At 61.7% G+C, this 53,145-nt stretch carries 59 protein-coding genes and 1 pseudogene (2 of these 60 cut by a window edge); 25 read left to right on the forward strand and 35 right to left on the reverse strand.

Annotated elements, in window-relative coordinates; all coding sequences use genetic code 11:
• On the reverse strand, window positions 1–405 hold the 5' portion of the coding sequence (locus tag ACJ8IN_RS07330; protein WP_033647075.1) for a DedA family protein. Its footprint begins 159 nt before the window's first position; only the first 405 of its 564 coding nucleotides appear in the window; it begins with the start codon at window positions 403–405; its stop codon lies off the left edge, out of view.
• A 50-nt stretch (window positions 406–455) separates the two neighbouring features.
• The gene (locus ACJ8IN_RS07335; protein ID WP_047568783.1) at window positions 456–1,133 is read right to left on the reverse strand and encodes a DJ-1/PfpI family protein; all 678 of its coding nucleotides are present in this window, start codon (window positions 1,131–1,133) and stop codon (window positions 456–458) included.
• A 91-nt stretch (window positions 1,134–1,224) separates the two neighbouring features.
• Here ACJ8IN_RS07335 and ACJ8IN_RS07340 point away from each other — a divergent pair, with 91 nt between their 5' ends.
• The 3 genes from ACJ8IN_RS07340 to pbpG all read left to right on the forward strand — a co-directional run bounded on the left by ACJ8IN_RS07340 (window position 1,225) and on the right by pbpG (window position 4,399).
• Window positions 1,225–2,169, forward strand: coding sequence for a GlxA family transcriptional regulator (locus tag ACJ8IN_RS07340; protein WP_060428943.1), 945 nt, complete (start codon window positions 1,225–1,227; stop codon window positions 2,167–2,169).
• A 45-nt stretch (window positions 2,170–2,214) separates the two neighbouring features.
• Window positions 2,215–3,318 carry an adenosylhomocysteinase gene (locus ACJ8IN_RS07345; RefSeq protein ID WP_103773770.1) on the forward strand — a complete coding sequence of 368 codons (1,104 nt, stop codon included), beginning with the start codon at window positions 2,215–2,217 and terminating at the stop codon, window positions 3,316–3,318.
• A 151-nt stretch (window positions 3,319–3,469) separates the two neighbouring features.
• Window positions 3,470–4,399, forward strand: coding sequence for a D-alanyl-D-alanine endopeptidase (pbpG, locus tag ACJ8IN_RS07350; RefSeq protein WP_041033978.1), 930 nt, complete (start codon window positions 3,470–3,472; stop codon window positions 4,397–4,399).
• Between the two features lie 34 nt (window positions 4,400–4,433).
• Here pbpG and ACJ8IN_RS07355 read toward each other — a convergent pair whose 3' ends face one another.
• Window positions 4,434–4,889, reverse strand: coding sequence for a GNAT family N-acetyltransferase (locus ACJ8IN_RS07355; protein ID WP_060438034.1), 456 nt, complete (start codon window positions 4,887–4,889; stop codon window positions 4,434–4,436).
• 75 nt (window positions 4,890–4,964) lie between these two features.
• On the opposite strand from ACJ8IN_RS07355, the gene ACJ8IN_RS07360 reads away from it, so the two are divergent.
• Both ACJ8IN_RS07360 and ACJ8IN_RS07365 read left to right on the forward strand, forming a co-directional pair.
• Window positions 4,965–5,369 carry a VOC family protein gene (locus ACJ8IN_RS07360; protein ID WP_103772549.1) on the forward strand — a complete coding sequence of 135 codons (405 nt, stop codon included), beginning with the start codon at window positions 4,965–4,967 and terminating at the stop codon, window positions 5,367–5,369.
• 99 nt (window positions 5,370–5,468) lie between these two features.
• Complete coding sequence (locus ACJ8IN_RS07365; RefSeq protein ID WP_103772548.1) at window positions 5,469–6,389, forward strand: DUF808 domain-containing protein; 921 nt, start codon at window positions 5,469–5,471, stop codon at window positions 6,387–6,389.
• Between the two features lie 42 nt (window positions 6,390–6,431).
• Here the strand turns inward: ACJ8IN_RS07365 and ACJ8IN_RS07370 are convergent, their stop codons facing one another.
• The 8 genes and pseudogenes from ACJ8IN_RS07370 to ACJ8IN_RS07405 form a co-directional block, all read right to left on the reverse strand.
• The gene (locus ACJ8IN_RS07370; RefSeq protein WP_016928643.1) at window positions 6,432–6,515 is read right to left on the reverse strand and encodes a membrane protein; all 84 of its coding nucleotides are present in this window, start codon (window positions 6,513–6,515) and stop codon (window positions 6,432–6,434) included.
• 103 nt (window positions 6,516–6,618) lie between these two features.
• A complete protein-coding gene (locus tag ACJ8IN_RS07375) occupies window positions 6,619–7,158 on the reverse strand; it encodes a GNAT family N-acetyltransferase (protein ID WP_103772547.1) in 540 nt (179 codons plus the stop codon).
• A 112-nt stretch (window positions 7,159–7,270) separates the two neighbouring features.
• The gene (locus tag ACJ8IN_RS07380) at window positions 7,271–8,296 is read right to left on the reverse strand and encodes a MerR family transcriptional regulator (protein WP_049195886.1); all 1,026 of its coding nucleotides are present in this window, start codon (window positions 8,294–8,296) and stop codon (window positions 7,271–7,273) included.
• Window positions 8,297–8,511: 215 nt separating this feature from the next.
• Window positions 8,512–8,625: pseudogene (locus ACJ8IN_RS07385) on the reverse strand (hypothetical protein); the annotation flags it as partial.
• Between the two features lie 120 nt (window positions 8,626–8,745).
• Window positions 8,746–9,558: a MetQ/NlpA family lipoprotein gene (locus tag ACJ8IN_RS07390; protein ID WP_033653481.1), complete on the reverse strand. Its 813-nt coding sequence runs from the start codon at window positions 9,556–9,558 to the stop codon at window positions 8,746–8,748.
• Between the two features lie 130 nt (window positions 9,559–9,688).
• Window positions 9,689–10,540: a DUF1460 domain-containing protein gene (locus tag ACJ8IN_RS07395; protein WP_033647064.1), complete on the reverse strand. Its 852-nt coding sequence runs from the start codon at window positions 10,538–10,540 to the stop codon at window positions 9,689–9,691.
• 104 nt (window positions 10,541–10,644) lie between these two features.
• Window positions 10,645–11,187 carry a GNAT family N-acetyltransferase gene (locus tag ACJ8IN_RS07400; RefSeq protein ID WP_041033982.1) on the reverse strand — a complete coding sequence of 181 codons (543 nt, stop codon included), beginning with the start codon at window positions 11,185–11,187 and terminating at the stop codon, window positions 10,645–10,647.
• The gene (locus tag ACJ8IN_RS07405) at window positions 11,187–11,654 is read right to left on the reverse strand and encodes an acyltransferase (RefSeq protein ID WP_103772546.1); all 468 of its coding nucleotides are present in this window, start codon (window positions 11,652–11,654) and stop codon (window positions 11,187–11,189) included. The genes ACJ8IN_RS07400 and ACJ8IN_RS07405 overlap by 1 nt, the downstream gene beginning before the upstream one ends.
• Before the next feature lie 205 nt (window positions 11,655–11,859).
• Here ACJ8IN_RS07405 and ACJ8IN_RS07410 point away from each other — a divergent pair, with 205 nt between their 5' ends.
• Window positions 11,860–12,450: a Yip1 family protein gene (locus ACJ8IN_RS07410; RefSeq protein WP_033637547.1), complete on the forward strand. Its 591-nt coding sequence runs from the start codon at window positions 11,860–11,862 to the stop codon at window positions 12,448–12,450.
• Window positions 12,451–12,507: 57 nt separating this feature from the next.
• On the opposite strand, the gene ACJ8IN_RS07415 is transcribed toward ACJ8IN_RS07410, so the two are convergent.
• Window positions 12,508–13,359 (reverse strand): DMT family transporter, encoded by an 852-nt coding sequence (locus ACJ8IN_RS07415; RefSeq protein WP_103772545.1) that lies wholly within the window; start codon window positions 13,357–13,359, stop codon window positions 12,508–12,510.
• 598 nt (window positions 13,360–13,957) lie between these two features.
• On the opposite strand from ACJ8IN_RS07415, the gene ACJ8IN_RS07420 reads away from it, so the two are divergent.
• Genes ACJ8IN_RS07420 through ACJ8IN_RS07430 form a run of 3 tightly spaced genes read left to right on the forward strand, consistent with a single transcriptional unit; the run spans window position 13,958 to window position 16,651 of the window.
• Window positions 13,958–14,674, forward strand: coding sequence for an ABC transporter ATP-binding protein (locus ACJ8IN_RS07420; protein ID WP_060420052.1), 717 nt, complete (start codon window positions 13,958–13,960; stop codon window positions 14,672–14,674).
• Between the two features lie 16 nt (window positions 14,675–14,690).
• A complete protein-coding gene (locus ACJ8IN_RS07425) occupies window positions 14,691–15,647 on the forward strand; it encodes an ABC transporter substrate-binding protein (RefSeq protein ID WP_060428950.1) in 957 nt (318 codons plus the stop codon).
• Window positions 15,644–16,651 (forward strand): FecCD family ABC transporter permease, encoded by a 1,008-nt coding sequence (locus ACJ8IN_RS07430; RefSeq protein WP_049195876.1) that lies wholly within the window; start codon window positions 15,644–15,646, stop codon window positions 16,649–16,651. The genes ACJ8IN_RS07425 and ACJ8IN_RS07430 overlap by 4 nt, the downstream gene beginning before the upstream one ends.
• A gap of 13 nt (window positions 16,652–16,664) precedes the next feature.
• Here the strand turns inward: ACJ8IN_RS07430 and ACJ8IN_RS07435 are convergent, their stop codons facing one another.
• The 5 genes from ACJ8IN_RS07435 to ACJ8IN_RS07455 all read right to left on the reverse strand — a co-directional run bounded on the left by ACJ8IN_RS07435 (window position 16,665) and on the right by ACJ8IN_RS07455 (window position 21,668).
• Entirely contained in the window at window positions 16,665–18,188 is a 1,524-nt protein-coding gene (locus ACJ8IN_RS07435) for a flavodoxin domain-containing protein (RefSeq protein ID WP_060428952.1), read from the reverse strand.
• 5 nt (window positions 18,189–18,193) lie between these two features.
• Window positions 18,194–18,619, reverse strand: coding sequence for a PAS domain-containing protein (locus tag ACJ8IN_RS07440; RefSeq protein WP_033647052.1), 426 nt, complete (start codon window positions 18,617–18,619; stop codon window positions 18,194–18,196).
• A gap of 222 nt (window positions 18,620–18,841) precedes the next feature.
• Window positions 18,842–20,548 carry a D-lactate dehydrogenase gene (dld, locus tag ACJ8IN_RS07445; protein ID WP_060421295.1) on the reverse strand — a complete coding sequence of 569 codons (1,707 nt, stop codon included), beginning with the start codon at window positions 20,546–20,548 and terminating at the stop codon, window positions 18,842–18,844.
• 125 nt (window positions 20,549–20,673) lie between these two features.
• The gene (gene map, locus ACJ8IN_RS07450) at window positions 20,674–21,468 is read right to left on the reverse strand and encodes a type I methionyl aminopeptidase (RefSeq protein WP_047568762.1); all 795 of its coding nucleotides are present in this window, start codon (window positions 21,466–21,468) and stop codon (window positions 20,674–20,676) included.
• Entirely contained in the window at window positions 21,465–21,668 is a 204-nt protein-coding gene (locus ACJ8IN_RS07455) for a ParD-like family protein (RefSeq protein ID WP_006324220.1), read from the reverse strand. Before ACJ8IN_RS07455 ends, map begins: the two co-directional genes overlap by 4 nt.
• 168 nt (window positions 21,669–21,836) lie before the next feature.
• Between ACJ8IN_RS07455 and ddlA the strand changes: the two genes are divergently transcribed.
• Window positions 21,837–22,940 carry a D-alanine--D-alanine ligase gene (gene ddlA / locus ACJ8IN_RS07460; protein ID WP_308325529.1) on the forward strand — a complete coding sequence of 368 codons (1,104 nt, stop codon included), beginning with the start codon at window positions 21,837–21,839 and terminating at the stop codon, window positions 22,938–22,940.
• 34 nt (window positions 22,941–22,974) lie between these two features.
• Here the strand turns inward: ddlA and ACJ8IN_RS07465 are convergent, their stop codons facing one another.
• Both ACJ8IN_RS07465 and ACJ8IN_RS07470 read right to left on the reverse strand, forming a co-directional pair.
• Complete coding sequence (locus tag ACJ8IN_RS07465; protein ID WP_033647048.1) at window positions 22,975–23,754, reverse strand: ABC transporter substrate-binding protein; 780 nt, start codon at window positions 23,752–23,754, stop codon at window positions 22,975–22,977.
• A 34-nt stretch (window positions 23,755–23,788) separates the two neighbouring features.
• Window positions 23,789–24,943 carry a methionine aminotransferase gene (locus tag ACJ8IN_RS07470; RefSeq protein ID WP_060429712.1) on the reverse strand — a complete coding sequence of 385 codons (1,155 nt, stop codon included), beginning with the start codon at window positions 24,941–24,943 and terminating at the stop codon, window positions 23,789–23,791.
• Window positions 24,944–25,061: 118 nt separating this feature from the next.
• On the opposite strand from ACJ8IN_RS07470, the gene ACJ8IN_RS07475 reads away from it, so the two are divergent.
• From ACJ8IN_RS07475 to ACJ8IN_RS07485, 3 genes are all read left to right on the forward strand, one after another.
• Entirely contained in the window at window positions 25,062–25,982 is a 921-nt protein-coding gene (locus ACJ8IN_RS07475) for a LysR substrate-binding domain-containing protein (RefSeq protein WP_033653469.1), read from the forward strand.
• Window positions 25,983–26,094: 112 nt separating this feature from the next.
• Window positions 26,095–28,392 (forward strand): beta-glucosidase BglX, encoded by a 2,298-nt coding sequence (gene bglX / locus ACJ8IN_RS07480; RefSeq protein WP_308325531.1) that lies wholly within the window; start codon window positions 26,095–26,097, stop codon window positions 28,390–28,392.
• A gap of 75 nt (window positions 28,393–28,467) precedes the next feature.
• On the forward strand, window positions 28,468–29,391 hold the full coding sequence (locus ACJ8IN_RS07485; protein ID WP_041033990.1) for a DUF7916 family protein: 924 nt from the start codon (window positions 28,468–28,470) through the stop codon (window positions 29,389–29,391).
• On the opposite strand, the gene ACJ8IN_RS07490 is transcribed toward ACJ8IN_RS07485, so the two are convergent.
• Window positions 29,388–29,852, reverse strand: a complete 465-nt coding sequence (locus ACJ8IN_RS07490; protein WP_308325532.1) for a hypothetical protein — start codon at window positions 29,850–29,852, stop codon at window positions 29,388–29,390. The genes ACJ8IN_RS07485 and ACJ8IN_RS07490 overlap by 4 nt on opposite strands.
• Before the next feature lie 380 nt (window positions 29,853–30,232).
• On the opposite strand from ACJ8IN_RS07490, the gene ACJ8IN_RS07495 reads away from it, so the two are divergent.
• The 5 genes from ACJ8IN_RS07495 (at window position 30,233) to ACJ8IN_RS07515 (ending at window position 34,349) form a co-directional block, all read left to right on the forward strand.
• Window positions 30,233–30,625: a hypothetical protein gene (locus ACJ8IN_RS07495; RefSeq protein ID WP_038879962.1), complete on the forward strand. Its 393-nt coding sequence runs from the start codon at window positions 30,233–30,235 to the stop codon at window positions 30,623–30,625.
• A gap of 186 nt (window positions 30,626–30,811) precedes the next feature.
• The gene (locus tag ACJ8IN_RS07500; RefSeq protein WP_041033993.1) at window positions 30,812–31,861 is read left to right on the forward strand and encodes an ABC transporter substrate-binding protein; all 1,050 of its coding nucleotides are present in this window, start codon (window positions 30,812–30,814) and stop codon (window positions 31,859–31,861) included.
• Entirely contained in the window at window positions 31,858–32,859 is a 1,002-nt protein-coding gene (locus ACJ8IN_RS07505) for a FecCD family ABC transporter permease (RefSeq protein WP_047568744.1), read from the forward strand. The genes ACJ8IN_RS07500 and ACJ8IN_RS07505 overlap by 4 nt, the downstream gene beginning before the upstream one ends.
• Complete coding sequence (locus ACJ8IN_RS07510; protein WP_308325533.1) at window positions 32,852–33,631, forward strand: ABC transporter ATP-binding protein; 780 nt, start codon at window positions 32,852–32,854, stop codon at window positions 33,629–33,631. Before ACJ8IN_RS07505 ends, ACJ8IN_RS07510 begins: the two co-directional genes overlap by 8 nt.
• The gene (locus ACJ8IN_RS07515) at window positions 33,624–34,349 is read left to right on the forward strand and encodes a substrate-binding domain-containing protein (protein WP_308326138.1); all 726 of its coding nucleotides are present in this window, start codon (window positions 33,624–33,626) and stop codon (window positions 34,347–34,349) included. Before ACJ8IN_RS07510 ends, ACJ8IN_RS07515 begins: the two co-directional genes overlap by 8 nt.
• Window positions 34,350–34,377: 28 nt before the next feature.
• Here ACJ8IN_RS07515 and ACJ8IN_RS07520 read toward each other — a convergent pair whose 3' ends face one another.
• Window positions 34,378–35,178: an alpha/beta fold hydrolase gene (locus ACJ8IN_RS07520; protein WP_077791438.1), complete on the reverse strand. Its 801-nt coding sequence runs from the start codon at window positions 35,176–35,178 to the stop codon at window positions 34,378–34,380.
• 237 nt (window positions 35,179–35,415) lie between these two features.
• Between ACJ8IN_RS07520 and ACJ8IN_RS07525 the strand changes: the two genes are divergently transcribed.
• Window positions 35,416–36,171, forward strand: a complete 756-nt coding sequence (locus ACJ8IN_RS07525) for a CDP-diacylglycerol diphosphatase (protein ID WP_308325534.1) — start codon at window positions 35,416–35,418, stop codon at window positions 36,169–36,171.
• A 47-nt stretch (window positions 36,172–36,218) separates the two neighbouring features.
• Here ACJ8IN_RS07525 and ACJ8IN_RS07530 read toward each other — a convergent pair whose 3' ends face one another.
• From ACJ8IN_RS07530 to lsrK, 6 genes are all read right to left on the reverse strand, one after another.
• Window positions 36,219–36,521 carry a hypothetical protein gene (locus tag ACJ8IN_RS07530; RefSeq protein WP_033637563.1) on the reverse strand — a complete coding sequence of 101 codons (303 nt, stop codon included), beginning with the start codon at window positions 36,519–36,521 and terminating at the stop codon, window positions 36,219–36,221.
• A complete protein-coding gene (locus ACJ8IN_RS07535) occupies window positions 36,518–37,153 on the reverse strand; it encodes an AAA family ATPase (RefSeq protein WP_033637564.1) in 636 nt (211 codons plus the stop codon). Before ACJ8IN_RS07535 ends, ACJ8IN_RS07530 begins: the two co-directional genes overlap by 4 nt.
• A gap of 271 nt (window positions 37,154–37,424) precedes the next feature.
• On the reverse strand, window positions 37,425–37,766 hold the full coding sequence (gene yajD, locus ACJ8IN_RS07540) for an HNH nuclease YajD (protein WP_016928619.1): 342 nt from the start codon (window positions 37,764–37,766) through the stop codon (window positions 37,425–37,427).
• Window positions 37,767–37,845: 79 nt separating this feature from the next.
• Entirely contained in the window at window positions 37,846–38,739 is an 894-nt protein-coding gene (locus tag ACJ8IN_RS07545) for a LysR family transcriptional regulator (RefSeq protein ID WP_033637565.1), read from the reverse strand.
• A gap of 59 nt (window positions 38,740–38,798) precedes the next feature.
• Complete coding sequence (locus tag ACJ8IN_RS07550) at window positions 38,799–39,983, reverse strand: MFS transporter (protein ID WP_308325535.1); 1,185 nt, start codon at window positions 39,981–39,983, stop codon at window positions 38,799–38,801.
• A 221-nt stretch (window positions 39,984–40,204) separates the two neighbouring features.
• Window positions 40,205–41,770, reverse strand: coding sequence for an autoinducer-2 kinase (gene lsrK / locus ACJ8IN_RS07555; protein WP_033637567.1), 1,566 nt, complete (start codon window positions 41,768–41,770; stop codon window positions 40,205–40,207).
• A gap of 193 nt (window positions 41,771–41,963) precedes the next feature.
• On the opposite strand from lsrK, the gene lsrG reads away from it, so the two are divergent.
• The 3 genes from lsrG to ACJ8IN_RS07570 all read left to right on the forward strand — a co-directional run bounded on the left by lsrG (window position 41,964) and on the right by ACJ8IN_RS07570 (window position 43,924).
• Window positions 41,964–42,257, forward strand: coding sequence for a (4S)-4-hydroxy-5-phosphonooxypentane-2,3-dione isomerase (lsrG, locus tag ACJ8IN_RS07560; protein WP_004939559.1), 294 nt, complete (start codon window positions 41,964–41,966; stop codon window positions 42,255–42,257).
• A gap of 87 nt (window positions 42,258–42,344) precedes the next feature.
• Window positions 42,345–43,250 carry an EamA family transporter gene (locus tag ACJ8IN_RS07565; RefSeq protein ID WP_033647025.1) on the forward strand — a complete coding sequence of 302 codons (906 nt, stop codon included), beginning with the start codon at window positions 42,345–42,347 and terminating at the stop codon, window positions 43,248–43,250.
• Window positions 43,251–43,333: 83 nt separating this feature from the next.
• Window positions 43,334–43,924 (forward strand): LysE family translocator, encoded by a 591-nt coding sequence (locus tag ACJ8IN_RS07570; protein WP_047568721.1) that lies wholly within the window; start codon window positions 43,334–43,336, stop codon window positions 43,922–43,924.
• Here ACJ8IN_RS07570 and ACJ8IN_RS07575 read toward each other — a convergent pair.
• Window positions 43,900–44,727, reverse strand: a complete 828-nt coding sequence (locus ACJ8IN_RS07575; RefSeq protein WP_047568720.1) for an AraC family transcriptional regulator — start codon at window positions 44,725–44,727, stop codon at window positions 43,900–43,902. The genes ACJ8IN_RS07570 and ACJ8IN_RS07575 overlap by 25 nt on opposite strands.
• Before the next feature lie 69 nt (window positions 44,728–44,796).
• On the opposite strand from ACJ8IN_RS07575, the gene ACJ8IN_RS07580 reads away from it, so the two are divergent.
• Window positions 44,797–45,015: a DUF7661 family protein gene (locus ACJ8IN_RS07580; protein ID WP_033647021.1), complete on the forward strand. Its 219-nt coding sequence runs from the start codon at window positions 44,797–44,799 to the stop codon at window positions 45,013–45,015.
• Between the two features lie 9 nt (window positions 45,016–45,024).
• Here the strand turns inward: ACJ8IN_RS07580 and ACJ8IN_RS07585 are convergent, their stop codons facing one another.
• From ACJ8IN_RS07585 to ACJ8IN_RS07605, 5 genes are all read right to left on the reverse strand, one after another.
• Window positions 45,025–45,873 carry a PA4780 family RIO1-like protein kinase gene (locus ACJ8IN_RS07585; protein WP_033637570.1) on the reverse strand — a complete coding sequence of 283 codons (849 nt, stop codon included), beginning with the start codon at window positions 45,871–45,873 and terminating at the stop codon, window positions 45,025–45,027.
• Window positions 45,874–45,993: 120 nt separating this feature from the next.
• Window positions 45,994–47,484 (reverse strand): alpha-amylase, encoded by a 1,491-nt coding sequence (gene amyA, locus ACJ8IN_RS07590; protein WP_033647018.1) that lies wholly within the window; start codon window positions 47,482–47,484, stop codon window positions 45,994–45,996.
• 118 nt (window positions 47,485–47,602) lie between these two features.
• A complete protein-coding gene (locus ACJ8IN_RS07595) occupies window positions 47,603–48,259 on the reverse strand; it encodes a DUF799 domain-containing protein (RefSeq protein WP_033647017.1) in 657 nt (218 codons plus the stop codon).
• Window positions 48,256–48,612, reverse strand: a complete 357-nt coding sequence (locus tag ACJ8IN_RS07600) for a DUF4810 domain-containing protein (protein WP_033637573.1) — start codon at window positions 48,610–48,612, stop codon at window positions 48,256–48,258. Before ACJ8IN_RS07600 ends, ACJ8IN_RS07595 begins: the two co-directional genes overlap by 4 nt.
• A gap of 18 nt (window positions 48,613–48,630) precedes the next feature.
• Window positions 48,631–49,302 carry a CsgG/HfaB family protein gene (locus ACJ8IN_RS07605; RefSeq protein WP_033647014.1) on the reverse strand — a complete coding sequence of 224 codons (672 nt, stop codon included), beginning with the start codon at window positions 49,300–49,302 and terminating at the stop codon, window positions 48,631–48,633.
• Window positions 49,303–49,783: 481 nt separating this feature from the next.
• Here ACJ8IN_RS07605 and ACJ8IN_RS07610 point away from each other — a divergent pair, with 481 nt between their 5' ends.
• Window positions 49,784–50,689, forward strand: coding sequence for a bifunctional helix-turn-helix transcriptional regulator/GNAT family N-acetyltransferase (locus tag ACJ8IN_RS07610; RefSeq protein WP_079656317.1), 906 nt, complete (start codon window positions 49,784–49,786; stop codon window positions 50,687–50,689).
• A gap of 84 nt (window positions 50,690–50,773) precedes the next feature.
• Window positions 50,774–52,072, forward strand: coding sequence for an SLC13 family permease (locus tag ACJ8IN_RS07615; protein ID WP_060428969.1), 1,299 nt, complete (start codon window positions 50,774–50,776; stop codon window positions 52,070–52,072).
• Here ACJ8IN_RS07615 and dapF read toward each other — a convergent pair.
• Together dapF and bhsA are read right to left on the reverse strand one after the other, a co-directional pair.
• Window positions 52,047–52,922 (reverse strand): diaminopimelate epimerase, encoded by an 876-nt coding sequence (dapF, locus tag ACJ8IN_RS07620; protein ID WP_047568715.1) that lies wholly within the window; start codon window positions 52,920–52,922, stop codon window positions 52,047–52,049. The genes ACJ8IN_RS07615 and dapF overlap by 26 nt on opposite strands.
• A 113-nt stretch (window positions 52,923–53,035) precedes the next feature.
• Window positions 53,036–53,145, reverse strand: partial view of a multiple stress resistance protein BhsA gene (bhsA, locus tag ACJ8IN_RS07625; RefSeq protein WP_004939517.1) — the 3' end only. The gene runs 148 nt beyond the window's last position; 110 of the gene's 258 nt are visible here — the last part of the coding sequence; the start codon falls outside the window, past its right edge — the gene reads right to left on this strand; the stop codon is at window positions 53,036–53,038.

Raw genomic sequence — 53,145 nt, forward strand, 5'->3', positions numbered from 1 at the left:
CCACAGAATGGCGCCGAGGATATTGAGCGGCACGAAGCGCGACGGCGGCAGGCGGCTGGCGCCGATCAGCACTGGGCCGATGATGCGGAAACCGTACATAAAGCGCACCCCGATAACGAACAGCATTGGGTGGCGGGCGATCAGCTTTCTGGCGCGCGCGATGCGCTTTTCCTGCCCCTTGAGCCGCGAGATGACCCGGCCTTCGAACCGGCGGCCGGCGAAGTACAGCAGCTGATCCCCCAGCGTACCTCCCAGCGCCACCACCGCGATCACCCACGGCCAGTGCAGCAAGCCTTCATGGGCGGCGATGCCGCCCAGCAGCGTGATGGTTTCTCCCTCAGCCAGGCAGCCGATAAACAACGCCCAGTAGCCGTAGTCCGTAATGTAGTGGGCCAAATCGGTCATTCCTTACTCCTTATGTGACTGACGCATAAGGGCAAGTATACGCCCGATCGCTAGCCTTGGGCGATCTGGGCCACCAATGCTCTGCGCCGCGCCAGGCTTTCCGCCATCTGCGCCTGTACCCTGGCGTAAATGTGCGGCGGGGCCAGTTCCGGCGTGCCGCCCGTGAACGGCGGGGCCGGGGCGTATTCCAGATAGAGTTGGATCGTTTGGGCAGTGTCTTCGCCGTGCAGTTCGGCGATCAGCGCCAGCGCGAAATCGATGCCGGCGGTGACGCCGCCGCCGCTGATCACGTTGCCGTCGCGCTCTACGCGTGCAGCGCTGGGGATGGCGCCGAACAGCTTCAGGCTGTCGCGCATCGACCAGTGGCAGGCGGCGCGTTTGCCCGCCAGCAGGCCGGCCGCGGCCAGGATCAGCGAACCGGTGCACACCGAGGTCAGGTAGCGGGCATCGGCGCCCAGCCGCCGGATTTGCTGCATGAACGCTTTATCCTGCAGCGCCTGGGTACAGCCGCTGCCGCCCGGCACGCACAGCACGTCGCAGCGCGCGATCTCCGGCAGCGGGCGCAGCTGGGTGAAGTGCAAGCCTTCCGATTCGACATCCGCGCCGTCTACCGAAGCGACGATGATTTCCGCGCCCGGCATGTGGCGCAGAAACTGCAGCGGGCCGGTGAAGTCGAGCTGGGTGACGCCTTGATAGATGGGAAATACAATCACGAGTGGTTCAGACATGACATTCGCCTCATTTTTATCGTTGGACCTGGGCCATAATAGCCGCCCTGTTTTTGGCTGGTATGACAGATAACCCTCAAAAAGCGCCATCATGAAAACGATCGGTTTTGTGGTTTTTCCCGGTTTCAACCTGCTGGACTTTGCCGGTCCGCTGGCGGCGTTCGATAACGTCAGCCAGTTTACCGATCCGCCGGCCTACCGCTGCGTGGCGATCTCGCCGCAGGGCGGGATGGTCGCCAGCTCGGCCGGGGTGGAGATCGCCACCCAGCCGTGTGGCGACGAGCGTTTCGATACGCTGGTGGTGGCCGGCGGCAGCGGCAACGTGATGGCGGCGCAGTCGCCGGCGCTGGTGGCGTTTCTGACCACCCACAGCCGGCGGGCGCGGCGCATCGCCAGCGTGTGCACCGGCGCGTTTATTCTGGCGGCCTGCGGTTTGCTGGACGGCAAGCGCGCCACCACCCACTGGTATCACGCGGCGCGGCTGCAGCAGAGTTATCCGCGCATCCGCGTCGACAGCAACCGCATTTTCATTCGCGACGGCGATATCTGGACTTCGGCCGGCATCAGCGCCGGTATCGATCTGGCGCTGGCGTTGATAGAAGACGACCTTGGCGCCACCCTGGCGGCGGCCGTGGCGCGGCAGCTGGTGGTCTATCATCGGCGCCCCGGCGGGCAGTCGCAGTATTCGCTGCTGCTGGCGTTGAACCCGTCGTCGGATCGCATGCGCGCCGCGCTGTCGTTCGCGCGAGAGCATTTGCATCTGCCGCTGTCGGTGGCGGATCTGGCCGACGCCGCCTGCCTGAGCGAGCGCCAGTTCGGCCGGCTGTTCCGCGCCGAAACCGGGCAGACGCCGGCCAAGGTGATCGAACAGCTGCGGGTGGAGGCGGCCAGGGTGCGCATCGAAGAGAGCGCCGAGCCGCTGGAGGCGATCGCTCGCTCGGTGGGATTCAGCGATCCGGAGCGCATGAGGCGGGCTTTTATCCGCATATTTGGCCTGTCGCCGCAGGCGATCCGCCGGCTCGGCCGCGCGGGATAACTTTTTTGCCACGCCTGGCGGCGGGGCACACCAGAGGAGCAACGGATGTATCAGGATTTCGAGAGCGAATTGAACTGGGCGATGCGCCATATGCCGCGCACCCGGGCGGCGGTGGCGGCGTTGCCGGACCTGCACGGGGTGCGGCTGGCGTGCAATATGCACCTGGATCTGAAAATGGCGCCGCTGGTGGCCGGCCTGCTGGACAAGGGCGCGGCGATCTTTCTGACCACCTGCAATCCCACCACGGTGCAGAACGACGTGGTGGCCTGGCTGGAACGGCGGGGCGCGCAGGCTTACGCCTGGCGTGACATGAACGCCGGCGAGTGGTCGGAATCTTTCGACCGCGCGTTGGCCTGGCAGCCGACTCACCTGTGCGAAATGGGGGCGGACTTGACCACCCGTTTGCACCAATCGCCGAACGGCCCGCAGATCGTCGCCGGGCTGGAAGCCACCGGATCGGGCATCAATCGTTTGAACGGCGTGGCGCCGCGCTATCCGATCTTCAACTGGGACGATCTGCCGGTGAAAGAGGGGCTGCACAATCGGCATATGGTTGGGCTGACCGCCTGGCACACCTTCTTCCAGACCACCCATTTGACGCTGCACGAAAAGCGCGTGCTGGTGATCGGCTACGGCCTGGTCGGGCAGGGGACGGCGGCGGCGGCCAGGGCTTACGGCGGCCAGGTGATGGTGGCGGAAATCGATCCGGCGCGCGCGCTGCAGGCGCGTTATGACGGCTGGCAGGTGGTGGATTTGGCGAGCGCCGTCGCGCAGGCGGACGTGATCGCTACCGCGACCGGCGCGAAAAACGTGCTCTCGGCGCAGCATTTGCAACAGGCGCAGGACGGCGTGTTTATCCTCAACGTCGGCCACGTGGCGGAAGAGATCGACGTCGGCTTCCTGCAAGGCCTGCCGCACCACGAGCCGATGCCTTATGTGAACGCTTACCAACTTAATGAGAAGACGGTGTATTTGCTGGCCAACGGCTCGATGTTCAACCTGACCGCCGGCTATGGCGACAGCCTTAACGCCTTCGATGTGACGCTGGCGGTGATGGCGGCCGGCATCGGCCATATCGTCGGCGCCGGGGCGCGGCAAACGCCGGGGCTGTACCTGTTGCCGCAGTCGGCCTGGCAGCCGGCGCTGTAACTTTTTCCACGCGGGCGTTCATCCCAGAGCGCCCGCGGGCTGCGTCGTTTTTCAGCGGACAGAATTTGTCACAAATCCGCCATACAATCCCAGTGCCAAGCGCTGAACCCTCACATATAATTCGCTGAGTTCAAGCCCCCATTTCAGAGTAATGCCTGTGAAAATACGTGTTTTGGTTCTGACCCTGCTCGCTTTGCAGGCGGGCGCAGGCTTTGCGCCGCGCGCGTTGGCCAGCGACAACGCCGCCGCCCTGCACGCCACCCAACCGGAGCTGGCCTCCGGCAGCGCGATGGTCGTCGATATGCAAACCCATAAGGTGATGTATGCGCGCAACCCGGATGAAGTGGTGCCGATCGCCTCGATCACCAAGCTGATGACCGCCATGGTCACGCTCGACGCGCACCTGCCGCTCGACGAGATGCTGGCGGTGGACATCCGCCAGACGCCGGAGATGAAAGGGGTGTATTCACGGGTGCGGCTGAACAGCGAAATCAGCCGTAAGGATATGCTGCTGCTGGCGCTGATGTCGTCGGAAAACCGCGCCGCCGCCAGCCTGGCGCACCACTATCCGGGCGGCTACAACGCCTTCATCAAAGCGATGAACGCCAAGGCCAGGGCGCTGGGCATGACCAATACCCATTATGTGGAACCGACCGGGCTGTCTATTCATAACGTGTCGACGGCGCGCGATCTGACCAAGCTGCTGATCGCCACCAAGCAATACCCGTTGATCGGCCAGCTCAGCACCACCACCGAACGCATGGCCAGCTTCAAGGATCCGAACTACACGCTGCCGTTCCGCAACACCAACCACCTGGTGTACAACCCGAAATGGAACATCCAACTGACCAAAACCGGCTTCACCAACCAGGCGGGCCACTGCCTGGCGATGCGCACGGTGATCGGTAACCGCTCGGTGTCGCTGGTGGTGCTGGACGCCTTCGGCAAATACACCCACTTCGCCGACGCCAACCGTCTGCGCAGCTGGATTGAAACCGGCAAGGTGACGCCGATCCCGGCCGCCGCCCGTGACTATCGCCGCCAAAAAGACGCCCGTCTGGCGAAGAACGACAGCGAATAACCTGCCTGGCGGCCTGCCCGTTTGCGGCAGGCCGCTATCGGCCCTCGGGCCGTCTGATGACAAATCCCCGCTCGCGATCGCCGTCGAAACCCGCCTTGAGATAAAGCTGGTGCGCGCCGGTGCGTTGCTGCCCCGACAGCAGCATCACCTTGTAACAGCCCTTGCGCCAGGCCAGCTGCAGCGCGTATTCGATCATCGCGAGCGCCACGCCGTGGCCGCGATAGGGCTCCGCCGTCACCACGTGTTCGATGACGCCGAACGGCTGCGCCTGATGCGCCAGCCCCGGGATCAGCGCCAGCATGCAGGTGGCTATCGGCTGTTCCTCTTGCGCCGCTACCACCAGACGGATCGCCGGATCGTCCAGCAGGCGCTGCAGGGTACGGCGCGCGTCGTCGCTGCGCAGCGGCGCATCCTGTGGGCGCAGCTCGCGATACAGAGCCAACAGGCCGTTGAGATCGTCCGGCTGCGCCAGGCGATGAATGATGCTCATGGTTGCTCCTTTCGCCGCTTCAAGGGTAATCCGCTATCCTCCATTAATACCACAACGATTACCGAAGGGGATGTTATGAGTCAGGTTTCGACCTTTGTCATGTTCCAGGGGGAGGCGCAGCAGGCGATCGACCTCTACAGCCAGGTGTTTGAGCGTTTTCGGCTCATGCAGGTGCAGCATTACGACCCGACGCCGGACGGCCAGCGGTTAATCAAGCATGCCACCATCGATTTCGATCGGCAGAACCTGGTGTTTATCGACAGCCCGATCAGCCATGATTTCAGCTTTACCCCGGCGGTGTCGCTGTTCATCAACCTGCCTAACGAAGAAGCGTTGGAGAGGGCGTTCCACCGCCTGGCGGAGGGCGGCAAGGTGCTGATGCCGCTCGACGACTACGGCTTCAGCGCGCGTTTCGGCTGGCTCAACGATCGCTTTGGGCTTTCCTGGCAGCTCAATGTGCCGGCGGGCGATCTGAGGTGATGGAGAAAGTGGCGTTTATCCCATATCCGCTCGCGGTGGTTTACCGCTATGCTAAACGTACAATAACCCGCGTATGCATATGTAAAAGGATGAATCATTTTGGCAGGAAGTAGCTTACTTACCCTTATCGACGACATCGCCTCGTTGCTGGACGATGTCTCTTTGATGACCAAGATGGCGGCAAAAAAAACCGCTGGGGTGCTGGGGGACGATCTGGCGCTCAACGCGCAGCAGGTCACCGGCGTTAAAGCCGACCGTGAACTGCCGGTGGTGTGGAGCGTCGCCAAAGGTTCGCTGATCAACAAGGCGATCCTGGTGCCGCTGGCGCTGCTGATCAGCGCTTTCGCGCCCTGGGCGATTACGCCGCTGCTGATGGTGGGCGGCGCCTACCTGTGCTACGAAGGGTTCGAAAAGGTGTATCACAGCCTGAGCCAAGACAAGCAGGCACATGAGGATAAGCAAGACGGACCGGGCGCCAATGAGGATGTGGCGGCCTATGAAAAGCGCAAGATAAAAGGGGCTGTGCGTACTGATTTCGTGTTATCCGCCGAGATTATCGCCATTACGTTGGGCACCGTCGCCGGCGCCACTTTCAGTCAGCAGGTGATCGTGCTGTGCGGCATCGCGCTGGCGATGACGCTGGGGGTTTACGGCATCGTCGCCGGTATCGTCAAGCTGGATGATTTGGGGCTGTACCTGAGCCGCAAGGGCAGCGCGTTGGCGCGCGCCGTCGGCGGCGGCATCGTGCGCGCCGCGCCTTATTTGATGAAAACGCTGTCGATCGTCGGCACAGTCGCCATGTTTATGGTCGGCGGCGGCATCCTGACCCACGGTCTGCCGCCGGTACATCATCTGTTTGAGGACTGGGCTTCCTACGCTACGGTGGTGCCGACGTTGGGGCATATTTTGCAGGGTGTCATTCCAGCCCTGCTGAACGTGGTGTTCGGCGCGATTGCCGGCGGCGTGGTGCTGGCGGTGGTGTCGGCGCTGGGCGCGGTGCGCGCGCGTTTCAAGGCATGATGAAAAGTCTCGCCCCGCAAGGGGCGGGACGGAGCTGACGCTTTAAAAAATCAGTTTGAGAACGCCGGTAATCGTCAACAAACCCACGATGAAGATGATGGCGACAATCCACAGAATAATTTTCATTTACTTCTCCCTTACCGGTTAAATGTGGCGCACGATTGGCGCTAACTCAATGAAATCACTCTTCACTATAGACGCTAACTCCCTATCGTGCGTTGCCGTGCATTCAAGGATGCCGATTGTCGCCCGCGCCCAGCGCGCGCTGCATGAGGTGGGTGTCGCGCCATTCCCCCAGTTTGAACCCCACGGCCTTTAACGTCCCGACGCTGGTAAAGCCGAGCGACTGGTGCAGCGCCAGCGAACCGCGGTTGGCGGCGGAATCGCCGACGATCGCCAGCATCTGGCGCCAGGGGCCTTGCTCGCAGCGGGCGATAAGCTTGCTCAGCAGCGCCTTGCCGACGCCTTTGCCCTGTTGCCCCTCGGCGATATACACCGAGTCTTCCACGGTAAAACGATAGGCCGGCCGGGGCCGATACGGCGTGGCGTAGCAGTAGCCCACAATATGGCCTTCGCTTTTCGCCACCAGCCAAGGCAGCCCGGCTTCTTGCACCTTGCTCAGCCGCAGCTGCATTTCCGCCAGGGGCGGCGGCAGTTCTTCAAACGAGGCGGCACCGTACAGCACGTGGTGGGTGTAAATGCGCAGCACGGCGGCCATATCGTCCGGCGTGGCGTCAAGGAGGCTGAGTACGGGAGCGGAGAGCGTCATGGTAATGCCTGTTTACCTTGGAAATCAGCGGATAAACGCCATTATGCGCGCCGCTCGCCGCCGGGGTAAATCGGGTTTTCTTATGGTGAGATAAGAAAACCCTATGGGGTCGTCAGCCGCGCATCAGTTGGGCCACGGCCTGGCGCAGATAGGCCAGCAGTGGCGGAGTCAGCCAGGTGCCCTCGGTCAGCGAGGGTTCCCGTTCCATCGCTTCACGGATCTTCATTTGCGTCGCCGGGTTGGTACCGGCATAGGATTCGAACAGCGCCAGCCAACCGGCCGCCAATCTGACCGCTTCCGGCGAATCGGGCGGTATGCCGTCGTTCATCGCTTGATGGAATTGAGCGATCAGAGCCGGCCACTCCTGCAGGCGGGTGAAATAGTGTTGACGCACATAGTCGTATTCTTCCGCCGACAGGTATTTTTGATAGACAGCCAGCTTGGTTTCGGCAAAGGCGCGGGTGATGTAGTCCGTCATCGCCGGCGTAATGCCGGTCTGTTCGCGCATCGACGGTTCATCGGCGTGCATGGCGTTCAGCCGGGTGAGAAAGGCCGGGTTGCCGGCGGTGTCGCGTTCCAGCATCAGCATCCACCGGCGCGCCAGCGCCTGAGCCTGTGGCGCCAGGGGTTCGACGCCTTCCGCCATAAGTTGCCCCACGCTGCTCACCAATGCAGCCCATTCCTGATTGCGGGTGGGATCGGCCTGGTAAAATGGCAGTTGCGCCAGCTCATCGGCGGTAAAGTATTTATCGTACATGGTCATTAACTCCAACGTAGTCAGCCAGTCGTTCAGTTCCGGTTCGTGCCCGGCGGAGAGTTGGGCATGCATGTGTTGCAGCCGGCCGCGCAATGCGGCGATCTGCGCCAACTGTTGGTCCAACATGGCGATCTGCTGCTCAATCACCGCCGGAAGCGCCTGCCCTGAACGCGCCAGAATTGCCCCGACTTCCGCCAGTGAAACCCCCATCCGGCGCAGCGCCTGGATGTGGTGCAAGCGGGTGATGTCAGCCCGGTTGTATAAACGATAACCGGCGTCGGAACGCGCAGAAGGGACCAGCAAACCAATGCTGTCGTAGTGATGCAGTGTGCGAACGGTAATGCCGGAACGGCGCGCCAGTTCGCCGACTTTCAATAACATATGTAGCTCCTCCCTTGTGCGTGCCGGGATACTAAAGCCTGACGCAACGTAAGGGTCAAGAGCGGGAAGAAAAGATGACGTTTTAAAAATCGGTGGGCGCCAGAGAGACAAAAGCCCGGCTGGATGGTTGGGCTTCGCAGGTCCCTGAAAGGGAGGGTATAGCATAAGGGCTTTTATCGGCTACGGCGACAATTCCATCTGATTTGTCTGTTTTTTCAACAGCAGCGTACTGGCCAGAACAGCACGTTTTTGGCATTGCTCCTCTTAATGACGGCGCGTTGTATGCCAGCAACAAGCTCGCGTGGCAGACACTGGGTAAGAAAGCCTCGTTATGCAGGAATGAGTATGCGGGCGTTTTGCTTTCAGAGAAGGTGTGGCGTAAGGAAACGGAGAGTGAAAATGAAAAATTGCGGATTCGTACGCAGAATCCGCCTTGATGGTGGCCGAATTTACCAGCCCTTCACCGCGCCGCCGTTGAAGATTTTCTCGGCGGCCTTGGCCACTTCGTCAGACTCATAGGCTTTGATGAAGTTCTGCACGTTCGGCGCGTCCTTGTTGTCTTCGCGGGTGACGATGATGTTGGTGTACGGCGAGTCTTTATCCTCGATGAAGATGCCGTCTTTGGTCGGCGACAGGCCGGTCTGGTTGATGTAGGTGGTGCTGATGACGGCGACGGTGACCTTTGGATCGTCCAGCACGTGCGGCAGCTGCGCGCCTTCCAGCTCCATGATTTGGTAACGGTGCGGGTTGGCGCTGATGTCCAGGGCGGTGGGCAACAACCCCTTGCCTTGTTTCAGCGTAATCAATCCGGTTTTTTCCAGCAGCAGCAGGGCGCGCCCCAGGTTGGTCGGATCGAGCGGGATGGCGATCACCGCGCCGTCCGGCAGCTCTTTGAGCGATTTTATCTTTTTGGAGTAGCCGGCCATCGGGAAGACAAAGGTATTCCCGACCGCCACCAGCTTATAGCCGTGATCTTTGTTTTGCTGTTCGAGGAACGGGCGGTGCTGGAACACGTTGGCGTCCAGTTCGCCCTTGTCGGTGGCGTCGTTCGGCAGCAGCGAACCGCTGAAGCCGACCAGCTCGACGTCCAGCCCGTATTTCTCTTTCGCCACTTGCCTGGCGACTTCCGCCACGTCCTGTTCCGCGCCGTTGATGACGCCGACCTTGATATGGTTCCGATCGGTTTTTTGATCGCAGCCCTGAAGTGCCAAAACGGCGGCAAAGGCCGCCGCCAGAGGGGTGATACGCCAGCGTAAGGTCATCGAGGTCTCCCTGAAAAGAACAATAAAATCAGTTGGTTTTTGTTCTTACAGCTAAGCTTGAACCGCCGATGAAGTCAAACGCTCGCTCAGCATAAACGGCTATAGCTTATAGCCGTTATGCGGCGGGGGATTATCGGCTGAGCGAACGCAGCACCACGATGCCCGGCGTGGCCATCACGTAATCCATAAAGGGCGAATCGACCACCCGCATGTTGGCCTTGCGCGATGAGGCGTTGCGCAGCACCGGGCCGTTGTCGGTCATCACGAAGATGCCGGTGTGGGTCACGTCCAGCCCGTCCAGGTTGGTGTAAATGCCGATGTAATCGCCGGTGCGCAGCTGGGCCAGCACCTTGTCGTCGATGCGGTCGCTGGGGATATAGGTCACGCTGCGTTGTACGTCGGGCAAGCCGGGCAGGTAGCTGCCGCCATCCGCTTTGCGGTTGAGGGTTTTCACGAGGGTGACGGCGTGCGGGCTGAGCCGCGCGGTGATGTCTTCAGCCACTTTTTTCGGCCGCTGCGCCCAATCGGTGAAGAAGTGTTTGCGCTGCGGGAAGGCGATTTTGCCGTCGACGTAGCGAATGTCTACCAGACGCTGTACGAACTCGCCCTCGCTGCGGGCGGTGCTGAGCGCTTCCACATAATCGATGTAGGTGAAGCAATCCAGCCCGCGGAAGTCGATCACCAGCTGCTCGGGCGTGCTCTGCGAACCGATCAGGCGGTTGGCGAGATAGGGCGTGCCGAGAAACTCGCGCGAAATCAAATCGACGGTGCGGCCATGCGGCTGCGTGGCGGGCCAACCGGCGCGCAGCGCGAGGATCTCATGCAGCTTGCTGCGGGTGCTGGCGTCCATCTGCGGTTGCACAGCCGGCGGCGAAACGGTGACGTCGGTCGGCGGCGTTGCGGGGGAGACGGCGGTGGGGCGCTCGGCGCATCCGCTCATGGCGATAGCTAACATCAGTAAAACAACCTTGTTCTGGTTCATACGGCCCTCCCTGGGTGTCGCTGGCTTATCAGAGTCAGTGATAACAGTTCTCATCCGATGGTAGGGGTTAAAAAGTAAACATAGCCTCAATGGCGGCCGATAAATCAGTAACCGATTTCGCTATTGAACGGCAAATACCAGAACAGCGCGATTTCGTGATCGGCGATCTCCGGCTCGGCGCGGTACAGCAAACGGTCGATGCCGCCGAGAATAAACCCGTAATGCTGGTAGCAGCGACAGGCGGCCAGATTGTTGTTCTGCGTTTCGAGCATCATACCTGAGGTTTCCTGCTGCCGCGCCCACTGTTTGGCGCAGTCCAGCAGCGCCCCGGCGATGCCCTGACGGCGCGCGTGAGCGCTGACCGCGATCTCGTCGATCAGGGTGTAACCGTTCCAGTTTTTGCTCAGCGTGATGTGGCCAACGGCTTGGTCCTGGCGATACGCCAGGAAAGTCGCGCTGTCTTCGTTGGCGAACGGCGCCAGGGGATACTGTTTGCGAAACGGCGCCACCGGGCGGGTTGGCCAGCTGTCGACCGGGGTGTCGAACTGCGGCAGGGCGTAACAGCGGATGGTAAAGCCGAAATCGCCGCGCGTCAGGTAATCATCGGGCAGCGCCTCAATGGCCGCAATGCGGATGGCCGCGGTCATTACGGCAGCTCTCGCAGCAGGCGCGCCGGGTTGCCGGCATAAATCCCCTTGCGGGTGATATCGCGGGTCACGACCGCCCCGGCGCCGATCACCGCGTCGCTGCAGATCTCCACCGCCAGGATGGTGGCGCCGGAGCCGATGGAGACCCGATCGCCGACGCGCGTGCGCCCCCAGCTGGCCGGATCGGCATTGGGCGCGCCGTCTTTGAACAGATCGTTGGCGAAGGTGACGCCGTGGCCGACAAAGCACGCTTCGCCGAGGGTAACGTATTCGCAGATAAAGCTGTGCGACTGAATTTTACTGCGCGCGCCGATGCTGACGTGGCGCTGGATCTCTACGAACGGGCCGACGAAGACATCGTCGCCGAGCCGGCAGCCGTACAGATTGCAGGGCTCGATAACGGTGACGTTGCGCCCGGCGTCGACGTCGACGATCCCCGCCTGGCGGGGGGTGATAACGGATGACATGGCTTTCCTCGCAGCCTGGTTTTTATGGTGGGAGTATAAGACAAAGCGCCGCGGCGTTGCGCTTTCCGCACGTTTTTTCGCCGAAAGACTATAATGAGTACAGGGGAGAGAGCCCCGTGGCCGCAATCCTCGCACGGGTAGCAGTCCGTCGGAGGTGTGAAATTCGTTCGCCGATCGCGGCCTACGGCGAGATAGGAGGTGTCTCATGGTCAGTCATGTTTGGGGACTTCTGGCGCATCCCAGCGCCGAGTTCGAACAGATCAAAAACGAGAATGAAAGCGTCTCGCACCTATACACCCATCACGTGTTGCTCTTGGCAGCAATCCCGGTGGTCTGCGCTTTTATCGGCACCACCCAGCTGGGCTGGCTCTCCGGCGAGGGACATGCCATCAGGCTCGACATGTTTACCGCGCTTTATACCGCCGTGGCGTTTTACCTGCTGATGCTGGCGGGCGTAGCGGCCATGGGGAAAGTCATTCACTGGATGGCGCGGCGCTATGAATCGCGCCCCAGCCTGCACCGCTGCATGGTGTTCGCCGGCTACGTGGCGACCCCGATGTTCCTCAGCGGGATTGTGGCGCTCTATCCGGTCGTCTGGCTGTGTCTGTTTGTCGGCATTATCGGCCTGTGCTATTCGGGCTATCTGCTGAATCTGGGGATCCCGCACTTCCTGAATATCGACAGTAAGGAAGGGTTCATCTTCTCCAGCTCGACCTTCGCCATCGGCATTCTGTTGCTCGAGCTGCTGCTTGGGGTGACGGTGCTGCTGTGGGGGTACGGTTCCTGGTTATTCTGAGTTAACGGTTGTTGTTGTCGCCCCCGCGCCGGTGGAACGGCGCGGGGGCTTTTGCTTTTATACGCGGCGGAAAACCAGCATCACGCCGAGCACGATGCCCGCCATGCCCAGCAGGCTCAGCGCCGCCAGCGCGTGGCCGAGCAGCTGGTAGTCCAGCAGGGCGGTCACCGCCGGGATCAGATAGAACAGGCTGGTGACCTGCACCAGGTTGCCGCGCTGGATCAGGCGATACAGCAAGAAGGTCGCAAGCACCGAGATCACCACCGCCATCCACAGCAGCGGCAGCACGAACTCTGGCCGCCACTCGACCCGCAGCGGCTCAAACGGCAGCGCCAGCGTACACATCAGCAACCCGACGGCATACTGCAGCGGCAAGACCGCCAGCGGCGGCTGCGTCATGCCCTTTTGCAGCAGGGTGCCGGCGGTCATGCAGCCCAGCGCGATAAAGGCGAACAGCATGCCGCTCAGCGAGAAGTGAGCCACCATCAGGCTTTGATACACCACCAGCGTCAGCCCGGCCATCGCCAGCGCCAGGCCGAGCGCCCGCAGCCCGGTGCAGCGCCGTTCGGTGATGAACTGGGTGAGGATCGGCTGTACGCCAAGCAACGTGGCCAGCACGCCGGGCGTAATACCCTGTTCCAACGCCAGCAGATAGCAGATTTGATAGCTGCCGATCATCAGCACGCCAATCAGCGCGACGCGCCGGCGGGTGCCGGGGGCGGGCAGGCACTGGCGCTGCCACAGGCCGATGGCCAACAGCACCGCCAGCGCGATGGCGCAGCGGAAGAACAGAAAAGCGAAGGCGGAGGCGTGCTCCAGCCCCCAACGGGAGAAAATCGCGCCGCTGCTCCAAAGCAGGACGAACAGCGTAGCCAGGCCGGCATTGGCCCAGAGAGAAGGTAATCGCATGTCAATTTCACCTGTCGTGAAAATTACAGGCTCCGGCGTGCGCGGCGGTCTACGCCTGAACGCAACAGATCAATAAGCCGGAGGTAAAAAGTCGGTTTGGCTTAGCGCACGACCACAATGCGTGGCGGGTAAGCGGCAACCGCTGAAACGACAGAGGAAACGGCGGGTGGAGCGGAAGAAGCACACAGCAAAACGGCGGCCGGAACGGTCGCGTTTGTCGGATCTGTGCTGTGCGCCAGGTAGGCCATGTGAGTTCCTGAAAACTGGGAATGAAACTAATCGCTCAAACATAACTAAGTTCAGCGGGACGTGCAATCGGAAATCGCAGTGGCTTAAGTGATAATGAAAATCATTATCATTTATTGGGAGGTATGCTATGTTGCTTTGGCCGCGCAGTTTTGACGCAGAGGGCGCGGCTTGCTCTTGCCTCGGTTCACGCAATGCGTGCGACAAAAGACATTGCGATTCGCTTTTGCAGAAGGCGCGTAATCGTGGTAAAAATATTGATATGTTATAATATAACAATTTACGCATAATGAATTCAGTTCACGACATCCTCCATGTTGATGGGATTAGCCTGACCGGCCACGGCGGGGCATTGATACTCGACAACATCCATTTCGCACTGCGCGCCGGTGAGAAGCTGGCGGTGATCGGCCCTAACGGCAGCGGCAAGTCCAGCCTGTTGCGTGCCCTGATCGGTGAAACGCGGCCGGACAGCGGCGGCATTTACTGGCGAGGGCGCGCCTTGTCCGCGTGGCCGGCGGCGGAGCGCGCCAGAAGCATCGCCTTTCTGGCGCAAAACGATTCGCCGGATTTGCGGCTGTCGGTTGAGGACTACGTGGCGTTGGGCCGTTTGCCGCATGGCGCATGTTCTGCGACGGGAAAGCGCATCGTTGACGAAGCCATCGGGGAAACCGGGTTGGTGCCGCTCAGGCACCACCCGTTGGGGCGGCTCTCGGGCGGCCAGCGCCAGCGTGCCGCGCTGGCTAGGGCGTTGGCGCAGTCTCCCGATCTGTTGTTGCTGGATGAACCGACCAATCACCTCGATCCGCCCGGGCGCTCGGCGCTGCTGTCGTTAGTGAAAAATAAAGACATCGCCGTGATTGCGGTCTTGCACGATCTGCCCGTGGCAGAGGCGTTTGCCGATCGGATCCTGGTGCTCAACGAAAGCCGTCAGGTGGCCTGTGGTACGCCCGAGGCGGTGTTGCAAACTCCGGTGATTTTGCCGGTGTTCGGCATGAACAGTTTCAAGGTGGCGCATCCCGTCAGCGGGAAAACGCTGCGCATTTTTGACGTTCCCCATTGCGCTTGATCAACCAGAGAGAAACATGAACGCACGCGTATTCATCCTGCTTCTGCTGCTGGCCGCCAGGTCGGCGGCGGCCGAACATTTTCCCGTCACCGTAGAAAGCTGCGGTGTGCCGGTCACCTTCAACCAGGCGCCGCAGCGCGCCGTCATCAACGACATCAACATGGCCGAGATGGCCTTTGCACTGCATCTGCAGGATCGCATTGTCGGGCTTACCGGCATCACCGGCTGGTACAAACTGACGCCCGACTTCAAGGCCGCGATGGGCGCCATTCCCGAGCTGGCGCCGAAATATCCCGCTTTGGAAACGCTGCTGGCGGCACAGCCGGATTTCTTTTTCGCCGGCTGGAATTACGGCATGAAGATCGGCGGCGACGTCACGCCGGAGAAGCTCGCCCCGTTCGGCATCAAAACGCTGGTGCTGAGCGAGAGCTGCGTACAGGCCGGCGGGCGGCCGCAGAAGGCCGATATGAACCTGCTGTATGACGATGAGCTGAAGCTCGGCAAGATTTTCGGCAAGCAGCAAGAGGCCACCGCGCTGGTTGAGGGCTGGCAGCGCCGGTTGGCTGCGCTTCCCGCCAGGCCGGCGGGCCAGGCGCCGCTCAAGGTGTTCGTCTATGACTCGGGGGAGGAGAAGCCTTTCACCAGCGGCAAATACGCTATGCCGACGGCGATCGTCGAAGCGGCGGGCGGCCGCAACGTGATGGACGGTTTGCCGGCGAGCTGGACGACGGCGTCCTGGGAGGCGGTAGCGGCGGCCGAGCCCGATTTCATTATTCTGCTGGATTACCAGACCGGATCGGGCGCCGATGCGCTGCGGCGCTTCCTCGAGTCTCACCCGTTGATGAAATTGACGCCTGCCGTACGGCACCACCGCTATCTGAAACTGCAGTATGCGGAGCTGACGCCGGGGCCGGCCAACATCGGCGCAGTGGAAAAGCTGGCGCGGGCGCTGTACGCGCCGGAGGCTGAATGAACTCGCCGACCCGGCGCTTTATGCTGCTCGCACCGCTGGCGCTGTCGGTATTGTGCGGGCTAATGATCTGGAGCCTGCAGCTGGGCAGCGTCGCGCTGTCATGGCGGCAGGCGTTTGCGGCGTTAGGGCTCGGTTCGGCGCCGCTTTCCGGCATGCTGGACACCATCGTCGTGCAGCTGCGGGTGCCCAGGGCTTTGTTGGCGGCGTTAACCGGCGCCGGACTGGCGATGACCGGCGCGCTACTGCAGACCACCACCCGTAATGAGCTGGCCGATCCTTTTTTGTTTGGGCTCTCTTCTGGTGCCTCCGCCGGCGCGGTGCTGGTCATCACGCGCTTCGGTGATGCGCTGGGCGTACTGACGTTGCCGCTGTCCGCTTTCGTCGGCGGCATTCTGTCCGCGATGGCGGTGATGATCCTGTTTCGCGTCAGCCGGGTCAGGCGCGCCGAGCAGCTGATCGTCTGTGGCCTGGCGGTCTCATTTTTGTTTAGCGCGCTCACCAGCTACCTGGTGTTTTCCGGCGATCAGCGGGCGGCCGGTTCGGTGTTGTTCTGGTCGCTCGGCGGGCTGGGGCTGGCGCGTTGGGATAATCTGTTCATTCCGCTGGCGAGTTTCGTGCTGCTGGCCGGGTTTACGGCGCTGCGTTGGCGGGCGCTGGACGCGCTGCTGGCGGGCGAGCAAACCGCCCATTCGATGGGGGTCAACGTGGCGCGGCTGCGCACCGAGACCTTTCTGTGCTGCGCACTGTCCACGGCGTTTCTCGTTTCGCTGACGGGCGTGATCGGCTTTGTCGGGCTGATGGTGCCTTATCTGGCCCGGCGCCTGGTGGGCGTGCGCCACCGATTGTCCGTGCCGATGTGCGGCATGCTGGGGGCGATGCTGCTGACCGGCGGTGACATGCTCAGCCGCAGCCTGATCCCCAATCAGGAGCTGCCCATCGGCATCATTACGGCGGGGCTGGGGGGCGCGTTCATCGTGTCCTTGCTGCTGCGCGCGGAGCGGTGAACGCCGCCCTGTCTCAATAGAGCTCCAGATGCAGGCGCTGCTGCTCAATCAGCGTCTGCCACAGGTTTTCCGCCCCGTGGGCTTGCTCCAGCGCCGTCGCCACGGCATGTTCCAGATACTGACGATTGCCGCACAGGTAGACATGCGCGCCCCGCCGCAGCAGGCCGCTGACGACATCGGCGTGATCGTCGATGGCGTGTTGCACGTAATACTTGTCGGTGGTGTCGCGCGAAAATGCCGTGATGAGCCGCGTGAGTACGCCCGCCGCGTTCAGCGTGACCAACTCCTCGCCATACAGGAAGTCTTCATCGCGCCTTTTCTCACCGAAGATCAGCACGGTTTCACGCCGTTCGCCCTGGGCGGCCATTTCGCGCAGTAAGCCAATCAACGGTGCGATGCCGGTACCGGTACCGATAAGCAGCACCGGTACGGTGGTATCGCGCGGCAGGTAAAAGCCGGGGTTGGCGCGGCAGAAGAGGCGGAAAGGGCCGGGTTGGCTGAGCAGCCAGCCGGTCGCCGTGCCGCGCCGGGTGCGGCCGCCGCGTTCATAATGCACGTCGCGCACGCACAGATCGAGGCTCTCTTCCCGCGTTGCCGAAGCGATGGAGTAGGCGCGCGGCAGGCAAACGGGCAGCAGCGTCAGCAGGTTCTCCAGCGTGACCGTCTGCGGCGGGCAAAAATCGTGCAGCACGTCCAGCAGATCGGCGCCGTACAGATAACTCTCCAGGGCTTTGCGCTGGCGGATCTTGAGCAAGCCTTTGAGTTCTTCGCTGTCGGCCAACTGCGCCAGTTCGCGCAGCGTCGTTTTGCTGAGCTGGCGCAGCTCCCGGCGGCGCAGCGCGTCGGCGGCCTCCGGCCTGCCGAGCCAGTCTGCCAGCCGGGTCAATAATCCTTCGTCGTTCTCCGGCAACAGATAGACGGTATCTCCCGCCCGGTAAACGATGCCGCTGCCGGCGATATTCAGCCGTAGGTGCCAGGCCTGCGGCGTGCGTGCGCTGAGCGGCCGCCGTTCGAGGAGGGCGGCGCTGAACGCATGGTCTTCACCGTAGGCGGTTACGCGCAGATGTAAATCGCGGCCGGCCTGGGCATCGCCGGCCAGCACCTTATCCAGCGTCGTCAGCCAGGTTGCGAAGAACGGTTCGAAGTTAACGTCGGCGTCGACGCGATTGACGATGGCGTGGGCGCCGTATTGCGTCAGGCGTGCATCCAGCGCCTGCGTGAAGCCGCAGAAATGCGGGTACGCGGTGTCGCCGAGGCCGAAGATGGCGTAGCGCAACCGGTGGCGGTCAGGCCATTGCGCCAGCGCGTCGGAAAAACGCTCGGCGTTGGCGGGCGGTTCGCCGTCGCCAAATGAGCTCGAGACGATCAGTAGGGCGTCACGCTCGCCCACATCGGCGGGCTGGATGGCGTTGAGTTCTTTCACGACGGGGCGGTAGGGTTGCAGGCTGCTTTGCTCGCCCAGGCGCATCGCCAGCGCCCGGGCGTTGCCCGACTCCGAACCGTAACCAATCAGGATGCGTTCGATAAGGTCGGCCATGGCGGTTACTTGTCGTAGTGGTTGTCGAACTGTTCTTTGGCGAATTCCACCGATTCGAAGTCGGTCATCAGATCGTTGATCACGCGGCGGATGCTGATATAGGCAGCGATATTGCCCTGGGCGTCATACAGCGGTTGCACCGTGGTGTCGACTACGTACAGCACGCCGCCTTTGCCGACGTTCGGAATGATGCCGGTCCAGATGCCGCCCGCCTTGATAGTGTCCCACATCGCTTTGTAAACCGCTTTCGGCACGGAAGGGTGGCGCACGATGCTGTGGGGCTGGCCCACCAGCTCTTCCCGGGAAAAGCCGGTCAGTTGGCAAAACAGATCGTTGACGTAGGTGATGGTGCCCTGCAGATCGGTGGTGGAGATCACCATCACTTTATCGAGCGCGGCTAACAGCTGGGCGGAATCGAGGGTCTGACTCATGGTAGGTTCCTTCTCATTAACAACTTCGCGGTGATTGCCACGGCGGATGCCATGTATCCGTTATGACAGTTTTGTAATTGATTCTCATTTGCGATGAATGGTAATCGGGAAATTTATAAGTTGCAATATAAATACATCTTTAAGGGCGCAGAAAGATCACGATGAGGCAGGCAGGGGAGAGTAGGCCCGCGCCGGGTGCGGCGGCGGGCCAATCGGGCGGTCTTAGCGGGGGCCTTCGGCCCAGCCTTTGCGTTTACTGGTTTTGCCGATGCCGGGGTTGAAGCTGTTGGTCGGATCGGCGGCGCGGTAGAACGCCTGCAGATCCGGTTTGGCGTGATACAGGTGGCCGACGTTATGCTCCGCCGGGTACTCGGCGCCGCGCCGGTTGAGGATCTCGAGCATCTTTTCTTTCAGCGCGTGGCTGTCGACGCCTTTTTTCACCACGTAGTCCTGATGGAAGACGTGGCACATAAAGTGGCCGTAATACAGCTTGTGCACCAGCTGGCTGTCGATCTCCGGCGGCAGGGTTTCGAACCAGTCGGTGTCGTTGCGGCGCAGGGCGATATCCAGCGCCAGAATATCCTCCACCTTGTCGGCGTGCACCGCATGGTAGCGCACGGCGGCGCCGGCGGCGGCGAAGCGGTGCAGGAAGGCCTTTTTGCCTTCGTCAGGCGTGCAGGCGAAGAAAGCACCTTCGGCCTGGGCGAAGTACTCGGTCAGGTAGCGCTGCGCTTCGTCTACGCCGGGGCCGGCCATCTTCAGCAGCAGGTGATGTTCGAAACGTTCGCGGTAGTCCTTCATGCGCTTCGGCAGGTGGTTCGGCGCCAGATGGCTCAGGCCCTGCATCAGCCGATCGGTCAGGTTGTGCGGCAGCAGCGGCAGCTTGTTGAGGCTGGCGTCCATGCGGCCTTTCAGGGTGAAGAAGCGCGGCATCTGATCGGTGCCGAGCTTGTCGATCATCATGAAGGTGTCTTTGCCGTAGACCTCGGCGATGTCGAAGATATCGCGGTGCATGTACTCACCGGCCACCGGCAGGTTGTCGAACTGGCTCAGCATGTGGCGGCGCAGTTCGGTCAGCACCGCGGTGTCGTTGGTGCCGATATAGAACACCTGCTCTTGGCCTTCTTTCTCGAAGGTGTCGAGCCGCACCGCGAACACCGCCAGCTTGCCGGCGCAGCCGGACGCCTCGAACAGGCGGCGTTTGTCGGCGTTGAAGCGGGAAGGAGTGTCGGCATCGACGTCGCGCACCCGGCTGGCGTACTCGTTATCCGAGGCGCGCAGCTCGCCGTATTCGACGTCGGTCGGGCGATAGTCGCCTTTTTCCAGCCGGGTGAGGATCTCCTCCGGCGTGTCGCCAAGGCGGATGCCCAGATGGTTCACCAGGCGCAGCTGGCCGTCTTCTCCTAGCTGGGCGTACAGCGCCATTTCGGTATAGGCCGGGCCGCGTTTCACCAGCGAGCCGCCGGAGTTGTTGCACACGCCGCCGATCACCGAGGCACCGATACAGGAGGAACCGATCACCGAATGTGGTTCGCGGCCGTAGGGTTTGAGCAATTTCTCGAGGTGGTGCAGGGTGCTGCCGGGGAAGCCGACCACCTGCTTGCCGTTGTCCAGCACCTGAATATGGTCGAGGCGCAGGGTGCTGACGATGACGATGTCGCGATCATAGTCGTTGCCGCTGGGGGTCGATCCTTCGGTCAGGCCGGTATTGGCGGCCTGCATGATGACGATTTTGTCGGCGGCCACGCAGGCCTGCAAAATGCGCCACAGCTGCAGCAGGCGGGTGGGAAACACCACCGCCAGCGCCTGGCCTTCGCCGGAGCGGAACCCCTTGCGATACCGCTCGGTGTTGCGATCGCCGGTCAACAACTGCGGGCCGCCGACGATGTCCTTGAGCTGATTGATAAACGCCTGATTGCCTGACTGCATGCTGCCTGTCTCCCTGTCATCCCCGTCGCTTTAACCGCGGCGCCGGAGTGCCGCATATAAGCTAAGAGGTTATCAATTAAATAACTTATTAAGCTATCAGCTTGCCGAGCTAATAGCTTGTGGGTTTAGTAGCGCTCGGCGTAGCCGGCCCGGCGCTCTTCGTCGCGCAGCGTCAGGATCTCCACGCCGTCGGCGGTGACCGCCACGGTGTGCTCCCACTGCGCCGACAGTTTTTTGTCGCGCGTCACCACCGTCCAGCCGTCTTTCTTCTGCTTGATGCGGCGGTCGCCCTGGTTGATCATCGGCTCGATGGTGAACACCATGCCTTCCTGCAGAACCAGACCGCTGCCGGGTTGACCGTAGTGCAGCACCGCCGGCTCTTCATGCATATCGCGGCCGATGCCGTGGCCGCAATATTCCCGCACGATGCTGTAGCCGGCCTGCTCGGCGTGCCGCTGGACGGCATGGCCGATATCGCCGAGGGTGGCGCCCGGTTTCACCGCGCGAATGCCCTGCCACATCGATTCATAGACGTTGTTCACCAGCCGTTTGGCCAGCGGCGTCACCTGGCCGATGCAGTACATTTTGCTGGAGTCGGCGATGTAGCCGCCGTTTTCCAGCGTGATGTCCACGTTGACGATCATGCCGGAACGCAGGATTTTGCTGGCCGACGGCACCCCGTGGCACACCACGTCGTCGATTGAGGTGTTGAGCACATAAGGGAAATCATACTGCCCCTTGCTGGCCGGGCGCGACTTCAGCTCTTCGACGATAAACGCCTCGGCGCGGTCGTTGATCTCCATGGTGGAGATGCCTTCGACGATGACCTCATCGAGCATAGCAAACACTTTCGCCAGCAGGGCGCCGGAATGGCGCATTTTGGCAATCTCTTCCGGCGTTTTAATCACAATCTGTTTCACCCGACAATCTCCTTCAGCGTCAGCGCGTTATCTTTCATCATTTTTTTTACCAGCTGCGGGTAGGTCAGTTCCGGATGGAACTCCGCCAGCATGCCGATCTTGATCCAGTACTCGGCCTGCGCGTTGATCGAACGCGTCATGGTCAGGCTGGCGAGGCGCAGATCGTCATGCAGCGCGTCTGAAATTTTTACGATGCCCATCGGCGTCTCCCTAAGTGAACGATATACGAAGTGTATACGTTTAGGATGGTCGCGATGTGGCATTCTGTGGCGTAAGAAGATTCTGGCAACAACGATTGCCGCCGCCAGGCAATGCGTTTATTGTGATAAACGACTTTTTTGCCATGATTTTTCAGAAGGATTTAAGGCGTGACTAAACTACGTGTTGGGGTGATTTTTGGCGGTAAATCGGCGGAGCATGAGGTGTCGCTGCAGTCGGCCAAAAACATTGTGGATGCAATCGACAAAGAGAAGTTTGACGTCACGCTGCTGGGGATCGACAAACAGGGGCAGTGGCACATCAACGACGCCTCCAACTACCTGCTCAACGCCGAGAACCCGGCGCTGATCGCGCTGAACCGCTCGAACAAGAACGTGGCGCTGATCCCGGGCCAGGAAAAACAGCAGCTGATCGAAGCGGGCAGCGCCGGCGCGTTGGGCCAACTCGACGTCATCTTCCCGATCGTGCACGGCACGCTGGGGGAGGACGGCTCGCTGCAGGGGCTGCTGCGCATGGCCAATATGCCGTTCGTCGGCGCCGGCGTGCTCGGCTCGGCGGTCAGCATGGATAAAGACGTGACCAAGCGCCTGCTGCGCGATGCCGGGCTGGCGGTGGCGCCGTTCGTCACCCTGACCCGCGCCAACCGCGCCGGATTCACGTTTGAGAAACTGAGCGAGCGCCTCGGCCTGCCGCTGTTCGTCAAGCCGGCCAACCAGGGCTCGTCGGTCGGGGTCAGCAAGGTGGAAAACCGCGCCGAGTTCGACGCGGCGGTATCGCTGGCCTTCAGCTTCGATCACAAGGTGCTGGTGGAGTCGGCGATCGTCGGCCGCGAGATCGAGTGCGCGGTGCTGGGCAACGACGATCCGCAGGCCAGCGTGTGCGGCGAGATCGTGCTGAGCGACGCCTTCTATGCTTACGACACCAAATACATCAATGAGCAGGGCGCTCAGGTGGTGGTGCCGGCGGCGATCGCGCCGGAAGTGAGTGACCACATCCGCGAGGTGGCGCTGAAGGCGTTCCGCGCGCTGGAGTGCTTCGGCCTGGCGCGGGTGGATGTGTTCCTGACGCCGGACAACCAGGTGGTGATCAACGAAATCAACACGCTGCCGGGCTTCACCAATATCAGCATGTATCCCAAGCTGTGGGCCGCCAGCGGCGTCAGCTATCAGGCGCTGATCACGCGCCTGATCGAATTGGCGCTGGAGCGCCACCAGCAGGATCGCGCGCTGAACAGTTCGGTGTTCGATCGCTAAACGCGGGAGGGGGCGGCGGTGCCGCCCCCGTCTCTCACTTCACCGTCACATCGATATCGCCGAAATACTTCTTCGACAGCGCCGTCACCGTGCCTTGCTGTTTCACTTTGGCGATGGCGGCATCCAGTTTTTTCTTCAGCGCCTCATCCCCTTTACGCAGGCCGAAGGCGATACCTTCACCGAGGATTTTGTCGTCGCGCACCGCCTCGCCGACGAAGGCGAAGCCTTTGCCGTCCGGCTGCGACAGGAAGCCGCTTTGCCCCGACGGCGCCATCACCAGCGTGGCGTCGAGCCGACCGGCCGCCAGATCGAGGTAAACCTGATTCTGATCCTGATAAGACACCACGTCCACGCCCGCCGGCGCCCAATGGGTTTTGGCGTAAATCTCCTGAATCGATCCTTGCAGCACGCCCACGTGTTTGCCCGCCAGCGATTTGGCGTCCGGCAGCAGGCCGCTGCCGGCTTTGGCGATCAGGCGGTTCGGCACCTGATAGATGGCGTCGGTGAAGGCGATCGCCTGACGCCGCTGTTCGGTCACGTTCATCGCCGAGTTGATGGCGTCGAACTTGCGCGCCTGCAGCGCCGGGATCAGGCTGTCGAACGAGGTTTCCACCCAGCTGCATTGCAACTGCGCGGCGGCGCATACCGCGTCGCCCAGTTCGATGTCGAACCCTTCCAGTTTGCCGCTGGCGGATTTGGATTCGAACGGCGGATACAGCGCTTCCAGGCCGAAGCGCAGGCTGTTTTCCGCCGCCAGCGAAGCGCCGGCGGCCAGCAGGCATCCGGCGGCGAACAGCGTTTTCAATGCTTTCATAGGCAGTGCCCCTTTCCCATGGTTAGACAAAAAATCACGCCTGGCTCAGGCGGCGCGCGCCTTCCAGCAGGGTCTCGTTATCTTTGGAAAAACTCAGCCGGATAATGCCGGTATCGGTGCCGTCACTGTAGAACGCCGACAGCGGGATCGTCGCCACCTTCGCTTCGCGGATCAAGCGCACGGCGAAATCATTGTCGCTTTCGTGACTGAAGCCGCTAAAGCGGGCCAGCATGAAGAAGCTGCCGCGGCTGGGCAGCAGCTCAAAGCGCGAATCCTGCAGGGCGCTGGCCAGCAGATCGCGCTTTTGTTGATAAAACGCCGCCAGCCCCAGGTAGCTCTGCGGGTTGGCGAGCGCGGCGGCGAAGGCGTGCTGCATCGGCGTATCGGCGGAGAACACCATAAACTGGTGCACCTTGCGGATCTCGTCCATCAGCGCCGCCGGCGCCAGACAGTAGCCGACGCGCCAGCCGGTGACGTGGTAGGTTTTACCGAACGACGACACGATCACGCTGCGTTCCGCCAGCTGCGGGTAGCGCGCCATGCTGTGGTGAATATCGCCGTCGAACACCACGTGCTCGTAGACCTCGTCGGACAGGATCACGATGTCGGTGTCGCGGGTCAGGGCGGTCAGACGTTCGATGTCGTGCGCGTCAAACACCGCGCCGGTCGGGTTGTGCGGCGTGTTGACGATGATCATGCGCGTTTTGCCGTTGATGGCGGCGGCCACTTCGTCCCAGTCGACGCGAAAATCCTGCAACGACAGCTTGATCGCCACCGGCGTGGCGCCCTGCAGGCGCACGATCGGCGCATAGCTGTCGAACGCCGGTTCGAAATAGATCACCTCGTCGCCGGGATGCACCAGCGCGCTAATCGCCGAGTACAACCCTTCGCTGGCGCTGGCGATCACCGTGATTTCTTCGTCGGCGTCATAGCGCGCGCCATACAATCGTTCAGCTTTTTCCGCCAGAGCAGCACGTAACGCCGCCACGCCGCTCATCGGCGCGTATTGGTTATGACCTGCGCGCATGGCTTGCGCCGTCGCCTCGATCAGCTGCGGGTCACCGGCGAAGTTGGGCGCGCCCTGTGACAGATTGAGGGCCTGATGTTCGGCGCTGAGTTGGCCAATGACGGTGAAAATGGTGGTGCCGACGTCCGGCAGCTTCGAGCGGGATGAGCAGGCGCTCTGCATGATGGGCTCCAGGCAAACAGGGAAGTGTTGAGCGATTAAGCATCAGCCGGCGTAGGCGGACAAGGGAAAGTTTGTCATACTTGCCATGCACTACGATCATACCTAATCGAGGCCCGCTATGCCGATATCCCTGCCGTCGCTCGACGTGTTGAAAACCTTCGTGGTGGTGGCGCAACGCCTCAACTTTACCCATGCCGCCCGGCAGCTGCACCTGACGCAGGGGGCGGTCAGCCGGCAAATCCTCGGGCTGGAACAGCGCCTGGGCTATCCGCTGTTCAGCCGCCAGGCGCGCGGTCTGGCGCTGACGCCGCAGGGCGCGCAGCTGTTGGCGCCGGTGCAGCAGGCGCTGGGGCAGTTGGACGAGGCGCTGACGCGGGCCGCCGCCCCGCCGGGGGCGCTGCGCATCAAATGCCCGACCTGCGCCATGCGCTGGGTGCTGCCGCGCATCATTCGCCTGCAGAATGAACGGCCGGACATGCATATTGAGCTGACCGCTTCGGTGTCGCACGGTCTGGATTTCAGCACCGAGCAATTTGACGCCGCGGTGGTATTCGGCCGGCCGCCGGGCAAAAAGCTGAGCGCGCACCTGCTGTTCGACGAAATCCTCACGCCGGTCTGCACGCCGACGTTCCTGCCGCCAACGCCCCGGCTGGCGGACTTGACGGACAAAACCCTGCTGCACCCGACGCGCGATCGGCGCGACTGGCTGCGCTGGCTGAAGGCGGCGGGGGCCGATGCGCTGCCGTCCGGCAAGGCTCAGCATTTCGATACCCTCGATCTGGCGATGAGCGCCGCACTGCAAGGGTTTGGCATCGCCATCGGCGATCTGTGCCTGCTGGAGGAGGATATTCAGGCGCGGCGTATCGTCACGCCGTTCCCGCTCTGCGTCAGCAGCGGCGCGGCCTATTATTTGGTCTATCCTGAACGCGGGGCGCCATCGCCGGCGCTGGCGCAGTTTATCGATTTCCTGACGGCGGAGGCCGCCGACAGCCGCGCCCGGCTGCAGAATTACCTGCCGATAACCTGTAATGCTTTGTAAACATTAACGATGCGAATTACCTTGGCGATGAAACAGAGTGTGGCAAACTGTTTCTTCACTCCGATTAAACTCCGCGGCGTTGGCGGCGGAAACACGCCTGAGATAAAACAAGATGAAATGGCTTTGTGTGGTGAGTATGTTGTCCAGTCTGGCCCTCAGCCCGGCTTTTGCGCAGGAAACGCCGATAACGCAGGGCATGCACGCCCAGCAGCGCGACGCCTTCGTGTCCAATTTGATGAAACAGATGACGCTGGAAGAGAAGATCGGCCAGCTGCGGCTGATCAGCGTCGGGCCGGATAACCCGAAAGAAGCGATCCGCGAGGGCATCCGCAAAGGGCAGATCGGCGCCATCTTCAATACCGTTACCCGGCCGGATATCCGGGTGATGCAGGATCAGGCGATGCAGCTCAGCCGCCTCAAAATCCCGTTGTTCTTCGCTTATGACGTGGTGCACGGTCAGCGCACCGTGTTCCCGATCAGCCTGGGGCTGGCGGCCAGCTTCGATCTGGAAGCCATCGCGCTCAGCGCCCGGGTGGCGGCGCAGGAGGCCAGCGACGACGGCCTGAACATGACCTTTGCGCCGATGGTCGATATCACCCGCGATCCGCGCTGGGGGCGGGTCTCCGAAGGCTTCGGCGAAGACACCTGGCTGGTGTCGAAAATCGCCAAGGTGATGGTCGACGGTTTCCAGAACGGCGACCCGGCCAAACCCGGTTCGGTGATGGCCAGCGTCAAGCACTTTGCGCTGTACGGCGCCGTCGAAGGCGGCCGCGATTACAACACCGTCGACATGAGCCCGCTGCGCATGCATCAGGACTATTTGCCGCCTTATAAAGCGGCGGTGGATGCCGGCAGCGGCGGGGTGATGGTGTCGCTCAACGCGATCAACGGCGTGCCGGCCACCGCCAACCCGTGGCTGCTGAAAGATCTGCTGCGCGACCAGTGGGGCTTTAAAGGCATCACCATCAGCGACCACGGCGCAATTAAAGAACTGATTAAACACGGCGTGGCCGCCGACGCGCGCGACGCGGTGCGGCTGGCGATCACCTCCGGCGTCGACATGAGCATGAGCGACGAGTTCTACGACAAATACCTGCCGGGCCTGGTGAAAGACGGGCTGGTGGCTGAAAGCGATATCGACCGCGCCTGCCGCGACGTGCTGAACACCAAGTACGACATGGGGCTGTTCACCGATCCGTATGTGCATCTGGGGCCGGCGGGGGCCGATCCGCAGGACACCAACGCCGAAAGCCGCCTGCACCGCGCCGAGGCGCGGGTGGTGGCACGCAAAACGATGGTGCTGCTGAAGAACGATAAGCAGACGCTGCCGCTGAGCAAACAGGCGACCATCGCGCTGGTCGGGCCGATGGCCGACAGCCAGCGCGACGTGATGGGCAGCTGGTCCGCCGCCGGGGTGGTCAAGCAGTCGGTGACCCTGCGCGAAGGGCTGGAGCGGGCGGTGGGCGACAAGGCGCGCATTCTTTACGCCAAGGGCGCCAACGTCACGCAGGATAAGGGCATTATCGACTACCTGAACGAGTATGAGCCGGCGGTGGCGTTCGATACCCGTTCGCCGCAGCAGATGATCGACGAAGCGGTACAGGCGGCGAACAAGGCCGACGTGGTGGTGGCGGTGGTGGGGGAATCGCAGGGCATGGCGCATGAGGCCTCCAGCCGCGCCGACATCACGATCCCGCAGAGCCAGCGCGATCTGATCGCCGCGCTGAAAGCCACCGGCAAGCCGCTGGTGCTGGTGCTGATGAACGGCCGGCCGCTGGCGCTGAGCTGGGAGAGCGAGCAGGCGGACGCGATGCTGGAAACCTGGTACAGCGGCACCGAGGGCGGCAACGCGGTGGCGGACGTGCTGTTCGGCGACTACAACCCGTCGGGCAAGCTGCCGATGACCTTCCCGCGCTCGGTCGGCCAGATCCCGATGTACTACAACCACCTGAACACCGGCCGCCCGTTCGGCAAGGAGAATCCGGGCAAGTACACCTCGCGCTACTTCGATTCGCCGAACGGCCCGCTGTATCCGTTCGGTTACGGCCTGAGCTACACCACTTTCAGCCTGTCGGACCTGACATTGTCCAGCCCGACGATGGCGCGCAACGGCAAGCTAACCGCCAGCGTCACGCTGAAAAATACCGGCAAGTACGACGGCGCCACGGTGGTGCAGCTGTATCTGCAGGACGTGACCGCCTCGGTCAGCCGGCCGGTGAAAGAGCTGCGCAACTTCAAGAAAGTGACGCTGAAGGCCGGCCAGTCGCAGCAGGTTGAGCTGCCGATTAGCGAAGACGATCTGAAGTTCTACAACGCCAGCCTGAAATGGGGGGCGGAGCCGGGCAAATTCAACGTGTTCGTCGGCCTGGACTCCGACAACGTGCAGGCGCAAAGCTTTACGCTGAAGTAACCCTGTCCCCCTCGTTCGCCGCGCTGAGCGAGGGGGCATCTATTCATTCCCGCTAACGTCATCGGAGCTTGCCTCATGAAACGCTATCTGGACTGCAGCGCCAGCGATCTGGCCGATATCGGCAAAGCCGATCTGCTCTATGCCATCCGCGCCAGCGAAGGGCGCATCTTGGTCAGCGAAACCATCGCGGTCACTCAGCCACTGCTCAATAACGTCACCAACGCCGAGCTGGCGGCCAGCCAGGGCGCCGACCTGCTGCTGCTGAACCTGTTCGACGTCGACCAGCCGCACATCGCGGGGCTGCCCGCCGACGTGCCGCCGCAGGAGGCGCTGCGCACGCTGCAGCGCCTGACCGGGCGGGTGATCGGGGTGAACCTGGAGGCGGTCGATCCGGCCTTCGCCACCGAACATAACGATTTCTGGCAGATGACGGCGGGGCGTGCCGCCACCGCCGAGAATGCGCGCAAGCTGTATCAACTCGGCGCGCGCATGCTGGTGCTGACCGGCAACCCGAACAACGGCGTCAGCAATCAGGCGATCGCCGCCGCGCTGAAAGCGATCCGTGATGAGGTGGGCGACGAGATGGTGCTGGTGACCGGCAAGATGCACGGGGCAGGTATCGTGCGCGAAAGCGGCAGCCAGCTGATCGGCGAGCAGGACATCGCGCTGTTCGTGGAGAACGGCGCGGACATCGTGCTGTTGCCGGCGCCCGGCACCATTCCCGGCATGTCGCAGGAGAAAGTGGCGGCGCTGATCGCTTATGCGCAGCGGCAGGGCGCGCTGGCAATGACGGCGATCGGCACCTCGCAAGAGGGGGCCGACGTGCAGACCGTGCGGCAGATTGCGCTGATGAGCAAAATGGCCGGGGCGGACCTGCACCATATCGGCGATACCGGCTATCTGGGGCTGGCGCTGCCGGAAAACATCTTCGCTTACAGCGTGGCGATTCGCGGCGTGCGCCACACCTACAGCCGCATGGCGCGCTCGGTGAACCGCTAAGCCCGGGGTTTTTGCGCCGTCACGATGCTGAAATAGCCGAGCGACGGCAGCACTTGAGCAGGCCCGACGTCGCGCAGCTGGTCGCCGATTTCCCTGCCGGAGTATTGGCGGCCCTGCGTCCATCCCATCATCATCAGGCCGTATCCCGCGGCGGCCAAAGGCTGCTGACCAAGTTCCAGAAATAACCGAAATAATGCGGTTTTTTTAACAAAAAGGGTTCCGCTTCCGGCGTAAGATGAAATGTTTCGCCGTCTCTGGCGATCAATTTCAATGCCAATAGCGCCATGATCAACGTTTCCGCCGGGCGTCTTTCCACATTGGCCAGAGCGCATATATCGGTCAGGTTGCGGGGGGGGGGGGGGCAGAGCAATAAACTCAAAGATGCCCAGGCGATGCGCGATAAGTACCGCCGGAGAGAGATATAAATTCATCGTGATATCGAGAAGGGTTTTTCGTCGCATTGCGGCGGCCGGACGGCATGGTTCATGTGAATCCCCTCCCACTAAGGCATGACGCGTCTTAACAGGCTATGCCACGCCGGTGGTTTTGGCAAAGAGGGGCGCACCATTGACCGCAGGCCAACGCTTATTTTGTAAATAATTCCTGGGTGAGATTATTTTTACTATGAATTGAGTGCGGCCAATACCGAACGTGAAAAAATGACAGCGGGCGGAGATTATTACCCCAGCATGCGTTTTTATTTTATTGAGGCTTAACTTAATCACCGCTATTAATACATTAGGGTTGTGTTAATCTAGGCCGCCGTTATACCGTACCGATATTCACACTCTATTTGTGAATGATTAAAAATTAAATAATTCATTATTAAAACGAGTTAACAATGAAAAAAAGCATTCTGACCGGCATGATTGCCGCGACTCTGGGCCTGTTCAACACCGCTAACGCTGAAGGGATGGATCCTGCCGCATTGAAAAACGTCTATGACATCACGCGCAATACCGCCGGGTTGATGTCTTACTGCGTCGATAAAGGCTTCCTGAAAGCCGACAGCATCGACAACGCCAAGAAAATGGTGGCCTACGTGGCGGCTATTCCCGGCGGCGTCGACACCCGCGACGGCGACAAGCGCGAAGCGATGGGCCGAGAAGGCAATGTGCTGAACGACGACGGCAAAGTGGTCGCGTTGGAAAAAGAAGCGCCGCAGGGGCTGCAGGCATGGTGCCAGCAGGCTGACGAAGGGATCCGCCAGGGGCTGACGTCTATCGGTCAATAAGTCTTCTTCACGCGCCCTTACAGGGCCGATGGGATCCGTCGCCACACCGGCGGATCCGCTTCCAGGATCGCATTCACGCCTCGTTTTACCGCCCGAGTACCCGCATCCGGTTTGATCCCGCGGATTGTTTCGCCATGCACATCGCTATATTATTTTCTATACAACGATAACCAATCGGTCACTGCCATGTTTAACTTTCTCCCGCGCCTGCTGTTGGCGCTTGTTTTGTTTTCCACCGCCGCCCAGGCGGATCGCCAGGTCACCGATCAGCTCAATCGCCAGGTCACGCTGCCCGATCGCATCACCCGCGCGGTGGTGCTGCAACACCAGACGTTGAACCTGTTGGTGCAGCTTGATGCGATGCCTCAGGTGGTCGGCGTGCTCAGCAGTTGGAAAAAGCAGCTGGGGCCAAACTACCTGCGGCTGGCGCCGACGTTGGCAACCCTGCCGATGCCGGGCGATCTGACTTCGGTGAATATCGAGAGCCTGCTAGGCCTGCATCCGCAGGTGGTGTTCGTGGCCAACTATGCGCCGCCGGAGATGATTGCGCAGATCGAACGAGTGGGCATTCCGGTGGTGGCTATCTCGCTGCGCCGCGAGGCGGCCGATCAGGCGGGTAAAATGAATCCGCAGCTGAGCGATGAGGATCGGGCCTATACGCTGGGGCTGCAGGACGGCATTCGCCTGATCGGCGAAGTGATGTCGCGTCAGCCTCAGGCCGAAGCGTTGATTAAGGACGTCATTCAGCAGCGCGCGTTGGTCGCCGAACGGCTGCGCGATCTGCCGGAAAATCAGCGGGTACGGGTGTATATGGCCAACCCCGATCTCACCACCTACGGCGCCGGCAAGTATACCGGGTTGATGATGCGGCACGCCGGTGCGCTCAACGTGGCGGCGAAGGACATTCAGGGGTTTAAACAGGTTTCTATCGAGGATGTCCTGAAGTGGGATCCGGCAGTGATTTTCGTGCAGGAGCGCTACCCGGACGTGGTGAAACAGATCCTGACGTCACCGCAGTGGCAGCCGATCGACGCGGTGAAGAATAAGCGGGTCTACCTGATGCCGGAGTATGCCAAGGCCTGGGGGTATCCGATGCCGGAAGCGATGGCGTTGGGCGAGTTGTGGATGGCGAAAAAACTTTACCCGCAGCGTTTTGCCGATATTAATCTGCAGCAGCGGGTCGACGCTTACTATCAACGTTATTACCGCGCCACCTGCTGCCAGAGCGGGCAATGAGGCTGGGCTGGCTGGCGTTGTTGACGCTGTGCTGCGCGCTGTTTTCGCTCGGCGTTGGCCGCTTTCAGGTGCCGATGACGCACAGCCTGATGATTTTGCTGGAGCCGTTCACCGGGCAGCATTATGCCGGCATCGATGCTATCCAACGCCAGGTGATCCTGGGTGTGCGCGTGCCGCGAGTGCTGTTGGCGATGGGCGCCGGCGCGGCGCTGGCTCTGTGCGGCGCGGCTTTGCAAGGCGTCTTTCGTAACCCGCTGGTCGACCCGCATATCGTCGGCGTGTCGTCCGGCGCGGCCTTTGGCGGCACGCTGGCTATCCTGCTCAGCCTGCCGTTGGCGGCGCTGCTGCTGTCGGCTTTTGTTTTCGGCATGGCGGCGCTGCTGCTGATTTTCACTCTCACCAGCGCCATTGCGCGGCGCAATATTCTCTCTTTGGTACTGGCGGGGGTGATCCTCAGCGGCTTCTTCTCAGCCTGCGTCAGCCTGATGCAATATCTGGCGGATACCGAAGAGAAACTGCCGAGCATCGTGTTTTGGCTGCTCGGCAGCTTTGCCACCGCCGATCGGCAAAAGCTGCTGATGCTGTTTGTGCCTTTGCTGTTGGCCGGCGGCTTGCTGTTGGCGCTGCGCTGGCGCATCAATCTGCTGTCGTTGGGTGATGAGGATGCCGGTGCATTGGGCATTAACGTTGAGCGCACCCGCTGGCTGATTTTGACGCTGTGCGCCGCCATCGTGGCCGCCCAGGTGGCGGTCAGCGGCAGCATCGGTTGGGTCGGCTTGGTGATCCCGCACGTGGCGAGGCGGCTGGTGGGGCCGGATCACCGGCGCCTGTTGCCGGCTTCACTTTGCCTGGGGGCCCTGTACATGTTGGTGATCGACGATTTGGCGCGCACGCTGAGCAGCAGCGAAATCCCGCTGGGCATTCTGACCGCGCTGATTGGCGCGCCGCTGTTCGCGCTGCTGCTGCGCCGCGCGCAAGTGAGAGGCTGGCATGACTGACACCCTATTGGCCGCCAGGGGCGTGAGGTTCGCCTGGCCGGGCGGGGCACCGCTGTTCCAGCATCTGGACATTCAGCTGCGGCGCGGCGAAGTGCTGGCGGTATTGGGCCCGAATGGGCGTGGCAAGAGCACGCTGCTGCAGCTGCTGTTAGGCAGGCTGACGCCGCAATCCGGCGAGATTGAGCGCCGCGGTGAGATGGGCTTTGTCCCGCAACACTTTGCGCCGCCGTTCGCCTACCGGGTGCTGGATATCGTATTGATGGGGCGGGCGCGCCATGTCGGCCTGTTTCGTTCACCGTCAGCCGAGGATCATCGGCTGGCGAGAGAAGCGTTGCAGTCGTTGGATTTGCAGCACCTGGCAGAGCGCGAGTTTGGCAGCCTATCCGGCGGTCAACGTCAATTAGTGATGATCGCCCGCGCGTTGGCGATGCGCTGCGAGGTGTTGATCCTGGATGAACCGACTTCGGCGCTGGATCTGCATTATCAGGATCGGGTGTTGAGCCTGATGGCGAGCCTGGCGCGGGAGCAGCAGTTGGCGGTGGTGTTCTCTACGCATCAACCCAATCATGCTCACGCGGTGGCCGATCGGGCTTTGCTGTTGGGCAAGGAAGGGCGCAGCCGGCTCGGTGCCTGCCGCGAGGTGTTAACGGCGCAATCCCTGTCACCCCTGTTCGAGCTGGCGATCGAACGGGTGCCGCTGACGGTGGCGGGCCGCCGTTACGCGACGCTGGTGCCGCTGTATCGCAGCCAACTGGAGCGACATGATGAATGATATCCTGCTGTTTGCCGCCGGCAGCCTGCGGCTGGCGTTTGCGCCGCTGCTGTCGGCTTTTCAGCGGCGCGCCGGGCAAAAAGTCACGGCGGAATTCGGCCCGGCGGGGTTGTTGCGCCAGCGGATAGAGAATGGCGAGCGGCCACAGCTGTTCGCCTCGGCCAACGTGGCGCACCCGCAAAGGTTGGCGGATCTTGGGATAGCGGGGGCGGTGCAGATTTTTGCGCGCAATCGGCTCTGTGTGACGGTACGCAACGTGCCGGCATTAACCGAACGTCCGCTGCCGCAGGTGCTGTTCGATCCCCACTGGCGCCTTGCTACCTCGACACCGGAGGCAGATCCTTCCGGCGATTATGCGCTGCAGCTTTTCGAACGCTGTGAGCAATACTGGCCGGGGCAAGGGGAAGCGTTGCGCCGCCGGGCGCTGCCGTTGGTTGGCGGCAGGGATTCTGCCCCGGTGCCGGCGGGCCGATTGGCAGCGGAATATCTGATCGCCGGCGGGCAGGCGGATATTTTTCTCGGCTACGCCAGCTATGCTCCGGCCTTAGCCGCCTACCCGACGTTGGCGGTGCGGCCGTTGGCGCCGCCGCTGGGCATCGAGGCGGATTACGGTTTATGCCTGTTGGATGACGGCGCGCAGCGGTTAGCCGCATTTATCTTGAGCAAACAGGGGCAGGAAATCCTGAGCCGACACGGGTTTATGCGGCGCGCGGAATGACTCGCCGGGCCTGGCGGCCCGGAGAATGTTACCAGAACAGCGGGGTGGTGTTTTCAGCCAGAAACGCCAGCAGGGTTTCGTTGACCGCCGTCGGGTTTTCCTTGTTGCTGATATGCCCGGCGTTGGGGATCAGCACATGTTGACAGCCGAGAAGATCCGCCATGCGCTGGCCTTCCGCCGGCGGGCGTGGCTTATCCTGGGCGCCGGTGATGACGATGCTGGCGGCGGTGATGTTTTCCAGCAGCGCCAGCTTGTCGGGGCGACCGAAGATCATCCGGCCCAGCGGTACGATGCTCTCGCGCAGGCGATCGGCGGGCAGGCTCTGGAGCTGACACAACAGCGATTGCAATAAGGCGTCGGGGACGTCATCGGAATAAAACAGCGACGCGACATGTTCCAGCAGCGGCGAAGTGATGGCGCCGGCTTGCTCCACGGCGGCCAGCATGCCCATATAACGCTGCCGCGCCTCCGGCGTTTCGTCGCCCAGATAGCTGTCCATCAGCGCCAGCACCTTGACCCGTTCCGGCGCCAGCGCCGCCAGTTCGGCGCCCCACATGCCGCCGACGGACAGGCCAACGATGCCGAACTCTTCAATATCCAAGCGATCCATCAGCGCCAAATGATCGGCGGCGATATCCGACAGGCTGTTTCGCCCGGTCGGCAGCGCCGGTGAGTCGCCGTGGCCCCAGAGATCCGGCACGATCAGGCGATAGCGTTTCGCCAGCGCTTCAAACTGCGGCGCCCACATGTTCAGATCGAACAGATAGCTGTGGCCCAGCAGCAACGGAAAGCCTGAGCCTACGTCGAGATAATGCAGGGAGTTGCCCATCGTTGGCATCTTATCGGTTCCTTAATATAAAGAGAGTCCGGCTGCTTATATCACACTCATATTCGAACTGCGGTATTAATTTACCTTAAATTACTCAGGCAAATCCTTATTTTTAATTTTCCTTGATAACAAGACGTCAATGAAAGGTAATGCTAATGATAATATTCTGGTGACGATAAGCGCCTTGGTTTATGCTGGCGCTCCTTTCAAGATGGAATAGCTAAACAGGGAGTCATGATGAAAAAACTTTTCAGGCTATTAATTATTTTGCTTGTCATTTTGCTGCTGGCGGCGGTGCTGTGGTGGTTCTTTGGGCGCGGCAATCCGAATGCGCTGTGGCAAATCGTCAGCCAACAGTGCGTGCCCAATCAGCAGCAGAACGACGATCCGGCGCCCTGCTTAAAGGTTGATTTAACACAGGGTTATGTGCTGTTTAAGGACAGCAAAGGCCCCTATCACGATCTGGTGATGCCAACCGAAAAGGTCAGCGGCATCGAGAGCCCGGCATTGCAGACGGATCACGCGCCGCCTTATTTCGCCCAGGCCTGGAATAACCGCGAACATATATCCGGCGAGCTGGGCAAACCGTTAAAAGATGCGTGGCTTTCGCTGGCGGTCAATTCGAAATATGGCCGTTCTCAGGATCAGCTGCATATTCACGTTGCCTGCCTGCGTCAGGATGTCTATAACGCGCTGGGGCAACAGGTGGAGCAATTAGATCAGCAGTGGCGCCCGCTGGCGGTGAAATTAGTCGGCCACCAATATCTGGCCAGAAAATTGGCGGGTACCGATTTAACCCAGGAAGATCCTTTCCGTTTACTGCACAACTATGTGGTCGAGCAGGGCGACAGCATCGGCAATTATGGCCTGGCGCTGGCGGTCAGCCCGCAGGGTGAGATGCTGCTGTTGGCTAACCGTTTGAAGTTGACCGATCTGAACCTGGGCTCGGCCGGCGAAATTCAGGACTACCACTGCGCGGTGGCGGGGAACTGAAGGTGATGATAACCCGCCGGCTGAGTTAGCCGGCGGCTGCCGCGCGCTCAGAGCTTCTTCAGCAGCGCCAGCAGCTGCGCTTCGCTTTTCTCCGCCAAACCGTCGATGGCCAGCTTGATGATGTCGGAGCGGGTAATGCGCACGATGCCGCTGCGCGCCGCCTGCACGATCACTTCATCGATGGCTTCAATGTGGCTGTCCGTCAGGCTGACGGAAATCGCCTTATAGGTGCGCTTGCGGCCGGCCGGTTTGGCTTCCGGCGCGGGCGCCGCGACCGGCAGCGTGTGCGAGGTGGCGCTGTTGATGAATTCGTCTTCCGACATGCGGTGGGTGGGGGTGCGCTTCTTCACAGGATCACCTCTTTCACCAGGCATTCAATTTCGCTCTGCGCCTTTTCGTTGTTCGCCTCATGCACGGTGATGGCTTCGCCCCAGGCGTCGCGGTAAATCTTGCGGTCGCACAGGCGGTGGCTCACCAGGGTGAACTCAGGATATTCGCTCAGCACTTGCGCCGCTTCGTTGGCTTCATTGATGAAGATGTTGGTCGGGCACATGTTCAGCACGATGTAGCCTTTGACCTTCTCGTTGTATTCCTGCGCGGTGGAGAACATCTCCGACAGATAGCCGATGGTGTCGAGATCCATCTGCGAAGGGCGCAGTGGCGAGAGGAACAGATCGGCGGCCAGCAGCCCGGAGCGCAGTTCGGCGCTGTCGCGGCCGGCGGTGTCGACGATCACGTAGTCGTAATGGCGATCCAGTTCCAGCAGCGTTTCTTTGATTTTGCCCGACGCGGCCACCACCGGAATGTGCGGCAGCCCCTCAACGTTCTGACGGTCGTTGTACCAGGTCATGATCGATTTCTGGTCGTCGGCATCGACGATGATCGCCGTCTTGCCTTGCTTAAGAATCAGATACCCGGCGATATTCACCGCTTTCGTTGATTTGCCGACGCCGCCTTTTTGCGAGCCAATCAGAACAATCATGCTGCCATCTCTCAAGTTATTAAGCTGATAACTTATTAAGTTAATGTGCTTATTAGGTTGATAATCAAACAGGTTAACAAGAACAACTCGCGAACAATATGCACCAACTGCGGCGGCTTGCCAAGCCAGTATGTCGTTAACTGCGCAGCTTATTTTGCGCTGGATGGCCCGGATGGGTAAGTAGGAATTCTCTGGGAAGTGGCGATGCGGAGGCGGGGTTTGTTAATTTAACAGCTTAATAAGTTAGTGGCTCATTAAGCTGTCGGTGGCGTTACTTCTTCATCATCGCCTTCAGGTTGGCGAACGGGTTATGGGTGGCGACGCCGACATCTTTCTGCGCGTCTTCACCGGCCACCACCGTCGAACCGTATTGATCGGCCTCGGTGTATTTCGAGTGTTCATGGTCGTGGCAGTACAGGCACAGCATTTCCCAATTGCTGCCGTCTTCGGGGTTGTTGCTGTGATCGTGATCGATGTGGTGTACCGTCAGCTCGCGCAGGTTGGAATAAACGAACTCGCGCGAGCAGCGCCCGCATACCCAGGGGAACAGTTTCAGCGCTTTTTCGCGATAGCCGGTTTCCAGCTTCGCATAGTTTTTGGGGATATAGGCCATGGTGGTCGTCCGTCGTGAATCACTATGCGGCAAATAATACCACACTGCGTGAGGCGACAACGTGCGGCTCATCCTGTCGCTAGCGAAACGTCTCCACCGCCCAGTCGATAAACGCCCGCAGCTTGCCGCTGAGGTGGCGATTGGACGGGTACACCACGTACATCTGCTCCGGCGGCGGCTGCCAGTCGTGCAGCAGGCTGACCAGCTCGCCGCGCTCGAGGTGCGGCTGCGCCATAAACCGATAGATCTGGATGATGCCCAATCCGGCCAGGCTCGCCGCCAGCAGCGCGTTGCCTTCGTTAATGCTGACCGGGTAGCGCTGTTGAATGGCGATCTCTTTGCCGCGTTCGACATAGCGTTGCGGATGAATGCGGTCGTTGACCGGATGGCGATAGTGCACCATCGGGAAACCCTGTTCCAGATCGCACGGGTGGCGTGGGGCGCCGTGGCGCGCCAGATAAGCCGGGGTGGCGCAGCTGACCCAATCCAGATCGAACAGACGCCGGGCGATCAGGCTGGAGTCGGCCAACGGGCCGCTGCGGATCACGCAGTCCGCGCTGTCGCTGATCAGATCGATAACGCGATCGCCGATGCTGAGATCGATCTGGATTTGCGGGTAGCGTTCCAAAAAGCCGGGCAGCGCCGGCAACAGCAGCTGGCGGGCGGTGCCGCTGCCGGTATCGATGCGCAGCACGCCCTGCGGAGAATTCTGTGACTCGGTCAGACAGCCCTCCATCTGCTCCAAATCCGCCAGCCATTTCACCGTATTCTGGTAATAGCATTCGCCTTCGCGGGTGACCGACACGCTGCGGGTGGTGCGCTGGAACAGCTTGGTCTGCAGGTGATCCTCCAGATTCTGGATCAGCTTGGTGACCGTCGCTTTCGGCATGCCCAGCGAATCGGCGGCGCGGGTAAAACCGCCGGTTTCCACCACGCGGTTAAATACCCGGATAGCGAGCAAATGATGATCCATAGGTTCCCAACGTCATGCTCCGGCAGTGGCCGGGGCATGTTTCTGCAGATAGATAATGATTAACACTGTTTAGCGCCAATCGCGCCGGAGCGCAAGCTGAGGCCGAACACCAGCGTGGCGGAGAGGATCAGTGCGCCGCCGAACAACATGGCACTGCTGACGCCCTGCCAGTCCACCACCTCGCCGCCCAGCAGTGCGCCGGAGGCCAGCGCGATCTGGATGACGCACACCAGCAGCGCCTGGCTGGCTTCCGGCGCCTGCGGCACCGCGGCGAACATCCAGTTGGTGGCGCATACCGGCACGGCGCCGAACGCCAGCCCCCAGACCAACACCATCAGCGTGGCGCCGGCGAGGCCGCTGAGCAGCGGCGAAACGATCAGAATGCCCGCCAGCATGGCGGCGATCAGGATAAAGGTGGCGCGCAGGCTGTGTTCCGCCAGGCGCTCGCCGAGGAAGGTGCCCAGCAGGCCGATGGCGCCATAGGCCAGCAGCTGCAGCGAGATCGCCGATGGGCTGAGCACGAACACCTGTTGCAGCAGAGGGCGCAGATAGGTATAGGCGGCGAAGTGGCCGATGAACAGCAGCACGATGGCGATTAGGCCGATGCGCGCCATCGGCAGGCGCAGCGGCAGCACCAGATCGCGCGGCGTAACCGGCCGGGAAGGCGGTACCGACGTGAGTAAACGCAGCTGCGCCAACAGTACGCCGACCGCCAGCGCCGCCCCGCCGAAGAAGGCGGCGCGCCAGCCGAACAGATCGCCGATCAGCGCCCCCGCCGGCACGCCGCACACCGCGCCGACCGAGATGCCGCTGAGGATCAGCGCGGTGGCGCGGCCCTGGCTGGCTTCCGGCACCAGATGGCGGCCGTAGTTGGCGGCGAACGACCAGAAGCCGCCGACGCAGACGCCCAGCAGCACGCGGCCCAACAGCATCATCGGGAAGTTGACGGCCAGCGCCGCCACTAGGTTGGACACCATCAGCAGCAACGACAGTCCCAGCATTAGCAGGCGTCTGTCCAGCCGGCCGGAAGCCAGGCTCAACACCGGTGCGGCCACCGCCGCCACGATGCCGGGCATGGTGACCATCAGCCCGGCGGTGCCGGTGCTGACGCCGAGCGAAGGGGCGATGTTGGTCAGCAGGCCGATCGGCAGAAACTCGGTGGTGACCATGACAAAACAGGCGACCGTCAGCGAGAAGATCGCCGGCCACGGGGATGATGCAGGTTTATCTTTATTATTCAGCATAATGCCGCTCGTCTTGGGTGAATGCGCAGGCCGCGCTCGGGGCGCGGTGTGACCGAAGTCACAATCTACGGCAGGCCGAAGCCGCGGATAAATCCGTTTGCGGTGGTTACACTGTTTCTGAGGGGAAACAATCGCTGGCGGCGAGTGAAAACGCGGCTTGCGCCGCGCTGCGGGGGAAAGGAATAAAACGGCATAAGGTTATGACCGAATGCCGCTTGCGTTTAAAGCCCCGGCGCTTTCCACAGCGAGGTGGTCAGGCCGTTATCCACCAGCGTCAGCTGATCGGCGTAAACCTGCCGCCAGGTTTCTTTCTGTTCCTGATACAGCGCGTGGTGGGTCATGTCGGGTTGATGCTCGCGCTCCCAGCGCACCAGGCGTTCGCCGGTTTCGGCCAGCGACTCGAACAGCCCGGCGCCGACGCCGGCGGCGATCGCGCAGCCCAGCGCGGTGGCTTCTTTCACCACCGGCACCCGCACCGTCAACCCGGTGACGTCGCTGAGGATCTGGCTCCACAGCTTGCCCTTGGCGCCGCCGCCGGCGAACACCAGCGAGCGCGCCTGCACGCCGGAGAAGGCGGCGATCTGCTCCAGGTTGCAGGCGGAGACGATGGCGGCGTTCTCCTCCAGCGCGCGGAACAGCGTCTGTTTATTGCAGCGCTCCGGGTCGATCGACATATTGATGAACGACGGCGCCGCGTGATACCAGGTTTTGAAATGCATGGCGTCGGAGAAAATCGGCATCACGCCGTAGGCGCCCGGCGGTACCCTGGCCGCCATCTCTTCCAGCAGGCTGTAGGCATCGACCCCCAGCCGCTCCGCCAGCAATTTTTCCTCCGCGCAGAAGGCGTCGCGGAACCAGCGCATGGTCAGGCCGGTAAAGAAGCTGATGGATTCCGCCTGCGCCATGCCGGGAATGACGTGGGGGTTGATGCGGATGTTCATTTCCGGATCGATGGCCGGCTCCGGCAGGTTGACGATCTGCTGCCAGAAGGTGCCGCCGAGCACCGCCGTCTGCCCGGCGCGCACGATACCAAGCCCCAGGCTGCCGAGCTGCACGTCGCCGCCGCCCATCACCACCGGGGTGCCGCGCAGCAGCCCGCTCTCCTGCGCCGCCTGTTCGGTGACGCGCCCCAGCACGCTGCCGGTTTCTTTCACCGGCGACAAAATATCGGCGCGCAGCCCGGCCATGTCGAGCAGCGCCGGCCGCCAGTCGCGGCTGGTCAGATCCAGCATGCCGGTGGTGCCGGCGTTGGAAGGATCGACCGCCAGCTCGCCGCTGAGCATGTTGGCCAGCCAGTCGCTGATCATGGTCAGCGTCGCCGCCTGGCGGTAGATGTCCGGCCGATGGTGCGCCAGCCACAGCAGACGCGGCATGGCACTCAGCGCCAGCGTCTGGCCGGAGTATTGATACACCTCGCGTTCGAAGCCGTGGTTATGCAACTCTTTCAGCTCGCTGACTTCGTGGCTGGCGCGCGCGTCGACGTTGGCGCAGGCCCAGATCGGCACGCCGTTGCGGTCGTACAGAACGATGCCTTCACGCATCGAGCAGCAGGCCACCGCGCGTATCGCCTGCGCCGTCAGCCCGGCGCGCTGCAAGGCCTGGCGAATGCACTGGCAGGCCAGCTGCCAGTTGCGGCTGAGGTCAAACTCCATCGAGCCGGGCACGCCCGGCACCGCCAGGTGTTGCCACTCCGCCTGGCCGTGCGCGATCTGATTGCCCGCCAGATCGAAGATCACCGCGCGAATACTGCCCGTTCCTGCGTCCAGCGCCATCAAGTAGTTATCCATAGCCTATGCTCTCAGGGGGAGGAGTGTTAACTATAGATGCCGCCGCCATACCCCGCCGGGGGAGGAGTGGGCGTCGCCGGTGCGATTTGTGAGCCAGGCGGCAAAATTGCCGTTGCGGCAGGGCAATCGACGGGAATAAACCTATGGTTGGAAAGCGCCATGCTACGGCGCGCCGTTCAAACAAGGAGCTGTCATGCACGTCACATTGGTTGAGATCAACGTTAAACAAGACAAAATAGACGAATTTATCGATGTTTTCCGCGCCAATCACCTGGGTGCAATCGAAGAGCCGGGCAACCTGCGCTTCGACGTGCTGCAGGACGAACAGATTCCGACGCGGTTTTACATCTACGAAGCCTATCGCGACGAGCAGGCGGTGGCGGCGCACAAGCAGACCCCGCACTACCTGCAGTGCGTGGAGAAGCTGGAAGCGCTGATGACCGGCCCGCGCAAGAAGACCACCTTTATCGGCCTGATGCCGGAATAATCGCCGGCGTTTGCCGGTGTCCATACGCCCGGTTTGGTTGTAACCTGCAAGCTAAAGCGAATTTTCAATGGGATAAGCGGGGCGAGGATGACATTGCGCGATCGGCTGTTGGCGCTGTTGGTGGTGGTGATCTGGGGCGTGAATTTCGTCGTGATCAAGTTCGGTTTACAGGGCATGCCGCCGTTTCTGCTGGCCGGGATGCGTTTTTTGCTGGTGGCGTTGCCGGCGATCTTCTTTATCCCGCGCCCGACGATCCCGTGGAAATGGCTGCTGCTGTACGGCATGACCATGAGCTTCGCGCAGTTTGCCTTCCTGTTTGTCGCCATCAAGGTGGGCATGCCGGCGGGGCTGGCTTCGCTGGTGCTGCAGGCGCAGGTGTTCTTCACCCTGCTGTTGGGTGTCGTGCTGATGGGCGAAAAGCTGCGCGTCAACCATTTCGTCGGTATCGCTATCGCCAGCGGCGGCATGCTGGTGCTGGCGCAGGCCAGCCTGCATAAGCCGGGCAGCGGCGCGGTCCCCCTGGCGGGCCTGCTGCTGACGCTGGCGGCGGCGTTTTCCTGGGCGCTGGGCAACCTGACCAACAAGAAGATCCTGGCCGGTTTCCCGCAGCGCAACATTTTGTCGCTGGTGGTGTGGAGCGCGCCGATCCCGGTCGTGCCGTTCCTGGCCTGCAGCTGGCTGTTCGACGGCCCGCAGGCGGTGCTGAGCAGCCTGGGCCATGTGCAGGTCGGCACCTGGCTGGCGGTTGCCTACCTGGCGTTTGCCGCCACGCTGTTCGGTTATTCGGTGTGGGGCAGCCTGCTGGGGCGTTATGAAACCTGGCGCGTTGCGCCGCTGACGCTGCTGGTGCCGCTGGTCGGGCTGTTCGCCGCCTGGCTGCTGCTGGACGAAGCGCTGTCGCCGGCGCAGTTCGGCGGCGCATTGCTGGTGCTGGGCGGCATGGCGGTCAACACCTTCGGGCTGCCGCGCCGCCGGGCGGCGATCGCGCGTTAAACCGAACAGGGCAATTCTGTTCAATACCTTGTCGACGGCGGTCGGCATTCTGGCGCCTGTGAATACTTTCTCAGGTGACCATCATGAATATCTACCTTTCCATGGCCGCGTTTGCGCTGGCGGCCTCCATCACCCCCGGCCCGGTCAACATCGTCGCATTGAGCGCCGGGGCGCAATTCGGCTTTGGCGCGGCCCAGCGCCACGTGTTCGGCGCCACGCTGGGGTTTACCCTGTTGCTGGTGCTGCTGGGATTGGGCATGCACCAGCTGCTGATCCTGTGGCCGGCGCTGACCCGCTTGATTCAGTGGGCCGGCGTGGCTTTCCTGCTGTTTATGGCCTATCGGTTGGCGTTTGACGACGGCAGGTTGGGCAGCGGCGCGGCGCGGGCGCCTTCCTGCCGCTACGGCGCGCTGATGCAATGGCTGAACCCCAAGGCGTGGCTGGCGTCGGTGGCCAGCCTCGGCGCCTTTGTCGGCGACGGCGACATCCGGCTGCTGTGGCAGTTCGCCGGGCTCTACTTCGTGATTTGCTATGCCTCGGTGGCCTGCTGGGCCTATGTCGGCGCGATGCTGCGCGGCCTGCTCAGGCAGGCGCGCAACGTGCGGCGTTTCAACCGCGCAATGGCGGCGTTGCTGGCGACCAGCGCCTGCTATCTGCTGGCGGAGGGTTTTTGATACTGGCCGGGCGTGGCGGCCAGCAGCTGTTTGAAGGTGCGCTGGAAGTGTGCCTGATCGGCAAAGCCGCTTTCGCTGGCGGCCGCGGCGATCGGCAGGCCGCTTTTCAACAGCCGATGGCCGTGCTGCACGCGGCGGTTGACCAGATAGGCGTGCGGCGTCATGCCGTAACGCTGGCGGAAGGCGCGGATCAGGTAAGAAGGGGACAGCGCGGCGGCGCGGCAAATGTCGTCCAGCGTCAGCGGCCGGGTGCAGTGCGCGTCGATAAACGCCGCCGCCGCTTCCAGTCGGGTATGCGGCGGTGTCTCCGGTTGGCGGGCATCGCCCAGCCCGAGCTGCAGGGCGCTGAAATACTCCACCATGGCGATCTGTTTTTCCAGCGCGCTGCACAGCGGATCCGTCAGCAGCGCATAAAGCCGGTTCAGGCCGTGGAACAGCGCCGGATCGCGGCTCAGCGGCTGGCTGAACGGAACAAAACGGTCGCCGTCGCCGCCGAGCAGCTCCTGCTGCAGCGCGCCGAGCCAGGCGAGATCGAGATAGAACATGATGTACGACCAACGCCGATCGGCGATGGGGTTGCAGGCATGCGCCTGCTGCGGGTTGATGACAACCAAATCGCCGGCGCTGACCTGCATGCGCCGCTCGCCGTTGACATAGGTGCTGACGCCGCCGGTGATGGCGCCGATGGAAAAGAATTCGTGGCTGTGCAGGCTGTAGCACACCTGGCGGCCATCCGCGATGGCGCGGGCTTCGACGAACGGCAACTGCGGATCGCGCCAGAACTGCGGCGTTTTTTCACTCATACGCTTTCCTTTTCACTGCGGCGGCATCACAGTGTTATAGCCTGAAAGCGACGAGAGGGGGAATGGCGGATGATGATTTTTAACGTATTCGGCCGTCTGCTGGGCGTGAAGCGCATCGGGGATGAATGGCGGCTGTTCCGCGTGACGCTGCCGGAGCGCAAATATGCTCCCAGCTACGATATCGTGCTGCCGGCCGACCTGCGCGAAGAGGAGATCGCCGGCTATCTGGGGGATATTTATCACGAGGCGGCGACGCTGCAGCGGCCGGAGGTGTTTCGCGTCGAATAGCGCGGCGCGTTACTCTTCCGCGTTGCGCGCCATCATGCGGCGTTGATGCTCCTCGCCGGCGGCCTGGATCTCTTCCAGCACCGAGCCGACGTCGGCGCGTTTCAGGGTTTCGCTGAACCGGCCGCTGAGGACGCTGTCCGGCGTCAGGTTGCCTTCCTGATACAGCGCCCAAATCTCTTTGGCGTATTGGCTATCGCGCAGCTCCGGCGCGAACTGGCCATAATATTCCGCCAGATTGCCGATATCGCGCTCGAACATGCTTTTGGCGTGGTTGTTGGCGGCGGCGTCCACCACCTGCGGCAGATCGATGATCACCGGCCCGTCTTTATCCATCAGCACGTTGAATTCCGACAGGTCGCCGTGGACCAGGCCGGCGCACAGCATGCGCACCGCGTAGTTCATCATCAGGGCGTGATCGGCGCGCGCCTGTTCCGGCGTCAGGATGACATCGCTCAGGCGCGGCGCCACCAGGCCTTCTTCGTCGGTGATCAGCTCCATCAACAGCACGCCGTCCAGGCAGATATCCGGCTGCGGTACCCGCACCCCGGCCTTGGCCAGCAGATACAGCGCGTCCACTTCGGTGTTTTGCCAGGCTTCTTCCTGTTGCTGGCGGCCGAATTTGGAGCCTTTGCTCATGGCGCGCGCGTCGCGGCTGTTGCGCACCTTGCGCCCTTCCTGATAGTGAACGGCCTGCTTGAAGTTGCGCTTCTCGGCCTCTTTGTACACTTTGGCGCAGCGGATCTCATCGCCGCAGCGCACGATAAACACGTCGGCTTCTTTGCCGCTTTTCAACCGGCGGATGACGTCGTCGATTAATCCGTCATCAACCAGCGGCTGGAGTCGTTTTGGAATTTTCATGCAGCCTTGTACCCTATTTAGGCTCCGGTGTGAATGGCTTGCGCAGTTGATAGCGTAAGTTAGACCCGAAAGGCAAACATTAGTTTTGCCGCCGCTGCATCATTGCGCGGCGGCGGGCGCTTACAGGCTGGCGGCCGGCACCCAGACGCTGACGCTGCCGGCGTTGACCGGGAAATGGGCGCTGCCCTGGTCGTCGGTGGTGATTTCCTCCTGACGGTTGCCGAGGAAATCGCGCCAGGCGGTGTGCGCCAGATCGGCCCCCAGCGCGACCGTCTTGCCGCTTTCGCCGCCGTTGGTCAGCACCACCACGCACCCTGGGGCCTCGGCGGTGCCGGCGCGGCTGAAGGCCACGCAGTGGCTGTCGTCGAAGTAGTCGGTTTGCGGGCCGTTGGCGAAACGCTGGCGGGCGGCGATCAGCTTCTCCAGCTCCGGGATCGCCGGCATATCAATTTGGTACTCGCCGCCGTCGCGCCCCTTGTCGCGGTAGCTGGCGCCATACAGGTCGGGATAAAACACGCAGGGCACGCCCTGTTCGCGCAGCAGGATCAGCGCGTAGGCCAGCGGTTTGAACCAGGGTTCCACCGGCGCTTCCAGCGACTGCAGCGGCTGGGTGTCGTGGTTGGCGACCAGCGTCACCGCGTGGGCCGGATCGGCGGCGGTCAGGGTATCGGTGAAGATTTGCGCCATGTCGAAGCCGTCGCCCTGTTTCGACGCCTGATGAAACTTCAGGTGCAGCGCCACGTCGAACAGCATCACCTTGCCGTCCACCAACTCGATGTATTGCTGCAGCGCGCTCAGATCGTGCGACCAGTATTCGGCAACGATCAGCAGGTCGCGCTGCGCGCTGTCGCGCACGTGATCCGCCCACTCTTTGAAGAACCAGGCGGGAATGTGTTTGGCGGCGTCCAGGCGGAAGCCGTCGCACGGCAGGCTTTCCAACAGCCAGCGCGCCCAGTATTTGAGCTCCTCCGTCACGGCGGTATTGCGGAACTCCACGTCGGCGCCCATCAGATAGTCGTAGTTGCCCTTTTCGTCGTCGACCTGATCGTTCCAGCCGTCGTCGCCATAGTCGTTGGCGATTTTGAACACCCCTTTGTCGTCCGGCTGCTCAACGTAGTCGACGCCGCTGAAGCATTTGTAATCCCAGATAAACTCGGAATGCACGCCCTGGCGGCCGGGAAAGGTGAAGCGGGTGTAGGCCAGCGCGTCGAAGCCCTGGTCGTCGATGTCGTTGCGGTTGTTGGCGTCCACCTTGAACACGTGTACCTGTTCTTTCTCGTCCGCGCCGAGCTTGTGGTTGAACACCACGTCGTAGAGCACCCCCACGCCGTGTTCGCGCAGCGTATTGGCGGCGTGTTCGAGCGCCGCCTTGTCGCCGTATTTGGTGGCCACGCTGCCTTTCTGGTCAAACTCGCCGAGATCGAACAGATCGTAAGTATCGTAGCCGACGGAGTAGCCGCCGGAAGCGCCCTTGCAGGCGGGCGGCAGCCACAGATCGGTGATGCCCAGTTCGGCGAGGTGCGGCGCGCGCTCGGCGGCCTCCTGCCACAGTTTGCCGCCGTCGGGGTAGTACCAGTGGAAGAATTGCAGCAGGGTGGTTTTTTTCGTCATGAGCCAGCGTCCCGGTTAGCCAGAAGGAGAGGAGCAGTTGCCGTTAAAGCATGGGCTACTTTTGGCAAAAGGGACAAGTTTGGCATAGGCGGCCCGAGAAGGCCGCCCGAGAGACGGCTTAACGCTGGCTGGCGTAATGAGGTGAGCGTGGGCCATAAAGAATGGCGCCGTTCTGACCTGTCGCCGATAGCAGGCGGGTGTTGGCGATGGCGCCAACATCAAATCCTTTGTCGCTGATGGTATCGGCGATTTGCGAAATCGCGGCGCTGATCACCATGCCCAGCAGGCCACCGGAGTTGTTGTTGCCTTCGTTGCTGGATGCGGTGGCGGTGCCGGCCCACAGCTGTTTGCCGTTGCGCAGATCGACCAGGCGAGCGGCTACGGTAACGCGGGTTTCGCTGCTGATCACCATGTAGCTGGTGCCGTATTGCGTGACATCCAGGTACAGCACGGTGTCGGCGCCGAAAATCTGGTGCAGTTTTTTCGGACTGACGGCGCGGATGTCGTTGGCGTTGGTTAGGCCGTTTTGCAGGAAGGTTTCCTCCACTACAGCGACCGGCAACACATAGTAACCGGCCTCGGCCAGCGGCAAGGTGGCGCTGGCGAGCACGCTGTGGCTGGCTTTGACGTCCGGCGACTGGTTAACCGGCGGCAAGACCAGGATCGACTTCGGCTTGCTCTCATGGAACGCCGCATAGTCATAAGGCGTCTGCTTGGCACAGCCGCTTAGCAACAGGGTGGCGGCAACGGCGAGGAAAGTGAGTACACGTTTCATTTAAAGCTCCCTTTATCCCTGGCCATCAGGAAATTCATAAACGGCGCCGACTCCGGGAACAGCGTTTTTTCCGTGTTGAATTCATTCATGGCTTGTCCGTCGTTGCCGATTTTGCTGTACAGCAGCCCCAGCTGCGCATGCAGACCTGGCGGTACGGCTTTATCCTTGGCGCGGGATTTCTCGACGATCTCTTTCAGCGTGGCGATCTGCTGCTCAGGGCTTTGCCCCTCCTGCTGGTAGTATTGATAGAGAGAAGTCTGGTAGCCATCCCAATTGTAAAGCGTTTTCGGCGCGGCGCAGCCGGCCAGCAGGGTCGCTGCAAACAGCGCCCCGCCCATTTTTTTAGTTATCATCTTTCTGCTTCTATTCCGTTAGTTAGCAGGGCGCCATGCGCCGTTTTCGATACCGGTGACCAGGTTATTGACGGCTTCACGCACGGCCAGATCCAGCACCTTGCCGTTGAGGGTGGAGTCGTAGCTGGCGGTGCCCCCGAAACCGATGATTTCGCGATTGGACAGTTCGTATTCACCGGCGCCCTGAGCGGAATAGACGACTTCTGAGGTCTGTACGTTTACGACGTTCAGATTGACTTTGGCGTAAGCGACCTGTGATTTACCACGGCCCAAAATCCCCCACAGCTGATGATCGCCGACTTCTTTACGGCCGAATTCGGTGACATCGCCGGTAATCACATAGTTGGCGCCTTTCAGCGTTTGCGCCTTCCCTTTAATGCCGGCTTCAGTTTTCAACTCTTCCATGTTGGCGCGATCCAGCACGTTGAAACGGCCAGTCTGCTGCAAATGCGTGATCAGGATAGTCTTGGACTGATTGCCCAGCCGATCGACGCCATCGGAGAAGATGCCGTTCATGTAGCTGGATCGGTTGTCGAATTTGCCGACGGCGATAGGGCTGCGTGGGCCCTGATAAGTGGTGTTGTAGGAAGCCACTTTCGGCACTTCCAAAGAGCGGGAGGATTCGGTCGCGCAGCCCGCCAGCAAAGTGACGGAAAGGGCAACGGAACAGACGGCGAGTGATTTTTTCATTGGCATGCGATCTCTCCATGAGCATAAAACAGCGCGGGAGCAACCCGCGCCCGACGTTGACATAACGAACGTTGTCGCCGTTATGGAAACGCCGCGATCCTGCCATGAATATGTAACAAATTACAACAAGATATCGGCATTAATGTCGTTATTAACATTGTTGTAACCTATTGGAATTCAATGAATTAGTATCGATTTTCTCTTGTCATCACAGCGTTTTCCACGATTGTGCATTTTTTGTCTGGGTTATTGTCTTTTTAATCGCAAACATATGGCCATTAATCCTGAAATATTTTAACTAATCAGTTTGTTGTATTGAGTAATGTTACGTTTTGCATCAACTCCTGTGTTATGCCGGGGTTCATGGCGGCTTGATGATCCGTTAAGGTAGTGAAAATTAGGTAACACTATCAACCAAATGTCATTTTTCATCGGCAGCTAATCGGGGATATCAATTGTGAACATCAGGGATTTCAGAGCATTGGCGCGCAGTTTGGTCAGAGAATTCGGTATGTTGAACAAGCAGAGCAACGGCTCGCGCTTTTCGCCGCTGCAGATCCATCTGATGATCGAAGTCAGCGAGCAGCCGCTGGGCGTCACCGAGGTGGCGGCCCGGCTTTGCATCGACAAGGCCAGCGCCAGCCGGGCGCTGCGCAGCCTGGTGGCCGCCGGCGTGATAGAAACGGTGGATCATCCGGATGACAGGCGGCACAACCTGCATCGGCTGAGTAAAAAGGGCGGCAAGGCGCTGGCCGGCATCGAGAGCGACGCCGACGGTTTTATGCAGGCGGCGCTGGCGCAGTTGGACGACGATGAGCTGGCGAGCACCACGGCGGCGATGAAAAAGATGACCGCGGCGCTGCGCAGCGCGCGCAAACAGCGCGACGCCAACCTGCGGGTACGGCCGATTGCCGCGCGCGACGATGCGGCGATGGCGGCGATCATTCGCGACGTGTTTCGCGAGTACGGCATGGACAAGATGGAAGGGGTCAGCCTGCACGATCCGGATCTCGATCGGCTGACCGGCCTGTATCGCGACAACGGCGGCCACTACTGGGTGCTGGAGCGGGACGGGCAGGTGGTGGGGGGCGTCGGCATGGCGCCGCTGGCGGGCGAAGAGCCCGGCTATTGCGAGCTGCAGAAACTGTTCTTCAAGCCCGGCGCGCGCGGGCTGGGCATGGCGCGCTATATGGTGGTGCAGGCGCTTAAGGCGGCGCGGGCGGCGGGGTATCGCTATTGCTACCTGGAAACCACCGAACAGTTGAAAGAGGCGATCGGGCTGTACTACGCGCTGGGGTTCACCCTGTTGACGGAACGGCGCGGCAACACCGGCCATCACGGCTGCAACGTGTGCATGCTGAAAAATCTGCAGAACGACGATATGTGAGCGGTTTCAAGGTTAGCGCCCGCGCCTTGTGCCACCCTGTTAACCGTTTGATAACAATCACAACGTTTTATCAGGGAGGAAACTATGTTGGGGGATCCGATGGCGCTGTCCGCGCTGGTCACGCTGGTGGTCATCGCGCTATGGGCCAGCGCCCGCTTACCGGAGTATCTGGTCGCGCTGCTGTTCTTCGCGGCGGTGATGGTGTTGCAGCTGGCGCCCGCCGCAGTGACCTTTTCCGGTTTCGCGTCTTCCGCATTCTGGCTGGTGCTCAGCGGTTTCGTGCTGGGCACCGCCATCCGCAGCACCGGCTTGGCGGATCGCCTGGCCAACCGACTCTTGCCGCACCTGGCCGGCTCCTGGCCGCGCCTGGTGGGCGGCGTGGTGGCGATAAGCTACGCGCTGGCGTTTGTCATGCCTTCCAACATGGGGCGCATTACGCTGCTGATGCCGATCGTCATGGCGTTGGCCGATCGCGCCGGTCTGGCGGAGGGCTCGCGCGGCCGCATCGGTTTGGCGCTGGCGGTGGGGTTCGGCACCTTCCAGCTCTCCGCCAGCATCCTGCCGGCCAACGTGCCCAACCTGGTGATGAGCGGCGCGGCGGAAAGCGCCTACGGCAGCCACTTCGCTTATCTCTCTTACCTGCTGTTGCACGCCCCGGTGCTCGGGATCGCCAAAGGCGCGCTGCTGACGCTGTGCATCTGCGGCCTGTTCCGTGCGCGGCCGCAGCCGGTGGCGGCCGAGGCGGCGCAAACCCCGCTCAGCGCCGCCGAATGGCGGCTGATCGCGCTGTTGGGCACCACGGTGCTGCTGTGGATGACCGACAGCTGGCACGGCATCGCTCCCGCCTGGATCGGGTTGGCGGCGGCCTGCTTGTGCCTGTTGCCGCGTATCGGGTTTCTCAACGGCGAGCAGTTCGCCGCCGGGGTTAACGTGCGCACCTGCATCTACGTGGCGGGGATCCTGGGGCTGACCGCGCTGGTCAGCCACTCGGGGCTTGGCGATCGGCTGGGCGGTGCGCTGCTGGCGATGATGCCGGATCTGCACGGCAAACCGTTCATCGCGTTCGGTTCGCTGGTGGGGATCACCGCGTTGCTGAATTTCGTGGTGACCGCCAACGGCGTGCCGGCGCTGTTTACCCCGCTGGCGCAGGCGCTGTCCGCGGGCAGCGGCCTGCCGCTGCTGACGGTGCTGATGACCCAGGTGATCGGTTACGCCACGCCGCTGCTGCCGTATCAGGCTTCGCCGATCGTGGTGGCGATGGGGATGGGCAAAGTGCCGGCGCGCGAAGGGCTGAAGCTGTGCCTGCTGTTGGCCGCGCTCAGCTTTGCGCTGCTGGTGCCGTTGGACTATCTGTGGTTCAGACTGCTGGGGTGGATCCCGTAAACAGCCCCGCGCCGCCGGCAAAACAATCTTCGTCCAGCGTCAGGGTGGCGATTTTATGCACCGGTCCGCGCATGCTGACCTGAAAATCGCCGCTGAAGGCAATCTGCAGTTCGCCGCCAGGCATCCGCACGCTAACCCGATCGCCGACTCGTCCCAACTTGCGCATCACGCTGGCGGCGGCGCAGCTGCTGCTGCCGGAGGCGAGGGTAAAACCGGCGCCGCGCTCCCAGATGCCGATGCGCAGCGTCTGGCGATCGACCACTTCCACCAGTTGTACATTGGTGCGTTTCGGGAACAGCGGATGGCGTTCAATCTGCGGTCCGAGCCGATGCACCTGCGCCAGATCAAGTTTCTCCACCGGCACCACGCAGTGCGGGTTGCCCATCGACACCAGCGAAACGCTTAATGTCTCCTCCCTCAGGGGCAGGGGATAGTTCAGCGCCTCCGGCAGATCGATCAAGGCCGGCAGCGCCGCCGGGCTGAAATTGGCGCGCCCCATCTCCACGGTTATCTGATGCGCGTCTTCCGCCACTTGGCAACGCACGTCGCCGCCGGCGGTGTGCACCAGAAACGGCTGATGCCCCACGCGCTCGCTGTCGAACAGATACCGCGCGTAGATACGCAGGCCGTTGCCGCTTTTCTCCGCTTCGGAGCCGTCCGGGTTGATGATGCGCAGGGTGGGATTGACGGCGTCGCCGCTGTCGATCAGCAGGCCGTCGGAACCGATGCCATAATGCGGGTGGCACAGCAGGCGGATCTGTTCCTGGCTCAGACGATCGGCGACCGAACGGTGGCATACCAGATAGTCGTTGCCCAGGCCGTGATATTTGTGAAACAGCAGGGGAGTCATGTCGTTGCTCGGCTCAGCAAAAAAAGGTTGCTACAGCTTACAACAGAACGTTGGCGTCAAAACAAACAAAAGGCGGCCTGAGCCGCCCTTTTGCACGATTACCTATCTGGCAATTAATTGTAGATGATCGCGGTACCGTGCAGTTTGTTGTCGCCGGTGGTGGCGATGATCTGGAAGGATTTGGCGCCGGCCGCGTCGGCTTTGGCCGCCAGTTTGTTTTCCA

The organism is Serratia sp. CY31944, assembly GCF_052169175.1.
GTDB lineage: Bacteria > Pseudomonadota > Gammaproteobacteria > Enterobacterales > Enterobacteriaceae > Serratia > Serratia sarumanii.

Bases quoted from the DNA above. Each gene is read 5' to 3' on its own strand.
- ACJ8IN_RS07335 (WP_047568783.1), bottom strand. From the start codon at position 1,133: ATGTCTGAACCACTCGTGATTGTATTTCCCATCTATCAAGGCGTCACC.
- ACJ8IN_RS07340 (WP_060428943.1), top strand. From the start codon at position 1,225: ATGAAAACGATCGGTTTTGTGGTTTTTCCCGGTTTCAACCTGCTGGAC.
- ACJ8IN_RS07345 (WP_103773770.1), top strand. From the start codon at position 2,215: ATGTATCAGGATTTCGAGAGCGAATTGAACTGGGCGATGCGCCATATG.
- pbpG (WP_041033978.1), top strand. From the start codon at position 3,470: ATGCCTGTGAAAATACGTGTTTTGGTTCTGACCCTGCTCGCTTTGCAG.
- ACJ8IN_RS07355 (WP_060438034.1), bottom strand. From the start codon at position 4,889: ATGAGCATCATTCATCGCCTGGCGCAGCCGGACGATCTCAACGGCCTG.
- ACJ8IN_RS07360 (WP_103772549.1), top strand. From the start codon at position 4,965: ATGAGTCAGGTTTCGACCTTTGTCATGTTCCAGGGGGAGGCGCAGCAG.
- ACJ8IN_RS07370 (WP_016928643.1), bottom strand. From the start codon at position 6,515: ATGAAAATTATTCTGTGGATTGTCGCCATCATCTTCATCGTGGGTTTG.
- ACJ8IN_RS07375 (WP_103772547.1), bottom strand. From the start codon at position 7,158: ATGACGCTCTCCGCTCCCGTACTCAGCCTCCTTGACGCCACGCCGGAC.
- ACJ8IN_RS07380 (WP_049195886.1), bottom strand. From the start codon at position 8,296: ATGTTATTGAAAGTCGGCGAACTGGCGCGCCGTTCCGGCATTACCGTT.
- ACJ8IN_RS07390 (WP_033653481.1), bottom strand. From the start codon at position 9,558: ATGACCTTACGCTGGCGTATCACCCCTCTGGCGGCGGCCTTTGCCGCC.
- ACJ8IN_RS07395 (WP_033647064.1), bottom strand. From the start codon at position 10,540: ATGAACCAGAACAAGGTTGTTTTACTGATGTTAGCTATCGCCATGAGC.
- ACJ8IN_RS07400 (WP_041033982.1), bottom strand. From the start codon at position 11,187: ATGACCGCGGCCATCCGCATTGCGGCCATTGAGGCGCTGCCCGATGAT.
- ACJ8IN_RS07405 (WP_103772546.1), bottom strand. From the start codon at position 11,654: ATGTCATCCGTTATCACCCCCCGCCAGGCGGGGATCGTCGACGTCGAC.
- ACJ8IN_RS07410 (WP_033637547.1), top strand. From the start codon at position 11,860: ATGGTCAGTCATGTTTGGGGACTTCTGGCGCATCCCAGCGCCGAGTTC.
- ACJ8IN_RS07415 (WP_103772545.1), bottom strand. From the start codon at position 13,359: ATGCGATTACCTTCTCTCTGGGCCAATGCCGGCCTGGCTACGCTGTTC.
- ACJ8IN_RS07425 (WP_060428950.1), top strand. From the start codon at position 14,691: ATGAACGCACGCGTATTCATCCTGCTTCTGCTGCTGGCCGCCAGGTCG.
- ACJ8IN_RS07430 (WP_049195876.1), top strand. From the start codon at position 15,644: ATGAACTCGCCGACCCGGCGCTTTATGCTGCTCGCACCGCTGGCGCTG.
- ACJ8IN_RS07435 (WP_060428952.1), bottom strand. From the start codon at position 18,188: ATGGCCGACCTTATCGAACGCATCCTGATTGGTTACGGTTCGGAGTCG.
- ACJ8IN_RS07440 (WP_033647052.1), bottom strand. From the start codon at position 18,619: ATGAGTCAGACCCTCGATTCCGCCCAGCTGTTAGCCGCGCTCGATAAA.
- dld (WP_060421295.1), bottom strand. From the start codon at position 20,548: ATGCAGTCAGGCAATCAGGCGTTTATCAATCAGCTCAAGGACATCGTC.
- ACJ8IN_RS07455 (WP_006324220.1), bottom strand. From the start codon at position 21,668: ATGGGCATCGTAAAAATTTCAGACGCGCTGCATGACGATCTGCGCCTC.
- ACJ8IN_RS07465 (WP_033647048.1), bottom strand. From the start codon at position 23,754: ATGAAAGCATTGAAAACGCTGTTCGCCGCCGGATGCCTGCTGGCCGCC.
- ACJ8IN_RS07470 (WP_060429712.1), bottom strand. From the start codon at position 24,943: ATGCAGAGCGCCTGCTCATCCCGCTCGAAGCTGCCGGACGTCGGCACC.
- ACJ8IN_RS07475 (WP_033653469.1), top strand. From the start codon at position 25,062: ATGCCGATATCCCTGCCGTCGCTCGACGTGTTGAAAACCTTCGTGGTG.
- bglX (WP_308325531.1), top strand. From the start codon at position 26,095: ATGAAATGGCTTTGTGTGGTGAGTATGTTGTCCAGTCTGGCCCTCAGC.
- ACJ8IN_RS07485 (WP_041033990.1), top strand. From the start codon at position 28,468: ATGAAACGCTATCTGGACTGCAGCGCCAGCGATCTGGCCGATATCGGC.
- ACJ8IN_RS07490 (WP_308325532.1), bottom strand. From the start codon at position 29,852: ATGCGACGAAAAACCCTTCTCGATATCACGATGAATTTATATCTCTCT.
- ACJ8IN_RS07495 (WP_038879962.1), top strand. From the start codon at position 30,233: ATGAAAAAAAGCATTCTGACCGGCATGATTGCCGCGACTCTGGGCCTG.
- ACJ8IN_RS07500 (WP_041033993.1), top strand. From the start codon at position 30,812: ATGTTTAACTTTCTCCCGCGCCTGCTGTTGGCGCTTGTTTTGTTTTCC.
- ACJ8IN_RS07505 (WP_047568744.1), top strand. From the start codon at position 31,858: ATGAGGCTGGGCTGGCTGGCGTTGTTGACGCTGTGCTGCGCGCTGTTT.
- ACJ8IN_RS07510 (WP_308325533.1), top strand. From the start codon at position 32,852: ATGACTGACACCCTATTGGCCGCCAGGGGCGTGAGGTTCGCCTGGCCG.
- ACJ8IN_RS07515 (WP_308326138.1), top strand. From the start codon at position 33,624: ATGAATGATATCCTGCTGTTTGCCGCCGGCAGCCTGCGGCTGGCGTTT.
- ACJ8IN_RS07520 (WP_077791438.1), bottom strand. From the start codon at position 35,178: ATGGGCAACTCCCTGCATTATCTCGACGTAGGCTCAGGCTTTCCGTTG.
- ACJ8IN_RS07525 (WP_308325534.1), top strand. From the start codon at position 35,416: ATGAAAAAACTTTTCAGGCTATTAATTATTTTGCTTGTCATTTTGCTG.
- ACJ8IN_RS07535 (WP_033637564.1), bottom strand. From the start codon at position 37,153: ATGATTGTTCTGATTGGCTCGCAAAAAGGCGGCGTCGGCAAATCAACG.
- yajD (WP_016928619.1), bottom strand. From the start codon at position 37,766: ATGGCCTATATCCCCAAAAACTATGCGAAGCTGGAAACCGGCTATCGC.
- ACJ8IN_RS07545 (WP_033637565.1), bottom strand. From the start codon at position 38,739: ATGGATCATCATTTGCTCGCTATCCGGGTATTTAACCGCGTGGTGGAA.
- ACJ8IN_RS07550 (WP_308325535.1), bottom strand. From the start codon at position 39,983: ATGCTGAATAATAAAGATAAACCTGCATCATCCCCGTGGCCGGCGATC.
- lsrK (WP_033637567.1), bottom strand. From the start codon at position 41,770: ATGGATAACTACTTGATGGCGCTGGACGCAGGAACGGGCAGTATTCGC.
- lsrG (WP_004939559.1), top strand. From the start codon at position 41,964: ATGCACGTCACATTGGTTGAGATCAACGTTAAACAAGACAAAATAGAC.
- ACJ8IN_RS07565 (WP_033647025.1), top strand. From the start codon at position 42,345: ATGACATTGCGCGATCGGCTGTTGGCGCTGTTGGTGGTGGTGATCTGG.
- ACJ8IN_RS07570 (WP_047568721.1), top strand. From the start codon at position 43,334: ATGAATATCTACCTTTCCATGGCCGCGTTTGCGCTGGCGGCCTCCATC.
- ACJ8IN_RS07575 (WP_047568720.1), bottom strand. From the start codon at position 44,727: ATGAGTGAAAAAACGCCGCAGTTCTGGCGCGATCCGCAGTTGCCGTTC.
- ACJ8IN_RS07580 (WP_033647021.1), top strand. From the start codon at position 44,797: ATGATGATTTTTAACGTATTCGGCCGTCTGCTGGGCGTGAAGCGCATC.
- ACJ8IN_RS07585 (WP_033637570.1), bottom strand. From the start codon at position 45,873: ATGAAAATTCCAAAACGACTCCAGCCGCTGGTTGATGACGGATTAATC.
- amyA (WP_033647018.1), bottom strand. From the start codon at position 47,484: ATGACGAAAAAAACCACCCTGCTGCAATTCTTCCACTGGTACTACCCC.
- ACJ8IN_RS07595 (WP_033647017.1), bottom strand. From the start codon at position 48,259: ATGAAACGTGTACTCACTTTCCTCGCCGTTGCCGCCACCCTGTTGCTA.
- ACJ8IN_RS07600 (WP_033637573.1), bottom strand. From the start codon at position 48,612: ATGATAACTAAAAAAATGGGCGGGGCGCTGTTTGCAGCGACCCTGCTG.
- ACJ8IN_RS07605 (WP_033647014.1), bottom strand. From the start codon at position 49,302: ATGAAAAAATCACTCGCCGTCTGTTCCGTTGCCCTTTCCGTCACTTTG.
- ACJ8IN_RS07615 (WP_060428969.1), top strand. From the start codon at position 50,774: ATGTTGGGGGATCCGATGGCGCTGTCCGCGCTGGTCACGCTGGTGGTC.
- dapF (WP_047568715.1), bottom strand. From the start codon at position 52,922: ATGACTCCCCTGCTGTTTCACAAATATCACGGCCTGGGCAACGACTAT.